General features: G+C 69.8%; 48 protein-coding genes and 1 pseudogene (1 of these 49 running past the window's edge). 17 read left to right on the top strand and 32 right to left on the bottom strand.

The window, feature by feature from the left end:
- Both ACTWQA_RS45255 and ACTWQA_RS45250 read left to right on the top strand, forming a co-directional pair.
- Positions 1-3,577, top strand: partial view of a Pls/PosA family non-ribosomal peptide synthetase gene (locus ACTWQA_RS45255; RefSeq protein ID WP_443165035.1) — the 3' portion only. It extends 263 nt beyond the left edge of the window; 3,577 of the gene's 3,840 nt are visible here — the last part of the coding sequence; its start codon lies beyond the left edge, outside the window; it ends in the stop codon at positions 3,575-3,577.
- The gene (locus ACTWQA_RS45250) at positions 3,574-4,860 is read left to right on the top strand and encodes a M1 family metallopeptidase (RefSeq protein WP_443165048.1); all 1,287 of its coding nucleotides are present in this window, start codon (positions 3,574-3,576) and stop codon (positions 4,858-4,860) included. The genes ACTWQA_RS45255 and ACTWQA_RS45250 overlap by 4 nt, the downstream gene beginning before the upstream one ends.
- A 51-nt stretch (positions 4,861-4,911) precedes the next feature.
- On the opposite strand, the gene ACTWQA_RS45245 is transcribed toward ACTWQA_RS45250, so the two are convergent.
- From ACTWQA_RS45245 to ACTWQA_RS45220, 6 genes are all read right to left on the bottom strand, one after another.
- Positions 4,912-5,490, bottom strand: coding sequence for a GTP-binding protein (locus tag ACTWQA_RS45245; RefSeq protein ID WP_305918244.1), 579 nt, complete (start codon positions 5,488-5,490; stop codon positions 4,912-4,914).
- A complete protein-coding gene (locus ACTWQA_RS45240) occupies positions 5,471-5,797 on the bottom strand; it encodes a DUF742 domain-containing protein (protein WP_049565056.1) in 327 nt (108 codons plus the stop codon). The genes ACTWQA_RS45245 and ACTWQA_RS45240 overlap by 20 nt, the downstream gene beginning before the upstream one ends.
- 102 nt (positions 5,798-5,899) lie before the next feature.
- On the bottom strand, positions 5,900-6,322 hold the full coding sequence (locus ACTWQA_RS45235) for a roadblock/LC7 domain-containing protein (protein ID WP_090935862.1): 423 nt from the start codon (positions 6,320-6,322) through the stop codon (positions 5,900-5,902).
- Positions 6,319-9,639, bottom strand: a complete 3,321-nt coding sequence (locus ACTWQA_RS45230) for a nitrate- and nitrite sensing domain-containing protein (RefSeq protein ID WP_443165034.1) — start codon at positions 9,637-9,639, stop codon at positions 6,319-6,321. The genes ACTWQA_RS45235 and ACTWQA_RS45230 overlap by 4 nt, the downstream gene beginning before the upstream one ends.
- A 252-nt stretch (positions 9,640-9,891) precedes the next feature.
- Entirely contained in the window at positions 9,892-11,289 is a 1,398-nt protein-coding gene (locus tag ACTWQA_RS45225) for an aminobutyraldehyde dehydrogenase (protein WP_443165033.1), read from the bottom strand.
- A gap of 14 nt (positions 11,290-11,303) precedes the next feature.
- Positions 11,304-12,575: a glycosyltransferase gene (locus tag ACTWQA_RS45220; protein WP_443165032.1), complete on the bottom strand. Its 1,272-nt coding sequence runs from the start codon at positions 12,573-12,575 to the stop codon at positions 11,304-11,306.
- 126 nt (positions 12,576-12,701) lie between these two features.
- Here ACTWQA_RS45220 and ACTWQA_RS45215 point away from each other — a divergent pair, with 126 nt between their 5' ends.
- Positions 12,702-13,307 (top strand): TetR/AcrR family transcriptional regulator, encoded by a 606-nt coding sequence (locus ACTWQA_RS45215; protein WP_305918248.1) that lies wholly within the window; start codon positions 12,702-12,704, stop codon positions 13,305-13,307.
- Positions 13,308-13,312: 5 nt separating this feature from the next.
- Here ACTWQA_RS45215 and ACTWQA_RS45210 read toward each other — a convergent pair whose 3' ends face one another.
- The 4 genes from ACTWQA_RS45210 to ACTWQA_RS45195 are packed head-to-tail and all read right to left on the bottom strand — an operon-like array spanning position 13,313 to position 17,114.
- Positions 13,313-14,362, bottom strand: coding sequence for an ABC transporter ATP-binding protein (locus ACTWQA_RS45210; RefSeq protein WP_443165031.1), 1,050 nt, complete (start codon positions 14,360-14,362; stop codon positions 13,313-13,315).
- Complete coding sequence (locus ACTWQA_RS45205) at positions 14,349-15,131, bottom strand: ABC transporter permease (RefSeq protein WP_443165030.1); 783 nt, start codon at positions 15,129-15,131, stop codon at positions 14,349-14,351. Before ACTWQA_RS45205 ends, ACTWQA_RS45210 begins: the two co-directional genes overlap by 14 nt.
- Positions 15,124-15,990 carry an ABC transporter permease gene (locus ACTWQA_RS45200; protein ID WP_443165029.1) on the bottom strand — a complete coding sequence of 289 codons (867 nt, stop codon included), beginning with the start codon at positions 15,988-15,990 and terminating at the stop codon, positions 15,124-15,126. Before ACTWQA_RS45200 ends, ACTWQA_RS45205 begins: the two co-directional genes overlap by 8 nt.
- Positions 15,991-15,995: 5 nt before the next feature.
- Complete coding sequence (locus ACTWQA_RS45195; protein ID WP_443165028.1) at positions 15,996-17,114, bottom strand: polyamine ABC transporter substrate-binding protein; 1,119 nt, start codon at positions 17,112-17,114, stop codon at positions 15,996-15,998.
- A gap of 231 nt (positions 17,115-17,345) precedes the next feature.
- On the opposite strand from ACTWQA_RS45195, the gene ACTWQA_RS45190 reads away from it, so the two are divergent.
- Both ACTWQA_RS45190 and ACTWQA_RS45185 read left to right on the top strand, forming a co-directional pair.
- Positions 17,346-18,440 (top strand): hypothetical protein, encoded by a 1,095-nt coding sequence (locus tag ACTWQA_RS45190; protein WP_443165027.1) that lies wholly within the window; start codon positions 17,346-17,348, stop codon positions 18,438-18,440.
- Entirely contained in the window at positions 18,437-19,396 is a 960-nt protein-coding gene (locus tag ACTWQA_RS45185; RefSeq protein WP_443165026.1) for an SIS domain-containing protein, read from the top strand. The genes ACTWQA_RS45190 and ACTWQA_RS45185 overlap by 4 nt, the downstream gene beginning before the upstream one ends.
- On the opposite strand, the gene ACTWQA_RS45180 is transcribed toward ACTWQA_RS45185, so the two are convergent.
- From ACTWQA_RS45180 to ACTWQA_RS45165, 4 genes are all read right to left on the bottom strand, one after another.
- Entirely contained in the window at positions 19,390-19,956 is a 567-nt protein-coding gene (locus ACTWQA_RS45180; protein ID WP_305918255.1) for a GTP-binding protein, read from the bottom strand. The two genes, ACTWQA_RS45185 and ACTWQA_RS45180, sit on opposite strands and share 7 nt — an antisense overlap.
- Positions 19,937-20,251, bottom strand: coding sequence for a DUF742 domain-containing protein (locus tag ACTWQA_RS45175; protein ID WP_443165047.1), 315 nt, complete (start codon positions 20,249-20,251; stop codon positions 19,937-19,939). The genes ACTWQA_RS45180 and ACTWQA_RS45175 overlap by 20 nt, the downstream gene beginning before the upstream one ends.
- 134 nt (positions 20,252-20,385) lie before the next feature.
- On the bottom strand, positions 20,386-20,805 hold the full coding sequence (locus ACTWQA_RS45170; protein WP_305918256.1) for a roadblock/LC7 domain-containing protein: 420 nt from the start codon (positions 20,803-20,805) through the stop codon (positions 20,386-20,388).
- A complete protein-coding gene (locus tag ACTWQA_RS45165) occupies positions 20,802-23,627 on the bottom strand; it encodes a nitrate- and nitrite sensing domain-containing protein (RefSeq protein WP_443165025.1) in 2,826 nt (941 codons plus the stop codon). Before ACTWQA_RS45165 ends, ACTWQA_RS45170 begins: the two co-directional genes overlap by 4 nt.
- Positions 23,628-23,969: 342 nt before the next feature.
- On the opposite strand from ACTWQA_RS45165, the gene ACTWQA_RS45160 reads away from it, so the two are divergent.
- The 4 genes from ACTWQA_RS45160 (at position 23,970) to ACTWQA_RS45145 (ending at position 28,924) form a co-directional block, all read left to right on the top strand.
- Positions 23,970-25,025, top strand: coding sequence for a quaternary amine ABC transporter ATP-binding protein (locus ACTWQA_RS45160; protein ID WP_443165024.1), 1,056 nt, complete (start codon positions 23,970-23,972; stop codon positions 25,023-25,025).
- The gene (locus ACTWQA_RS45155) at positions 25,022-26,938 is read left to right on the top strand and encodes an ABC transporter permease (RefSeq protein WP_443165023.1); all 1,917 of its coding nucleotides are present in this window, start codon (positions 25,022-25,024) and stop codon (positions 26,936-26,938) included. Before ACTWQA_RS45160 ends, ACTWQA_RS45155 begins: the two co-directional genes overlap by 4 nt.
- Positions 26,935-27,903, top strand: coding sequence for an ABC transporter substrate-binding protein (locus ACTWQA_RS45150; RefSeq protein WP_443165022.1), 969 nt, complete (start codon positions 26,935-26,937; stop codon positions 27,901-27,903). The genes ACTWQA_RS45155 and ACTWQA_RS45150 overlap by 4 nt, the downstream gene beginning before the upstream one ends.
- 85 nt (positions 27,904-27,988) lie before the next feature.
- Complete coding sequence (locus tag ACTWQA_RS45145) at positions 27,989-28,924, top strand: ABC transporter substrate-binding protein (protein ID WP_443165021.1); 936 nt, start codon at positions 27,989-27,991, stop codon at positions 28,922-28,924.
- A 39-nt stretch (positions 28,925-28,963) separates the two neighbouring features.
- Here ACTWQA_RS45145 and ACTWQA_RS45140 read toward each other — a convergent pair whose 3' ends face one another.
- The 8 genes from ACTWQA_RS45140 to ACTWQA_RS45105 all read right to left on the bottom strand — a co-directional run bounded on the left by ACTWQA_RS45140 (position 28,964) and on the right by ACTWQA_RS45105 (position 38,262).
- Positions 28,964-29,740 (bottom strand): TetR/AcrR family transcriptional regulator, encoded by a 777-nt coding sequence (locus tag ACTWQA_RS45140; protein ID WP_443165020.1) that lies wholly within the window; start codon positions 29,738-29,740, stop codon positions 28,964-28,966.
- Positions 29,741-29,910: 170 nt separating this feature from the next.
- The gene (locus tag ACTWQA_RS45135; protein WP_305918263.1) at positions 29,911-30,441 is read right to left on the bottom strand and encodes a GTP-binding protein; all 531 of its coding nucleotides are present in this window, start codon (positions 30,439-30,441) and stop codon (positions 29,911-29,913) included.
- Positions 30,442-30,469: 28 nt separating this feature from the next.
- Positions 30,470-30,832: a DUF742 domain-containing protein gene (locus tag ACTWQA_RS45130; RefSeq protein WP_138665684.1), complete on the bottom strand. Its 363-nt coding sequence runs from the start codon at positions 30,830-30,832 to the stop codon at positions 30,470-30,472.
- 26 nt (positions 30,833-30,858) lie between these two features.
- Complete coding sequence (locus tag ACTWQA_RS45125; protein WP_443165019.1) at positions 30,859-31,281, bottom strand: roadblock/LC7 domain-containing protein; 423 nt, start codon at positions 31,279-31,281, stop codon at positions 30,859-30,861.
- Positions 31,282-31,302: 21 nt separating this feature from the next.
- Positions 31,303-34,128, bottom strand: a complete 2,826-nt coding sequence (locus ACTWQA_RS45120; RefSeq protein WP_443165018.1) for a sensor histidine kinase — start codon at positions 34,126-34,128, stop codon at positions 31,303-31,305.
- Positions 34,129-34,260: 132 nt separating this feature from the next.
- The gene (locus tag ACTWQA_RS45115; RefSeq protein WP_443165017.1) at positions 34,261-36,486 is read right to left on the bottom strand and encodes a [protein-PII] uridylyltransferase; all 2,226 of its coding nucleotides are present in this window, start codon (positions 36,484-36,486) and stop codon (positions 34,261-34,263) included.
- 88 nt (positions 36,487-36,574) lie between these two features.
- Positions 36,575-36,913 carry a P-II family nitrogen regulator gene (locus tag ACTWQA_RS45110; RefSeq protein ID WP_043616024.1) on the bottom strand — a complete coding sequence of 113 codons (339 nt, stop codon included), beginning with the start codon at positions 36,911-36,913 and terminating at the stop codon, positions 36,575-36,577.
- Positions 36,910-38,262, bottom strand: a complete 1,353-nt coding sequence (locus tag ACTWQA_RS45105) for an ammonium transporter (protein ID WP_443165016.1) — start codon at positions 38,260-38,262, stop codon at positions 36,910-36,912. The genes ACTWQA_RS45110 and ACTWQA_RS45105 overlap by 4 nt, the downstream gene beginning before the upstream one ends.
- A gap of 206 nt (positions 38,263-38,468) precedes the next feature.
- Here ACTWQA_RS45105 and ACTWQA_RS45100 point away from each other — a divergent pair, with 206 nt between their 5' ends.
- Positions 38,469-39,395: an ABC transporter substrate-binding protein gene (locus tag ACTWQA_RS45100; RefSeq protein WP_443165015.1), complete on the top strand. Its 927-nt coding sequence runs from the start codon at positions 38,469-38,471 to the stop codon at positions 39,393-39,395.
- A 42-nt stretch (positions 39,396-39,437) separates the two neighbouring features.
- Here the strand turns inward: ACTWQA_RS45100 and ACTWQA_RS45095 are convergent, their stop codons facing one another.
- Entirely contained in the window at positions 39,438-40,199 is a 762-nt protein-coding gene (locus ACTWQA_RS45095; protein WP_305918269.1) for an MOSC domain-containing protein, read from the bottom strand.
- A gap of 10 nt (positions 40,200-40,209) precedes the next feature.
- The gene (locus ACTWQA_RS45090) at positions 40,210-41,019 is read right to left on the bottom strand and encodes an alpha/beta fold hydrolase (protein ID WP_443165014.1); all 810 of its coding nucleotides are present in this window, start codon (positions 41,017-41,019) and stop codon (positions 40,210-40,212) included.
- Positions 41,020-41,101: 82 nt separating this feature from the next.
- Here ACTWQA_RS45090 and ACTWQA_RS45085 point away from each other — a divergent pair, with 82 nt between their 5' ends.
- Positions 41,102-41,677, top strand: coding sequence for a TetR/AcrR family transcriptional regulator (locus ACTWQA_RS45085; RefSeq protein WP_443165013.1), 576 nt, complete (start codon positions 41,102-41,104; stop codon positions 41,675-41,677).
- A 190-nt stretch (positions 41,678-41,867) separates the two neighbouring features.
- Here the strand turns inward: ACTWQA_RS45085 and ACTWQA_RS45080 are convergent, their stop codons facing one another.
- The 5 genes from ACTWQA_RS45080 to ACTWQA_RS45060 all read right to left on the bottom strand — a co-directional run bounded on the left by ACTWQA_RS45080 (position 41,868) and on the right by ACTWQA_RS45060 (position 47,308).
- Positions 41,868-42,809 carry a sigma-70 family RNA polymerase sigma factor gene (locus ACTWQA_RS45080; RefSeq protein ID WP_443165012.1) on the bottom strand — a complete coding sequence of 314 codons (942 nt, stop codon included), beginning with the start codon at positions 42,807-42,809 and terminating at the stop codon, positions 41,868-41,870.
- Between the two features lie 67 nt (positions 42,810-42,876).
- Positions 42,877-44,061 (bottom strand): imidazolonepropionase, encoded by a 1,185-nt coding sequence (hutI, locus tag ACTWQA_RS45075; RefSeq protein ID WP_443165011.1) that lies wholly within the window; start codon positions 44,059-44,061, stop codon positions 42,877-42,879.
- Positions 44,058-45,383, bottom strand: a complete 1,326-nt coding sequence (locus tag ACTWQA_RS45070) for a formimidoylglutamate deiminase (protein ID WP_443165010.1) — start codon at positions 45,381-45,383, stop codon at positions 44,058-44,060. Before ACTWQA_RS45070 ends, hutI begins: the two co-directional genes overlap by 4 nt.
- On the bottom strand, positions 45,374-46,537 hold the full coding sequence (locus ACTWQA_RS45065; RefSeq protein WP_443165009.1) for an allantoate amidohydrolase: 1,164 nt from the start codon (positions 46,535-46,537) through the stop codon (positions 45,374-45,376). Before ACTWQA_RS45065 ends, ACTWQA_RS45070 begins: the two co-directional genes overlap by 10 nt.
- 84 nt (positions 46,538-46,621) lie before the next feature.
- Entirely contained in the window at positions 46,622-47,308 is a 687-nt protein-coding gene (locus ACTWQA_RS45060) for an SDR family oxidoreductase (protein ID WP_443165008.1), read from the bottom strand.
- Positions 47,309-47,364: 56 nt separating this feature from the next.
- Here ACTWQA_RS45060 and ACTWQA_RS45055 point away from each other — a divergent pair, with 56 nt between their 5' ends.
- The 3 genes from ACTWQA_RS45055 to ACTWQA_RS45045 are packed head-to-tail and all read left to right on the top strand — an operon-like array spanning position 47,365 to position 49,614.
- The gene (locus ACTWQA_RS45055; protein WP_327584834.1) at positions 47,365-47,895 is read left to right on the top strand and encodes a PadR family transcriptional regulator; all 531 of its coding nucleotides are present in this window, start codon (positions 47,365-47,367) and stop codon (positions 47,893-47,895) included.
- A 19-nt stretch (positions 47,896-47,914) separates the two neighbouring features.
- Complete coding sequence (locus ACTWQA_RS45050) at positions 47,915-48,868, top strand: ATP-binding cassette domain-containing protein (RefSeq protein WP_327584835.1); 954 nt, start codon at positions 47,915-47,917, stop codon at positions 48,866-48,868.
- The gene (locus ACTWQA_RS45045) at positions 48,865-49,614 is read left to right on the top strand and encodes an ABC transporter permease (protein ID WP_443165007.1); all 750 of its coding nucleotides are present in this window, start codon (positions 48,865-48,867) and stop codon (positions 49,612-49,614) included. The genes ACTWQA_RS45050 and ACTWQA_RS45045 overlap by 4 nt, the downstream gene beginning before the upstream one ends.
- On the opposite strand, the gene ACTWQA_RS45040 is transcribed toward ACTWQA_RS45045, so the two are convergent.
- The 3 genes from ACTWQA_RS45040 to ACTWQA_RS45030 all read right to left on the bottom strand — a co-directional run bounded on the left by ACTWQA_RS45040 (position 49,594) and on the right by ACTWQA_RS45030 (position 53,997).
- Complete coding sequence (locus ACTWQA_RS45040) at positions 49,594-50,427, bottom strand: MurR/RpiR family transcriptional regulator (RefSeq protein ID WP_443165006.1); 834 nt, start codon at positions 50,425-50,427, stop codon at positions 49,594-49,596. The two genes, ACTWQA_RS45045 and ACTWQA_RS45040, sit on opposite strands and share 21 nt — an antisense overlap.
- 157 nt (positions 50,428-50,584) lie before the next feature.
- Complete coding sequence (gene hutU / locus ACTWQA_RS45035; protein ID WP_443165005.1) at positions 50,585-52,234, bottom strand: urocanate hydratase; 1,650 nt, start codon at positions 52,232-52,234, stop codon at positions 50,585-50,587.
- A 53-nt stretch (positions 52,235-52,287) separates the two neighbouring features.
- The gene (locus tag ACTWQA_RS45030; protein ID WP_443165004.1) at positions 52,288-53,997 is read right to left on the bottom strand and encodes an ABC transporter ATP-binding protein; all 1,710 of its coding nucleotides are present in this window, start codon (positions 53,995-53,997) and stop codon (positions 52,288-52,290) included.
- A gap of 219 nt (positions 53,998-54,216) precedes the next feature.
- Between ACTWQA_RS45030 and ACTWQA_RS45025 the strand changes: the two genes are divergently transcribed.
- The 3 genes and pseudogenes from ACTWQA_RS45025 to ACTWQA_RS45015 all read left to right on the top strand — a co-directional run.
- Complete coding sequence (locus ACTWQA_RS45025; RefSeq protein WP_443165003.1) at positions 54,217-55,593, top strand: DUF4331 domain-containing protein; 1,377 nt, start codon at positions 54,217-54,219, stop codon at positions 55,591-55,593.
- Positions 55,594-55,791: 198 nt separating this feature from the next.
- Positions 55,792-56,949, top strand: a complete 1,158-nt coding sequence (locus ACTWQA_RS45020) for a tetratricopeptide repeat protein (RefSeq protein ID WP_443165002.1) — start codon at positions 55,792-55,794, stop codon at positions 56,947-56,949.
- Positions 56,946-57,671: pseudogene (locus ACTWQA_RS45015) on the top strand (hypothetical protein); the annotation flags it as partial. The gene ACTWQA_RS45020 and the pseudogene ACTWQA_RS45015, both read left to right, overlap by 4 nt.

Genomic DNA, 57,671 nt, shown 5'->3' with positions numbered 1-57,671 from the left:
CGACGCCGACGACCCGGACGAGCGCGCCGAACTGGTCTTCGCCGAGGCCGGGGTCGACGCCGTCCTCTCCGGCAAGCTGACGATGCACGGCGGCGCGGGAACCGCTGCGCCACTGTCCGAGGGCGCGGAGACCGCTGCGCCACTGTCCGAGGGCGCGGGGAGGGCTGCGGAGGCGCCGCTCCCGGACGACGACGCGTGGATCATCTTCACGTCCGGGTCCACCGGCAGGCCGAAGGGGGTCGCGGTGACGCACCGGTCCGCGGCCGCTTTCGCCGACGCCGAAGCGGGACTCTTCCTGCCGGAGCGGCCGCTGGGCCCCGGCGACCGGGTGCTGGCCGGGCTCTCCGTGGCCTTCGACGCCTCGTGCGAGGAGATGTGGCTGGCCTGGCGGCACGGCGCCTGCCTCGTGCCCGCGCCGCGAGCCCTCGTACGCACCGGGATGGACCTGGGCCCCTGGCTGGCCGCCCAGCGCGTGACGGCGGTCTCGACCGTGCCGACGCTGGCCGCGCTCTGGCCCGTCGAGCACCTCGCCGGGATCCGGCTGCTCATCTTCGGCGGCGAGGCATGCCCGCCCGAGCTGGCCGAGCGGCTCGCCGTACCGGGGCGGGAGGTGTGGAACACCTACGGGCCCACCGAGGCGACGGTGGTGGCGTCCGCCGCGCGGCTCACCGGCGAGGGTCCCGTGCGCATCGGACTGCCCCTCGACGGGTGGGACCTGGCGGTGATCGGCGACTCGGGTGAGCCGGTGGCCATGGGTGAGACCGGCGAACTCGTCATCGGGGGCGTGGGGCTGGCCCGTTACCTGGACCCGGTGAAAGACGCCGAGAAGTACGCGCCGCTGCCGTCGCTGGGCTGGGAACGCGCCTACCGCAGCGGTGATCTCGTCCGGGCCGAGCCCGAGGGCCTCGTCTTCGTCGGCCGGGCCGACGACCAGGTGAAGCTCGGCGGGCGCAGGATCGAGCTGGGCGAGGTGGACGCCGCGTTGCAAGCGTTGCCGGGCGTCACCGGCGCGGCCGCCGCGGTCCGCACCGCGGGCGGCGGCCACCAGGTGCTCGTGGGGTATGTCGTCACCGGACCCGGCTTCGACGCAAGTGAGGCGCGCGAGCTGCTCGCCGGCTCGCTCCCCGCCGCCCTGGTGCCGCGCCTGGCGCCGGTCGACTCGCTCCCGACGAGGACCTCCGGCAAGATCGATCGTGACGCGCTGCCCTGGCCGCTGGCTGAGCCGTCCGCGCCCGCGGCCGCGGCCGCGTGGAGCCCGGCCGAGGCGCTGCTCGCGGAGCGGTGGACCGGCATCCTCGGCGTCGCGCCGGAAGGACCGGATGCGGACTTCTTCGCCGACGGCGGCACCAGCCTGGCCGCGGCCCGGCTGGTGTCCGTGCTGCGCCCCGACTATCCGGATGTGGCGGTGGGCGACATGTACGCACAGCCGACGCTCGCCGGGCTGGCGCGGCTCCTGATCGCGAGAGGCGAGCGCGAGCCGGCGCGGCCGCCCGTGTCGCCCATGCCCCGGCGGGCCGCTCTCGTGCAGTCGTTGCTCATGGTTCCGCTGCTCACGGCCGGCGCGATGCGCTGGGTCGTGCTGCTGGCGGCGCTCAACAACCTGCTCGCGCCACCGTGGGCACCGGCTCTGTCCTGGTGGTGGGTAGCACTGGGCGCGCTGGCGTTCGTCGCCCCCATGGGGCGGATGGGCCTGTCCGCAGGGCTGGCCCGGCTGTTGCTGCGCGGCGTACGGCCGGGCAGCCACCCACGCGGTGGCGGCGTGCATCTGAGACTGTGGTTCGCCGAGCAGTTCGCGGCCAGACTCGGCGTCCCCGACCTGGCCAGCGCCCCCTGGATGACGTGGTACGCCCGGATGCTCGGCGCCAAGGTCGGCGCGGAGTCCGATCTGCACTCGCCTCCGCCCGTCACAGGACTGCTCAGGCTGGGCCGGGGCGCGTCGGTCGAGCAGGAGGTCGACCTCAGCGGCCACTGGTACGACGGCGACCTGCTGCACATCGGCGAGATCCGGATCGGCGCGGGCGCCACCGTCGGCTCCCGCTCGACGCTGCTGCCCGGTGCGAAGATCGGGAAGAACTCCAGGATCGCGCCGGGATCGGCGGTCGCCGGCACCGTGCCCGCAGGCGAGCTCTGGGCCGGCGCGCCGGCGTTCCGGCAGGGCAAGTCACGCAAACCAGGAGAGCGAGCCGTCCGGTCCCGCTTCTGGGCGACGTTGTACGGCCTGACCGCCATCGCGCTCAGCCTGCTTCCGGCGGTCGCTGCCGGAGCCGGCCTCGCGGTTCTGGCCGCGTTCGCCGGGGACGCGGGCACGCTCGGCGAGGCCCTCGCCTCCGCCCTGGCCGGCGTGCCGCTGGCGACGATCACCGGCATGGCGGCCTTCGCCCTGGTCACGCTGGTCAGCGTGCGGCTGCTCGGGCTGCGCCTGCGTCCGGGGAACCACCCGGTGCACAGCCGCCAGGCGTGGCAGGCCTGGGCGACGGGACGGCTGATGGCCGCGGCACGCGTCTGGCTCTTCCCGTTGTACGCGAGCGTCCTCACCCCCGCGTGGCTGCGGGCCCTCGGCATGAAGGTGGGCCGCGGCGTCGAGCTGTCCACGGTCCTCGCCCTGCCGACGATGACGTCGGTCGGCGACGGCGCCTTCCTGGCGGACGACACGATGCTCGCCCCGTACGAGCTGGACGGCGGCTGGATGCGCATCGCCTCCGCGCGCATCGGCAAGCGCGCCTTCCTCGGCAATTCGGGGATGACCGCACCGGGGCGCAAGGTGCCCAAGGACGGCCTGGTCGGGGTGCTGTCGGCGGCGCCGAAGAAGGCCAAATCCGGCTCGTCGTACGTGGGCATGCCGCCCATCGAGCTGCGCCGCACCGCCGAAGAGGCCGACCGGAGCCGGACCTACGACCCGCCCGCGCGGTTCAAGGCCGCCAGGGCCCTCGTCGAGGGGTTCCGCGTGGTGCCCGCGATGTGCGCGGTCGCGCTCGCCGTCCTGGTCGCCGCCGCCTTCGAAGGGCTCGCGGCCCGGTACGGCTTCGCCGTGACGGCCGCCCTGGCCGGTGTCGTCATGCTGGCCGCCGGGGTGGTCGCGGCAGCGGTCGCGACGGCCGCCAAGTGGGCGCTGGTCGGCCGGATCCGGAGTGGGAACCAGCCGCTGTGGAGTTCGTTCGTGTGGCGTAACGAGCTGGCGGACAACTTCATCGAGGTGCTGGCGGCGCCCTGGTTCGCGCAGCCGTGGCTGGGCACTGCGCCGCTGAACGTGTGGCTGCGCTCACTTGGGGCACGGATCGGACATGGAGTCACCTGTGACACGTACTGGCTTCCCGAGGCGGATCTGGTGACCCTTGGCGACGGGGCCTGCGTCAACCGGGGCTGCGTCCTGCAGACGCATCTCTTCCATGACCGGGTCATGAGCATGGACACGGTGACGCTCGAGGCCGGCGCGACGCTGGGACCGCACGGCGTGGTGCTGCCGGCCGCGCGGGTGGGCGCCGACACCACGATCGGTCCCGCCTCGCTGGTCATGCGCGGTGAGACCGTGCCGAGCCGGGCCAGGTGGTTCGGCAACCCCATCTCGGCGTGGCGATGACGTCGTATTTCCCAGGGCACGGCGACCACCGGTACGGCGTCACGCACTACGACCTGACGCTGAAGTACCGGGTCCCGGCCAACCGGCTCGACGGCACGGCCCGGCTGACGGTGTCCGCCGCCGAGCCCCTTACCACCCTCGACCTGGATCTCGGCAAGTTCCGGGTGGCGAGCGTCACGGTGGACGGCGGCTCGGCCCGATATTCGCCCGGCAAGGGCAAACTGCGCGTGACCTTGCCGCGTCCGTTGCCGGCGGAAGCGCGTGCCGAGGTCGAGGTGCGTTACTCCGGCAGCCCCGTGCCGGTGCCGAGCCCCTGGGGCGGCCTCGGCTGGGAGGAGCTGACCGACGGCGCGCTCGTGGCCGGCCAGCCGATCGGCGCGCCTTCCTGGTTCCCGTGCAACGACCGGCCCGGCGACAAGGCGTCCTACCGCATCTCTGTGACCACCGCGTCGCCGTACCAGGCGATCGCGAACGGCGTGCTGGTCGCGCGGCGCCGCACGGCCGGGAGCACGACGTGGATCTACGACCAGAGCGAGCCCATGGCGAGCTACCTGGCGAGCGTGCAGATCGGGCGCTACCAGCTCGCCGAGGTCGCCGGAACCCGGCTGGCCCACCCGGCGCGCCTCGCCACCCGCGTGCGGCGGGACTTCGGCCGGCAAGGCGAGATGATGGCGCTGTTCACCGACCTGTTCGGGCCCTATCCGTTCAGCGGCTACACCGTCGTGGTGGCCGACGACGACCTGGACATCCCGGTCGAGGCCCAGGGCATGTCGATCTTCGGCAGGAACCATGTCGACGGCATGCGCGGGTCCGAGCGCCTGATCGCGCACGAGCTGGCGCACCAGTGGTTCGGCAACAGCCTCACCGTGGCCTGCTGGCGCGACATCTGGCTGCAGGAGGGATTCGCCGCCTACGCCGAGTGGCTCTGGTCGGAGGCGTCCGGCAGCCCCTCCACCGACGAGCACGCCCAGCGCTGGCACCACAGGCTCGCGCTGCTCCCCCAGGACTTCGTCCTGGCCGACCCCGGCCCGGCCATGCTGTTCGACGACCGCGTCTACAAGCGGGGCGCGCTGACCCTGCACGCGTTGCGCCGGGCCCTGGGCGACCAGGTCTTCTTCGCGGTCCTGCGCGCCTGGACGGCGGAGCGGCGGCACGGGAGCGTCACCACCATGGGGTTCGCCGCCCACGTCCACCGGCACGCCTCACGGCCGGTGGGACCGCTGCTGTCCGCCTGGCTGTACGACAAGCCGCTCCCGCCCATGAACCCGCTGCCGCGCTGGTGAACCCGTGGGTGCCGCCGTGGAACCTACGACCGGGCGGCACCCGGGAGACGTCTATACGGGCGTGTGCATGTGGCGGGTCAGGGCGTGCTCCACCAACGTGATCAAGGTCGCCTTGACGGACTCTCGTTGCCGGGCGTCCAGGCGCACGATGGGGATGTGGCCGCCGACCGACATGGCCTCGCGGATATCCTCCTCGCCGTGCGCGAACTGGCCGTCCCAGCCGTTGACACCGATCACGAACGGCAGTTTCGCCTCTTCGAAGTAGTCGATGGCCGGGAAGCTGTCGGCCAGGCGGCGGGTGTCCACCAGCACGACCGCGCCGATCGCGCCCTTGACCAGGTCGTCCCACATGAACCAGAACCGGTGCTGTCCAGGCGTGCCGAACAGGTAAAGGATCAGTTCACGGTCCAGCGAGACGCGGCCGAAGTCCATGGCGACGGTCGTGGTCGTCTTGTTCGGCGTGAGCGAGACGTCATCGACGTGAGCGGAGGCGTCCGTCATGACCGCCTCCGTGGTGAGCGGGAGGATCTCCGACACCGCACCCACGAACGTCGTCTTGCCCACGCCGAAACCCCCGGCCACGACGATCTTCGTCGAGGTCAGGCCGGGGCTAGAGCCTGCGAAGTCCACTGAGCACCCTTTCGAGCAAGTTGAGGTCCGGCTTTCCCGCGTCCAGCGCAGGCTGGTGCACGCGGATCAGGCCCTCCGACGCCATGTCGGCGATCAGCACCCGGACCACACCAAGGGGCTGGCGTAAAAGGGCGGAGATCTCAGCAACCGACCGGACGTTCCGGGTCAGTTGGATGATCGCCTGATACTCCGGACTCAGTAGGGAAATGTCTTGGTATTCCGACGTCACGGAGGACACCAGTGCCTCCATGGCGAACTTCATCCGCGGGGCCGTGCGCCCCCCGGTCACGGCATACGGCCGTACCAGGGAGCTCGGCTTCTGCGGACGGGGAGCCGCCGGATGCGGCGGAGTGCTATCACCAGCCCAACCCTGACCTGTCACTATGATCTCCGTTCACACACCCCCGCGCTAGCGGGGGCGGGCCGCTTGCAACTCAGCGCGTACGGCCGGAGTCAGCACCTGCCCCGCACGCTCGACCAGCAGGGTCATCTGGTACGCCACCAGGCCCATGTCACAGTCGGGCGCGGCCAGGACCGCCAAGCAGGATCCATCGCTGATGGACATGATCATCAATAGCCCGCGCTGCATCTCGATGACGGTCTGCGTCACCATGCCGCCTTCGAAGACCCGCGCGGCACCCTGGGTCAGGCTGATCACGCCCGAGGCGACCGCCGCGAGCTGATCGGCCCGGTCCTTGGGAAACCCCTCGGAGAAGGCCAGTGGCAGGCCGTCAGACGAGACCACGACCGTGTGCGCGACGCCTGGCACATTGTTCACGAAATCCGTGATCAGCCAGCTAATGCCACGCGCTCCCTGGCTCATCTCTCTCATTTGTCCTCCTCATTTTCTTCACCGCGGGTGAACGCTCGGCCTTGCCGGACACCCTGCTGGAAGCTGGAGAGCCGGTTACGCAGTCGCTCTGGCGAGATCTGCGGCGCCGGCGACGTGGGCTGGGGCTCGGCGAGGCTGGCCGTACCGGGCACCAGGTTGGCCTTGGGGACGCGGCGCGGCAGGCCCGAGGCCGTGGTGCCGCCCTGCGCGGGCTGGGCGGCCGCCTGCGCGGCCTGGAAGCCGGAGTCCGCGGGCGAGGACCAGGACGCGCCTGCACCGGACTGGCCAGGCTTGCGCTGGGGCAGCGGCGTCGTCCCCGGAGACGCGGGCGCGTCGGAGGGGATGGCCGGGTGCACGGCGGTGGTCTCGGACTCTTCCTCGAACGAGGGCCCGGACTGCGAGTGCTGATCGGCCGGGAACAGCGGCTCGGAGCGCGGCTTCAGCTGCTCGGGATCCGGCCGGCGGAACCAGTCGGAGCCGACCGACGAGAAGATCGGCAGGAACTCCTCGCCGTGCTCCTCCATGGGCGAGTTGCGCACGACCGGCAGCGGGCCGGTCATGTCCTGGGAGGAGTAGCGGCCGGGCCCGAACGGATCGTAGTCGCCGTGCCCATTCTGCTGGAACCCGTCGGCGGGCTTGGGCTGCTCACCGAACGGGGCGCGGTAGTCATCGCCGTACTGCGGCCGCGGCGAGTCCTCCGACTCGAACATCGACCTGCGCGGCATCGGGTCGGCGAAGGACGACCACGGGGCCGGCTCCTGCTGGTCCTTCGGCGGCTCAGTGGCGAACGAGGGCCAGCGCGGCTCCTCCTCCGGCAGGGGCGGTGGCTGCTCGGCGAACGACGGCCACCGGTTCTCCGCGAACGAATGAGGCTGCGCGGGCGCGGGCGGCGCCTCCTCCGCGAACGACGGCCAGCGAGGCTCCTCGGACCAGCGCTGTTCCTCCTGCGGCCGGGCAACCGGCGGTTCCTCGGCGAACGACGGCCAGCGTGGCTCGTCGGCCACGCCTCCCGGCGCCCCGCCGGGCATCCCACCTGCCGGCTGGTCTCCGAACGCCGCAGGCTGCTGCTCGCCGAACGAGGACGACTCACCGAACGACGCAGGCTGCTGCCCGCCGAACCCGGGCTGCTCACCGAACGCCGCAGGCTGCTGCCCGCCGAACCCGGGCTGCTCACCGAACGCCGCAGGCTGCTGCCCGCCGAACCCGGGCTGCTCACCGAACGCCGCAGGCTGCTCGCCGAAGGACGGCCAGCCGCCGGTCCCCGGCGCGGGCACCGAGCCCGGCCACTCCGTGTCCACCACTTGGTAGGACGGGTCGGCGGAAGGCGTCGAGTGCCGCGGTCCCGATCCGTTCGTCGACGGCTGACCGAACATGCTCGGGTCGAACGACGTGAACGCCTCGTACTGCCCGCCCTGCTGCGGCACCCCGGACGCGCTGGTGATCAGCATGTCGGGCAGCATGACCAGCGCGCTCAGGCCACCGGTCTCCCGCATGCTGAGCTGGACCCTGATGCCGTGCCGCAGCGCCAGCCGGCCGACCACGAACAGGCCCATGCGCCGTGACACCGACACGTCCACCACCGGCGGGTTGGCCAGGCGCCAGTTGGCCTCGGCCAGCTCCTCCTGGCTCATGCCGATGCCCAGGTCGTTGATGGTGACCAGCACGCCGCCCTCGGCAGGGGTGCTGGTGACGGCGACCTTGCTCTCGCGCGGGGAGAACGAGATCGCGTTCTCGATCAGCTCGGCCAGCAGGTGGACGGCGTCGGTGACGGCCGGGCCGACGATCAGCGTGCCGGACGGGATCTGGATCTGGACGCGTTCGTAGTTCTCGACCTCCGACAGCGAGGCGCGGGCGATGTCGACCAGCGGCACCGGCTCGCTCCACTTGCGCGCGGCCTCCTGGCCGGCGAGGACCAGGAGGTTCTCACTGTTGCGGCGCATGCGCGTGGCCAGGTGGTCGAGGCGGAAGAGGTTCGCGAGCCGCTGCTCGTCCTCTTCACCCTGCTCCAGGCCCTCGATGAGCTGCAGCTGCCGCTCGACGAGCGTCTGGCTGCGGCGGGAGAGGTTGACGAACATGGCGTTGACGTTGGCGCGCAGCTTGGCCTCGTCGCCGGCCAGCCGGATCGCCTCGCGGTGGACCTCGTCGAACGCCCGCGCCACTTCACCGATCTCGTCGCGGGTGTTGACGCCGACCGACGGCACCTCGGGCACGTGCGCGCCCTCACCCTGCTCGCGCAGGACGCGGACGGTCTCGGGCAGCCGGGTGGTGGCCACCTGGAGCGCCTCGGCCCGCAGTCGCCGCAGCGGGCGGACCAGCGAGCCGGCCACACGGGTGGTGATGATCAGGACGAGCAGCAGCAGGACGAGGATCATCGCACCGGAGATGATCGCGTTGCGCTGCTCGGTGTTGCTCAGGTCGCTGGTGGTGGTCACGATCTTCGTGGCCAGGGCGTCCTCGACCTTGCGCATGGCGTTGGCGGTCAGGGTGGTGCTGTCGTACCAGAAGTTCAGGTCCCTGCCGGTGGTGACGTCGAGGTCCCTGATCCGGTTGTACTCGCGCACCTGGGCCAGTGCGCGCTGCCGCATGGCGTCGGCGCGGTCGATCTGCAGGCCTCTGACACCCTGCTGGTAGGCCCGCAGGTCCGCGGCATCGGCCACTTGCTCGAAGGCCGCCTGCTCGGACTGCTGCCGGTTCCAGGAGCCCAGGAAGTCGGTGAGGGCCTCGTTGTCCAGCTCGCGCTCGACGAGCGCGACGATCAGGATGATCTGCTGGCGCGAGACCTCCTCCTTCATGCCCTGCAGCGAGCCGAGCGCGGCCACGTCCCGCTGGAGGAGGTCGTCGTTGACGCCGTCTCCCAGGCCGTCCTGGACCGACGAGAAGATGCCGATCATGGTGCTGTACGTGCCGATGGCGGCGCGCGCAGGCACGTTGCCCACCATGGAGTCACGCAAGCTGTCGAGGCCGTCGAGCCAGCGCTTCAGGCTCACGACCCCTTCTTGGACACGAGTGGAGTGCGTCTCGTCGATGTTCGACGCGGCGGTCAGCACCTGCGCCTTGATCTTGTCCGTGGCCTCGCGCTGGGTCTTGAGCTGGACGAAGCGCCCTGCCCTGTCACGGTCGGCGACGTACCACGCGGTGAGCGTGCGTTCCTTGCCGAGCTCGTGGTTGAGCGCGCCGATGCGCTGGACCAGCTCGGCGACCTGAGTCAGGCGCCGGTATTCGGCGCTGGTCCCGATCGCGTTGGCCAGCTGGACACCCGCGAGCAGCACACCCACGACCGTCGGGATGAGGATGAGGGCGACCAGCCTGGAGCGCACACGCCAGTTAGCCAGCCGGAACCTTCCGCCTGTGTACTCCCCTGACCGCGTGTGCCTGGGGTCTTTCGTCCTCACTGACTCTCGCAACCTCTCACCGGTACGTGCTCGAAAGAAATCAGTCACGCGTGGGGCGCATGGGATTACGTCCGGCTGGGTAATTGGAACACAACCCGTACCAGATCGGCCAACCGAACATATCCCATCAAACGTGCCCGTAGCAGCACTTCAAGGCACATAGTGCTGCACGTGATTTCAGGCGGGCCGGAACGAGTCTCGTCCGGCCGGTGCCGCGTGCTTGACCATCAGGTGCCGCGTCACCGAATACTCCAGCACCGCCTCCTGGCTCATGTCCTTGCCGAACCCGCTGCCCTTCACCCCGCCGTGCGGCGCCTCGCTGGCGATGGGAAGATGGTCGTTCACCCAGGTCACGCCCACATCCAGCCGGTGCGAGACGCGCATCGCGCGGGACACGTCGCGCGACCACACCGATGACGCCAAACCGTACCTGGTGTCGTTGGCCAGCCGGACCGCCTCATCCTCGCCGTCGAACGGCAACACGACCAGGACCGGCCCGAACAGCTCTCCTTGAACGATCTCACTTTCCTGTGCGACATCGGTCACAAGTGTGGGCGGGTAGAAAAAACCGGGCCCGTCGAGCGGGACGCCGCCGTGCAGCACCCGCCCGCCCGAGCGGGCGACGAACCCGTGCACCCGCTCCCGATGGGCGGCCGAGATCAACGGGCCGATGTCGGTCGCCGGGTCCCAGGGGTCACCGACGGAAATTTCAGCAAGTGTTGCCCGAAGCGCCTCGACCGCGTCACCGTAGATCTCCTTGGCGACGTAGACGCGGGTCGCGGCCGTGCAGTCCTGCCCGGTGTTGTACGTCGCCCCCATCGCCACGCCGCGAGCCATCTCCGCCACGTCGGCGTCCTCGAAGACCAGTGCCGGCGCCTTGCCGCCGAGCTCCAGGTGCACCCGCTTGAGCGTGGCCGCGGCGCCGGACATCACGGCCCGGCCGGTCTCCGTGGAGCCCGTGACGCTGACCATGTCCACGCCCGGGTCGGTGACCAGCGCCTGGCCGGCCTCGGCGTCGCCGGTGACCGCCTGGACCAGACCTTCGGGCGCGCCCGCCTTGGCGAACAGCTCGGCGAGGCGCAACGTCGTCCGCGGCGTCTGCGGGGCCGGCTTGATCACCACCGCGTTGCCCGCGGCCACCGCCGGACCGACCTTCCAGACCGCCATGACGAACGGGAAATTCCACGGCGCGATCGACCCCACCACCCCGACGGGACGGCGCAGCATGACCGAGGTGTAGCCGGGGCTGAACACCCCGGCGCCCGAGCCGTCGAGCGAGCGGGCGGCGCCGGCGAAGAAGCGCAGGTTGTCCACGGCAAACGGTAGTTCGCCGTCCCTGAACACCGCCGCCGGCTTGCCGGTCTCCTCGACCTCGAGCCTGGTCAGCTCCTCGGCGTCGGCCTCCACGAGGTCGGCCAGCCGTAGCAGCAGCCGCGCGCGCTCGGCGGGCGTGGCCTGCGACCACTCCTCGTACGCGGCACGCGCGGCCCGTACGGCCGACGCCACGCTCTCCACCGGCGTGTCCGGAATTTCGGCACACGGGAGCCCAGTGGCGGGGTTGATCAATTCACGCATGGAAGGTCAAATCCTTACTGGCCGAGCTGCTCGATCAGGTCGGCGGCCTTGCGCAGGCCGTCGCGACGCCGGATCTCCTCGCCCGCGGCGGCGAGCCGCACCCGCAGCTCGGTGTCGCCGAGCAGCCGCGCGATCGCCCCGGTCAGTTCCTCGTCGGTGAAGGCGTAGGTCGAAAGCCTGACACCATAGCCCAATTCATCGACCCGCTGGGCGTTGTCGTACTGGTCCCAGAAGAGCGGCAGCAGGATCATCGGCTTGCCGAAGTGCAGCGCCTCGGTGGTCGTGTTGTTGCCGCCGTGGGTGATGACCAGGTCGCACTGCGGGATGATCTTGGTCTGCGGGAGGAACTCCGCGCCCCACATGTTGTCGGCCAGCTTGATCTCCTCGTGCAGCGGGCCCTTGGAGACGATGTACTGGTGCGAGGTGGTGGCCAGCACGTCGACCACCCGCTGCATGAGCTCCACGTCGGAGGAGCCGAGCGAGCCGAGCGAGAAGTAGATCAGCGAGCCCTCGTTACGCTCGAAGGGCAGCGTGAACTCCTCGTCCGTCTCACGGACCGAGGAGTCGAGCCGGTGCCAGGCCGGGCCGAGCGGGCGGGCGTCGGTGTAGTCGAGGATCTCCGGATAGACGTAGAGGTTCAGGTCGCCCTGGTGGATGAAGTCGAGGTCGGGCAGCGGCTCGGTGCCCTGCTCGACGCACCACTCGTTGAAGGCGCTCCACAGCTCGCGGTGCGTGCGGTCGTACTCGGCGCGGAAGGCGTCCCACTCGGCGCGGTCGTCCGCGGGCAGGCCGGAGAAGACCGGCGCGATGTCCTCCCCGCGCACCTCCAGCGGGTTGCAGGAGACGATGCGGACGAACTTCTTGCCCGCCGTGAGCAGCGCCGGGAACGTGATCACGTTGTCCTCGACGATGATGTCCGGGTTCACCCGCTCGATGATGGCCTTGAGCTGCGGCTCGCAGTATTTCACGCCGTCGATCAGCTCGGCCCAGATGGGCGCGGTGACGGTCTCGAGCTGCTCCTTCGTGCTCTTGCGGTATTCGGGCGCGGTCTCGCGGATGAAGTCCTTCCAGAACTGCCCCGGGTCCTGCTCCTCGGCGTTCTCGGGCGGCGGCGCGAGGTCGACCAGGTCTTCCTCGAAGCCGAGCGCCTCCAGCTTGCCCTTCCACGACGCCTCCGCGGCGAAGACGACGCGGTGGCCGCGGCGGCGCAGGATGTCGCCGATGCCGATGGAGTTGTTGGTCGGGCCGTACGCGCTTTCCGGCATGAACAGGATCGTGAGAGACATCGACACTCCGGGGGATCTTCAGCGAGTTGAAGGAGAATTCAAAAACGTATCTAGCGTGAAGGTCAAGTTAAGGGCACTATGGTCACGGCTAACTGAACGGTAACCGAAGACGTGAAGGTGGTGGGGGTGGCCAAGCGCAAGAGCCGGAGCGACCGCCGTCTCGACTTGATCGAGGCCGCGCGCAAGGCCATCGTCCGCCACGGCATCGATGGTGTACAGCTCTCGCACGTCGCCGAGGAGGCCGGGCTGACCTCCGGAGCCGTCCTCTACCACTACCCCAACCTCAGTGACCTGCTGGTCGAGGCGCAGCACGCGGGGATGGAACGCTTCTACGAGCAGCGGATGCGCCGGCTGGCCGACTTCACCGACCCGGCCGAGAAGCTGGTCGTCACGATCAGGTCCGGGTTGCCGACCGGACCGCTCGACCCGGACGTGCGCCTGCTCAACGAGCTGGGCGGGGCCGCGGGCCGCAACTGGGTCTACGGCGTCCTGCTCTCCTCGCTCTACGACCGCCAGGTGTCGATGTACCAGGCGATCCTGGACACGGGGGCCGCGCTCGGCGTGTTCCGGCTGAGCTCGGACTCCCTGACGATCGCGCGCAACCTGGTGGCCCTGGAGGACGCGTACGGTTACCGCATCACGGCGAGGCACCCGGTGATCGGACCGGATGAGGCGGCGGAGCTGATCCTGTCGTACGCCCGTGCGGCCACGGGCAACGACCTGGCACTCTGATCGGTTCATTGATCCACCGCCACGATCACGGCGTCCTGGGCGTTCCAGCGCACCTTGACCTTGGCGCCCGTCTGCACCGAGCTCGCCCCCTGCACGGCCACCAGCACCGGCTTGGGATGCCCCGGCACGTCCACGGAGATGTGCGACACGCCGCCGTAGAAGCTGACGTCCAGGACGCTGCCCGCCAGGCCCCTGACCGCGCTCTCGTCGGCGAGCTCGACCTTTTCCGGGCGTACCGCCAGCAGAGCCGGTGAGCCGGCTGTGAGCTCCGTGAGCGGCGCACCGGGCAACATGCCGAACGCGTCGCTCTTGAGCGCGTCCATGCCGCTCGCGGCGCCGCGGAAGAGGTTGTTGGCGCCGACGAAGTCCGCCACGAACGGCGAGCGCGGCCGCTCGTAGAGCGCGACCGGCTCGTCCACCTGGCGCACCTTGCCGCTGTCGAAGACCGCGATGCGGTCGGCCAGCGACATGGCCTCCTCCTGGTCGTGGGTGACGACCACGAACGTGATGCCGACCTCGTGCTGCAGCCGCTTGAGCTCCAGTTGCATGTCCGCGCGGACCTTCTTGTCCAGGGCCGACAGGGGCTCGTCGAGCAGCAGCAGGCGGGGCCGCTTGACGATGGAGCGGGCCAGCGCCACCCGCTGCCGCTGCCCGCCGGACAGCTGAGCGGGCTTGCGGTTCGCGTGCTGGGAAAGGCCGACCGTCTCCAGCACCTCGCCGACACGCTGCTTGATCTCCTGGCGGGGCAGCCGCTCGCGCTCCAGTCCGTACGCCACGTTCTTGGCGACGGTCATGTGCGGAAACAGCGCATACGACTGGAACATGAGGCTGATCGGCCGCCGGTTGGGCGCCTTGGACAGCAGGTCGTCCCCGTCGAGCGTCACCTTGCCCGCGTCCGGCGTCTCGAACCCGGCGACGATGCGCAGCAGGGTCGTCTTGCCGCACCCGGAGGGCCCCAGGAGGGCGAAGAACTCGCCCTGCTCGATCTGGAGCGAGACGTCGTCGAGCGCGGTGACGTTCCCGAACGCGCGGCTGACGCCGTCAATCTTGAGCACGTGACTTCTCCCCGATCTTGGTCATCCGCTGCCCGGCGATCACCGCCGTGAAGCTCACCAGGAGCAGGATCGCGGCCAGCGCGTTGATCTTCGGGGTCACCCCGAAACGAAGCATGGAGTAGATGACGATCGGCAGCGTCGGCTCGGCGTTCCCGATCGTGAAGAAGGCGATCACGAACTCGTCCAGCGACAACGTGAACGCCAGCAGCGCGCCCGCGACAATGCCGGGCGCCAGCTGCGGCAGCGTGATCCGCATGAACGTGACCACCGGCCCGGCCCCCAGGTCGCGCGAGGCCTCCTCCAGCGAGGCGTCGGCGCCCGCGAGCCTGGTCCGCACCACTGCCGCCACGAACGCCATGGAGAAGAGCGCGTGCGCGAGCGTCACCGAATACAGGCCCAGCGTGAGCTGGATCATCCCGTAGAAGACCAGCAGCCCGATCGCCAGCACGAGGTCGGGCAGCACGGCCGGCATCAGCGCGATCGCGTCGAGGGTCTTGGACCTGGTGTATCTGGCCAGCCCGACGGCCAGCAGCGTACCCAGCACCGTGGCGATCGCGGTCGAGCCGGTGGCCACGATCAACGTGTTGACCAGGCCGGTCGCGATCCGATCGTCGGCGGCCAGCTCGCCGTACCACTTGAGGCTGAACCCCTCGTAGGTGTACGCCGACCTGCCCGCGTTGAACGACATGACCACCAGCACGGCGATCGGCAGGTAGAGGAAGACGTACGTGGCCCAGAACGGGACGTACAGGAGCTTTGACCTACGCACGGCGGGCCGCCCATGCCTGCGCGATCAGCAGCACGATCAGCACCGCGATGAGCGCCAGCGCCAGCGTCGAGCCGAACGGCCAGTCGCGCGCCTTCAGGAACTGGTCGCGGATGAGGTTGCCCACCATGATCGACTTGTTGCCGCCCAGAATCTCGGGGATGACGAAGTTGCCGAAGCTGGGCACGAACACGAACAGGCACCCGGTCAGCACGCCCGGCACCGTGAGCGGCAGCGTGACCTTCCTGAAGGTGGTGAACCCGGAAGCCCCGAGGTTCGCCGACGCCTCCCGCAGTTGCGGGTCGAGCCGCTCGATCGCCGAGTACAGCGGGAGCACCATCAGCGGCAGGTAGGAGTAGAGCAGCCCGGTGACGATCGCGCCCTGGTTGTAGAGCAGCTCGTACGGCCCCAGCCCGAGTGCCTTCAGCCCGCTGTTGACCAACCCGGGGCCACTGAGCAGCATGATCCAGGCGTAGACCCGGATGATGAAGTTCGTCCAGAACGGCAGCACGATGGCGACCAGCGCGATCGTCTTCCACTTGGGCGGCAGCTGGGCGATCACGTACGCCGTCGGATAGCCGATGAGCAACGCGATCAGCGTCGTCAGGCCGGCGATCTTCAGCGAGTTGCCGACCACGCCCAGGTAGAGCGGGTCGATCAGGCGGGTGAAGTTCTCGATCGTGAACTCGTACACGACGCCGCCGAAGCGCCCGCGCTGGAACACCGTGTAGCTCAGCACCAGCGCCAGCGGCGCCAGCAGCAACACCACCAGGTAGGTCAGCCCGGGCGAAAGGAAAACGAACGCGCCCAGCCGGCGGCCCCTGGAGCGGGGCGCCGGCCGGGCCTTTGCCTCTGACTTCACCGCAATTACGACTGCGCCGTGACTTCGGTCGACAGGCGGGTGTACTTGGTCGACGCCTGCCCCAGGTCGATGATCGCCTCACCGTTGAGCAGCTCGGCGGGCTTGATGCCGAGCAGCGAGCCCTCGGGGACCTGCACCTTGTCCATGGCGGCCTTGTTGGGGACCTTGTAGTTGATGTTCGCGGCGGCCCAGCTGTGGATCTCGGGGTCGAGGATGTAGTTGATCAGGGCGTGCGCCGCCTCCTTGTTCTTGGAGGTCTTCATGATCACCATCGTGTCCACCCAGAGGTCGCTGCCCTCCTTCGGCACCACGAACTTGATGTTCTTCTCGGAGGTCGGGCACCAACCGTCCCACGCCTCGACCATGACGGCCTCGCCGGACTTCAGCTTGTCGCCGAACGTGGTGTCGTCGTAGCCGAGCAGGTGCGGCTTGGCCGAGAGCAGCAGCTCCTTGGCCTTGGCGATCTCGTCGTCCTTGTCGGTGTTGACCGAATAGCCGAGCGACTTGAGCGCGGGCAGGGCCAGCCAGCGCTCGGTGGTCATCATCGTGACCTTCTTGTCGGCCCAGGCGGGCGGCTTGAGAAGATCGTTCCAGCTCGTCACCGGGGTCTTCGCCAGGTCGGTGCGGTAGCAGATGCCCGTCGTGCCCCAGGTGTAGGGCACGGAGTACTTGTTGCCCTTGTCGTAGGAGAGCTGGGTGGCCTCCGGGTAGAGGTTGGCCAGGTTGGGGATCAGCTCGGCGTGGATGGGCTCGAGCAGGCCCTGCTCGTTGAGCGCCTGGGCGTACTGGCCGGACACGAACGCCACGTCGACGCCGCTGTCACCGGGGGCGGTGAGCTTGGTCATCGCCTCCTCGTTCGTGGCATGCAGGCCGATCTTCATGTCCTTGACCTTGAGCTTCTCCTTGACCTTCTCGGGAAGCTCCTTGGGCGTGTAGCCGTCCCAGACCGTCACCTGGAGCGTCTGCTGCGACAGATCCGCGTTGGGCTTGAGCTGGTCGGCCGTCGCCGCGGTCGTGCCTTGTGGGCTGGTCGACGACTCACCGCCGCACGCCGCGACGGCGAGCGCGAGGCCGGCCGCCGCGACGGCGGCCGGAAGACGACGGGTGAACCGGATTCGGGACACGGCCGCTACTCCTTCTGAATGTGCGATGTACGAGGGGTCGCGCGACCTTACCGGACACAGCAGACCAGAGCAGGAGTGTTGCAGCAGAAATCAACATGAGCAAGACTTTTCCCCACATTGCTACCAGGAAGTTTGCTCTTCGTGTTGAATTGGTATTCAATTCGCCAGAGATTGATCTCTCTCGGTGAGAAACCCCTTACCGCCCGAGACCGCGGGTTCACCGCGGCTGTTTTGGCGGTGTTGGAGGGTGAGGCGCCGCCGCCGTTCGCCGTGCGCCGCTTCCTTCCGTTGCCCACCCTCTCGTACGAGCGCGGAGATCTCCACACTGGGGTCCCAGCAGAGCGTGACTTCGGCGCTCACGTGGACCAGACGAACTACTCGGTCGTGGTGGAGGAGAAGGTCGTCGTCAAGTGGCTGACCCCGCCGGTGCCGCTGCCCCATCCCACCCCTGAGATCTTCGCCCACCTCGTTGAGGCGGGCTTCAACGACACCGCTCCGCCCTACGCGGCTCTGACCGGGCCGGTGGACGGGCGCGAGTGCCTCCTGGCCCTGGTCACCGGCTATCTCCCCGAGGCGAGGGACGGTTGGGAATGGTGCGTGGACGAAGCCGAGGCAGGCAGGACCGTCTTCGCCGCCGACCTCGGCCGGCTCGCCGCCGATCTCCACCTCGCCCTCGCCACCCTGCCGCACGCCCCCACCTCGCCGCACCGGCCCACCGCCGGTGCGGCTGCCGACCCCAGCGCCGGTGCGGCGACCGGCCGGACGGCGGCCAGGGCGGAGGCGGCGTTGGACGAGGCGCTGGACGTCACGGACGGCGAGGACGGGCGCTGGCTGGCCACGCGCGCCGGGCACCTCAGACGCGAGCTGGCCCGCCTGCACCGGCCCATCACCACCCCACGCATCAGGATCCACGGCGACCTCCACGTGGGCCAGATACTCAAATGGCGAGACGGCTACGCGGTCATCGACTTCGACGGCAACCCCACCGTCACGGACGCGGACCCGCATCAACCCGCCGCCAGGGACGTGGCCCAGCTGACGACGAGCCTGGAGCACGTGGCCCAGGTGGCGATCAAGAGACGCGGCCTGCCACCCGAAGAAGCAGCGTCGTGGGCGGCCAAGGCCCGCGCGATCATGCTGACCGCCTACAAGGCCCGCCTGGCCGCGCGGAACCGCCCGGACCTCCTGGACGAGACCCTGATCCGCCCGTTCGAGGTGGAGCAGGAGTGCCGCGAGCTGATCTACGCCGCCCGTCACCTCCCCCGCTGGCGCTACGCCCCCATGGGCGTCCTCCACACCTGGTACCCCGAGGAGAACATCTCGTGAATTCTGAGCTCTACCTTTCCGACCTGGAGTCCAAGCCGGAGTCCCTCACGGCCCTGGCTGACGTCCTGACCAGGGAAGACCCCTTCGAGAAGCTCCCGCGGAGCACCACAAGGGTGCTGTTCCTCGGCATGGGCAGCTCCCGCTACGCCGCCGGTGTTGCGGCCCTGCGCCTGCGCGCCGCCGGCGTCGACGCGTATGCCGACTACGCCTCGGCGGCGGCCACGTACCCGCCGTCGAAGGACACGCTGGTGATCCCGATCTCGGCGACCGGCGGCAGTAGGGAGACCCTGGAGGCGACCGAACGCTACGCGCAGGGACCGGCGTTCGTGGCGGCCCTCACGAACGCGCCCGGTTCGCCCCTGGCCGGGCGAGCCGACCTGGTGATCCCGATGCACGCGGGCGAGGAGCGCGGCGGCGTGGCCTGCCGCACGTTCCAGCACACCCTGGCGCTCCTGCTGGCCCTGGAGGCGAGACTGACGGGAGCGGCCCGCGACGTGCCCACCCTGATCAAGAAGAGCGCGGAGGCCACGGCGGACCTCTTGGATCGCCGCGACGAGTGGCTGCCCCTGGCCATGGAGCTGCTGGACGGCCCCCACGGCGTCTACACGATCGCCCCGGCCGAGCGCCTGTCGTCGGCCGAGCAGTCGGCGCTGATGTTCAGGGAGGGCCCGCGCCGTCCGGCCGACGCCAGTGAGACGGGCGACTGGGCGCACGTGGACGTGTACCTGACCAAGACCCTCGACTACCGCGCCCTGCTCTTCCCTGGCTCCCGCTACGACGCCCAGGCCATGGACTGGGTACGGGAGCGCGGGTCCACCGTGATCACCGTGGGCGCCGACGTGCCGGACGCCGCGGCGGCCGTCCGTTACGCGCACGATGACGACCCGGACGTGGCGCTGCTGACCGAGACGCTGGTGGCCGAGCTGGTGGCCGCTTACTGGTGGAACGCTCAGTGAGCCCGCACGGCGACCGCGTGCTCCACGAGCGTGATGAGCGTGCGTTTGACCGCCTGCCGGTCCCTGGCGTCCGTCCGGACGATCGGCACATGGGCTGAGAGCGTCAGCGCCTCCCGCACCTCGCTCTCGATGTGCGGGAACTCGCCGTTCCAGCCGTTGAGCCCGACCACGAACGGCATCCCCGACTCCTCGAAGTAGTCGACGGCGGGGAAGCTGTCGGCCAGCCGCATGGAGTCCACGAGCACCACGGCTCCGATGGCCCCGCGGACGAGATCGTCCCACATGAACCAGAACCGGTGCTGTCCAGGCGTGCCGAACAGGTAGAGGATCAGGTCGCTGTCGAGCGTGAGCCGGCCGAAGTCCATGGCCACGGTGGTGGTGGTCTTGCCGGGCGTGTGCTCGAGGTCGTCGATGCCCTCGGAGGCCTCGGTCATCACCGCTTCGGTGGTCAACGGCATGATCTCGGAGACCGCGCCCACGAATGTGGTCTTCCCCACACCGAACCCGCCCGCCACGACGATCTTCGTGGAGGTGAGCCGGCTAGAGCCTGCGAAGTCCACTTAAAACCCTTTCGAGCAGGCCCCTGTCCGGCAGTCCTGCATCCAACTGCGGCTGGTACACCTTGACCAGCCCGTCCGCCTCCATGTCGGCGACCAGCACCCGCGCGACGCCGAGCGGGACGCTCAGCAGCGCGGAGATCTCCGCCACGGACCTGACCTGACGGCACAGCTCGCTGATCGCACGGTATTCGCGGGCGTAGGTCGGGCCGAGCTGCGCCGAGGTGGCCGACGATACCAGTGCCTCCATGGCGAGGTCGCTGCGCGGAGCGGTCCTGCCGCCCGTGACGGCGTACATCCGGACCAGCGAGCTGCGCTCGGCCTCCGGCTCCCCGTTATGCCACGATGCCACGTCTGCTCCTCACTGCGTTCATCTGGCCTCGCCCCGCGAGACGGTCCTGTGATGGATGTCCTCGCTTCGCTGCGGATCCCTCACCGGCGACCGCTGGACAACTCCGCCCGCACGGCCGGCGTCAGCACCTGTCCCGCGCGCTCGACCAGGATCGTCATCTGGTACGCCACCAGCCCCATGTCGCAGTCGGGCGCGGCCAGCACCGCCAAGGAAGATCCGTCGCTGATCGACATCACCAGCAGCAACCCGCGGTCCATCTCGACGAGGGTCTGGGTGACGCTTCCGGCTTCGAAGACCCTCGCGGAGCCCTGGGTGAGGCTGACGAGCCCGGCGGCGATGGCGGCCAGTTGGTCGGCGCGGTCCTTGGGGAAGTCTCGGGAGAACGCCATGGGCAGCCCGTCAGCAGAGACGACCACGGCGTGCGCGACGCCGGGGACCTCGTCGACGAAGCTGCTGACCAGCCAGTTCATGTCCCTGGCGGCTTGGCTCAGCTCCTTCATGAGTCCTCCTCGAGCTCTGAGCGACCCTTGCGCACACCCTGCTGGTAGCTGGCCAGCCTGTTGCGCAGGCGATCAGGAGACAGCGGAGGAGCGGAAGCGGGGGGCGGCTTCGGGTTTGCGGTGCCCGGTACCAGATTCGCTCTCGGCGTCCGCTTCGGCAAGCCAGAGTTCGTAGTCCCGCCCTGAGCGGGCTCCTCGGCCGCACCGGCCGCCTGCCAGCCCTGGTCGGCGGGCGACGACCAGGCGGGGTCCCGGCGGTCGGCGGTGGGCGCCGACTTGGTGAACCAGCTGCTGTCCTCCACGGACGCGAAGATCGGCAGGAACTCGTCCTTGGAAGACGCCGGCGTGGCGAACGAGGGATACGTCGCGGGCGGCGTGGTCACGTCCGGCGGCGGCTCCACGGTGGCCGAGCCGGAGCTCGTGTGCGGCGAGCTGAACCACGACGACGGCTCCGGCGCGGCCGGCGCGACGTCGAACGACGGGTGTCCGGGCCCGTAGGGCGGCGTGGCCGGCTGCCCCTGCCGCGGCACCTCCACGTCCCGCTGGAACCCTGAGCCGAACGGCTCCGACCCGAACGACGGGGAGCCGAACGGCTCGGACGCGAAGGACTGGGAACCGAACGGCTCCGACGCGAAGGACTGGGAACCGAACGGCTCCGACGCGAAGGACTGGGAACCGAACGGCTCCGACGCGAACGCCTCTGAGGCGAACGGCTGCTGCTCCGACCCGAACGGCTCCGACCCGAACGACGGGGAGCCGAACGACGACTGGGACCCGAACGGCTGCCGGGCCGGCGGCTGCATGCTGTGCGGCTGGGCGGCGGGCGACTGAGCGGCGGACGGCTGCATGGCGGGCATCGTGCCGGGCACGTCGGTGAGCAGCATCGGCGGGATGAGCACCATGGCCGTCAACCCGCCGATGTCCTGGCGGCGCAGCTGGACCCGGATGTTGTGCCGCAGCGCCAACCGGCCGACCACGAACAACCCCATGCGGCGCGACACCGACACATCCACCACCGGCGGGTTGGCCAGCCGCCAGTTCGCCTCGCCCAGCTCCTCCTGGCTCATGCCGATGCCGTTGTCGGTGACCGACAACATCAGCGAGCCGCCGTCGATGCGGCTGCTGGAGATGATGACCTTGGTGTCCCGCGAGGAGAACGAGACCGCGTTCTCGATGAGCTCCGCCAGGAGGTGCACCGCGTCGGTGACGGCCTGCCCGGCGATCGCGACGTCCGACTGCACCTGGATGCTGACCCGGTCGTAGCTCTCGACCTCGCCGAGCGCGGCACGCACGATGTCCATCAGCTCGACAGGCTCGCTCCACTTTCGCGCGGCCTCCTGCCCGGCCAGGACCAGCAGGTTCTCGCTGTTGCGGCGCATGCGGGTAGCCAGGTGGTCGAGCTTGAACAGGTCGCCGAGCCGGGCGTCGTCACGCTCGCCCCGCTCCAGCTTCTCGATCAGCGTCAGCTGCCGCTCGACCAGCGTCTGGCTGCGCCGCGACAGGTTGACGAACATGGCGTTGACATTGGCGCGCAGCCGCGCCTCGTCGCCGGCCAGCCGCACGGCCTCGCGGTGCACCTCGTCGAAGGCGCGGGCGAGCTCGCCGACCTCGTCCTTGGAGAAGATCCCGATGGGCGGCACCTCGACGTCGACCGCGCCGTCGCGGGACTCGCGCACGTGCTGGACGAAGGCGGGCAGCCGCTTGCCGGCGATCTCCAGGGCCTCGCCGCGCAGCCGGCGCAGCGGCCGCACGAGCGACCTGGCCACCCCGGTGGTGATCAGCAACACGGCCACCATCAGCGCGAGCACGGCGCCCGCAGTCACGAACGCGCGCTGCCGCTCGTCCGCGCTGAGCGCCTCGCTGCGGGCCACGATGCCCTGGGCCTGGCGGTCCTCGACCTTCCGCATGGAGTCGACGACGACGTTGGACGCCTCGTACCACTCCTTGGCGTCGTCGCGCTTGCCCAGATCGAGCCCGCGGAGCGGGAGCCCGTTCGTGGCCCTGATCAGCACCAGCTCGCGCAGGAACAACATGCGCTCGGCGGTGTTGCCGTTGACGGTCTCGTCGAAGAAGCGGCGCTCCTCGGCGGTGGCCTCAGCGGCGAAGCCCTTGCGCTCGTTGGTCTCCTTGGACTGCTCGCCGAGGAAGCGCTTGAGCTGGTCCTGATCGAACGCGCCCTCCACCAGCACGACCGTGACCAGCGCCTGCTGGTAGGAGACGCTCTCCTTGGCCCGGGCCAGCGCGTCGAGCATGCGGGTCTGGCGGAACAGCTCGTCGTCGGCGCTGCCCTTGATCAGCTCGTTGTGCACGGACAGCAGGTCGTTGATCACCGTCGTGTAGAGCTCGACGGCGGGTCCGGGCAGCAGGTTGGCGTCCAGCGCCTGCTTGCGCAGGGCCGTCAGGTCGTCGAGGCGATTGAGCAGCTGCTCGAGCTGGTCCTCGGTACGGCCAGTGACCTCGCTCGTCAGCCGCCTGGCGATGCCCCGCACGTCCGTGGCCGCCGAGTCCACCTCGGTCATCTGGGCCCGCACGTCGGCCAGCCCGTCGGCGGGCCGGTTGCGCGCGATGTACCAGGCGGTCCTGGCGCGTTCGCCGGAGACGGCGTGGGTGAGGGCGCCCAGTTCCTGCGACAGCTGCGCGAACTGGTTCGTCCGTGCGAAGTCACCGGCCGCGGCTGTCGAGGCGAGCACCTGGATGCCGCCCAGTAGCACGGCTGCGGCCGTCGGAATCAGGATCAGGGCGACGAGCCGTGCGCGGACACGCCAATTTCGCAGGCGCCAGTTACCCTCGCTGGCTTGCCTCTGGCCCAGCTCTGTACTCACCGAACGCACCTCGCCCGGGATCGGCATATTTGTTGGGGTGCTGTGTCCCATGAGGAAATCAGCAAGTGCCGGTAATTGGAACACATCACACGCAGGGGAGGCTACCCGAACATAACTTGGCAAAATTGAAGTTCTGTGACTGAAGGGACAAACCTGGAACTCCATCTACAGGCCCGAGAAGTGAGAAATAAACCAATAACTCACCTCATGTCAACATATGGGTGATTTGAACGTTTCAACCCGCATAACACGCCGGAGGCACCCCGGTCTCCGGACGGTCACAACATTGAGATTGACGTTATTCACCACATATGTTGAGCCCCGGCAAACGAGGAGGCGAGTGTGGGGGATTCTCCCGACAGCGCGGCAATCACTGTTGAGGGCCTTTGGAAGATCTTCGGGGCCAGGGCGCAAAAGGTGCTGGACAGCGAGGACCGGCGTCTCGAGCCTGCCGCGCTACGCGAGAAGACCGGCTGCACCGCCGCCGTCAGGGACGTGAGCTTCGAGGTGCGTCCCGGCGAGGTCTTCGTGGTCATGGGCCTGTCAGGCAGTGGCAAGTCCACCCTCGTACGCTGCCTCACCCGGCTCATCGAGCCCAGCGCGGGCGAGATCAGGATCGGCGGCGAGGACATCGGCCGCGCCTCCCCCGCCCGGCTCCGCGAGATCCGCCGCCACCAGGTCAGCATGGTCTTCCAGCACTTCGGCCTGCTGCCGCACCGCAAGGTGATCGACAACGTGGCGTACGGCCTGGAGATCCAGGGCACGCCCAAGGCGGCCAGGCACGCGCGGGCCGGCGAGATCCTGACGCTCGTCGGCCTCGACGGGTACGCCGACGCCTACCCGGACCAGCTCTCCGGCGGCATGCAGCAGCGCGTCGGCCTGGCCAGGGCCCTGGCGGTCGACCCGCAGGTGATGTTGTTCGACGAGCCGTTCAGCGCGCTCGACCCGCTGATCAGGCGGGACATGCAGGCCGAGGTGATCCGCCTGCACCGCGAGGTCGGCAAGACGATGGTGTTCATCACCCACGACCTGTCCGAGGCGCTCAAGCTGGGCGAGCGGATCGCGATCATGCGGGCCGGCTCGATCGTGCAGCTCGGCACCGCGGAGGAGCTGGTGGGCGCGCCCGCCGACGACTACGTATCCGACTTCGTCCGCGACGTGCCCAGGAGCCACGTGCTGACGTTGCGCTGGATCTGCCGCGACCCCGAGCCCGGCGAGCCGTTGGACGGGCCGGAGCTGCCGGTCACCACGGTCATCAAGGACGCGATCGGCCTGGCCTCCGCCTCGGGCCGCCCGATCAAGGTGGTGGACGGCGACGGCCTGGTGGGGGTCGTGGACCGCGTGGACTTGCTGACCTTCCTCTCGGGGCAGGACGTCCCGGTCACGGCGGGCGCATGAGCACGACCACCGCTGTCAGCGCGCCGTCCAGGGTGAAGCTGCCCCGATGGGCCGCGCCGGCCGGGGCCGCCGTCCTGTTCGCGGCGGCGTACCTGGTCTTCCGCGGCACGGGGACGCTGCCGCACGACCAGGAGGCGCCGCAGTTCCTGGCCATCACCGAGCTGCGCGAGTGGATCGACGACCACCGCAACGACAATCCGCTCTTCCTGTACTTCCTCAACTACATCAGGCTCTTCGTCGGCGGGCTCTACGACCTGTTCCAGACCACTCTGTACGCCCTCGGCTGGCCCGGCATCACCGGCGTCATGGGCGCGCTGGCCTGGCTGGCCGGCGGCTGGCGCATTGCCTTGCTCGCGGTCGCGGGGGTGAGCGCGTTCGGCTTCCTCGGCCTTTGGGAGTCGAGCGTGGACACGCTGGCCCTGGTGGCGGCCGCGGTCCTGATGTCGCTGGCGATCGGGATCCCGATCGGTGTCTGGGCCGGGCTGTCGGACCGGGGGCGGCGGGCGATCACGCCGGTGCTGGACGTCATGCAGATCATGCCGACGTTCGCGTACCTGGCGCCGCTGGCGTTGTTCTTCCACATCGGCGCGCCGGCCGGCGCCATCGCGACGATGATCTACGCGATCCCGCCGGCGATCCGCATCACCGCGCTGGCCGTCTCGGAGGTCTCCCCCACCGCCGTCGAGGCGTCCGCGTCGCTGGGCGCCACCCGCCGGCAGACGCTCTTCAAGGTCTACCTGCCGCTGGCCAGGTCCACGATGGCGCTGGCGATCAACCAGACGATCATGATGGCCCTGTCCATGGTCGTCATCGCGAACCTGATCTCCGCCCCCGGCCTGGGCGGCGACATCATCCGCGGCCTGTCACGGGCGCAGGTCGGCATCATGCTCCCGGCCGGCGTAGCCATCGTGATCATGGCGGTGGTGCTCGACCGGATGATGACGGCGGTCTCCCGGCGCGGTCCGCATGCCACCCTCGGCAGGGTCGATCTCATCGCGGCCGGCGTGCTGGGCGTCGGGGGGCTCGCGCTCATCCCCGTGCTCCCGCGAATGTGGCCGGAGAGCTGGACGCTCAACGTGGTCGCCGAGGTCAACGACGCCGTCCTCTGGGCCGAGACCACGTGGTATCCCGTCACGACGTTCATCAAGGACCTCACCACCGAGGGCCTGCTCAACCCGCTGGAAAGGCTGCTCACCTCGGCCCCGTGGTGGCTGGTCGCGCTCGCCGTGCTGGCCGTCGCCTGGCGGGTCAGCGGCGTGCGGCGGGCGCTGACCGCGCTCGGCTGCCTGCTGGCGATCGCGTTGCTCGGCACGTGGGAGCACGCCATGCAGACGATGACCACGGTCGCCGTGGCGGTGCTGCTCACCCTCCTCATCGGCCTGCTGCTCGGGGTGGCCGCGGCCCGCTCGCCACGCTACTCGGCCGTGCAGCGGCCCCTGCTCGACGCCGCGCAGACCATGCCGGCCTTCGTCTACCTGCTGCCGGCCTTGGCGTTGTTCGAGACCACCAGGTTCACCGCGATCTTCGCCTCGATCATCTACGCGGTGCCGCCGGTGGTGCGCCTGGTCGAGGACGGCATCAAGGCCGTGCCGGCCACGGTCGTCGAGGCGGCGACCTCGGCCGGCTCGACGCCCGGCCAACTGCTGTGGAAGGTGCAGCTGCCGATGGCCAGGCAGGCCATCCTGCTCGCCGCCAACCAGGGCATCGTGATGACGCTGGCCATGGTCGTCGTCGGCGGCCTGGTGGGCGCCGGGGCGCTCGGCTACGACGTGGTCCTCGGCTTCTCTCAGCGGACCGACTTCGGACTCGGATTCGTGGCCGGCATCGCGACGGTGCTGCTCGGAGTCATGCTCGACCGCATCACGCAGGGCGCCGACAGGCGCCCTTCCCCCCGAAAGAGGAAGCTCACATGAAGATACGGCTGCTCGCAGGCCTCCTCGTCCTTGGACTCGCCGCCACCGCCTGTGGTGGGGCCACGGTCGAGAGCTCTCCCAGCTCCACCGCCGCGCCGCAGGGCGGCGCCAGCAGTGCCGCGGGGACCGTCAAGATCGCGATCAACCCGTGGATCGGGTACGAGGCCAGCGCGAACGTGGTCGCGTACCTGCTGAAGAACGAGCTCGGCTACAACGTCGAGCTGCCCGAGATCAAGGAGCAGCTGGCCTGGGAAGGCTTCGGGACCGGCGACGTCGACGTCATCATCGAGAACTGGGGCCACCCGGACCTGAAGAAACAGTTCATCGAGGAGAAGAAGGTCGCGGTCGAGGCGGGCTCCACCGGCAACAAGGGCGTCATCGGCTGGTACATCCCGAAATGGATGGCCGAAAAGTACCCCGACATCACCGACTACAAGAACCTCAACAAGTACGCCGAGCTGTTCAAGACCTCCGAGTCCGGTGACAAGGGCCAGCTGCTGTTCGGCGACCCGTCCTACGTCAGCAACGAGGAAGCCCTGATCAAGAACCTCAAGCTGAACTACAAGGTCGTGGTCGGCGGCAGCGAGGCGGCCCTGATCAAGGGCGCCCAGCAGGCGCAGACGCAGCAGAAGCCGCTGCTGTTCTACTTCTGGGACCCGCACTGGCTGTTCAGCAAGACCGACCTGGTCCGGGTCAACCTGCCCGCCTACACCGAGGGTTGCGACGCCGACCCCAAGAAGGTCGCCTGCGACTACCCGGAGATGGACCTCGACAAGATCGTGAGCAAGAAGTTCGCCGACACCGGCGGCAAGGCCTACGACCTCGTCAAGAACTTCAGCTGGACCAACGAGGACCAGAACGCCGTCGCCGACGACATGACCAACAACGGCATGACCGGCGAGCAGGCCGCCAAGAAGTGGGTGGAAGCCAACACCGCCAAGTGGCAGGCCTGGATCCCCAAGTGACCCCCTCGTGCGATCTCAGAGGTCGGCATGAGATCGCCCTGTCACGCCGCGGCCCCCACGGGGGCCGCGGCCGTGGAGACTTCCCATGCGCTTGAAGACGTTCGTCGGGCCGCTGGTCGCGGCCCTGCTCCTGACCGCCTGCACCGGCGAGGAGCCTGAAACCTCCGCCGGGTCCAAGGGGACCGTCAACCTCGACATTCACGCCTGGGTCGGGTACGAGGCCCAGGCCGCCGTGCTCGCCTACCTGCTGGAGCGCGAGCTGGGCTACAAGGTGAACAAGCGGAAGGAGAAGGAAGACCAGTCCTGGCGGGATTTCGAATCCGGCAAGGTCGATGTGATCATCGAAAACTGGGGCCATCCGGACCTGAAGAAGGAGTACATCGACGAGAAGAAGGTGGCCCTGTCGGCCGGCCTCACCGGGAACAAGGGGGTGATCGGCTGGTACGTCCCCGAGTGGATGGTCAAGAAATATCCCGACATTACGGACTACCGAAACCTCGATAAGTACGCACACCTCTTCCGGACCGAGAAGACCGGAAATGCCGGGCAAATCCTGGATGGCGATCCGACGTTCGTCACCAATGACGAGGCTCTCGTGAAGAACCTCGGGCTGAATTACAAGGTCGTCTACTCCGGCAGCGAGGATGCGTTGATCAAGGCGGCGCAGAATGCCACCCGGAACCGGACGCCCCTTTTGATGTATTTCTACGAGCCGCAATGGCTGTTCACCAAGGTCAAACTCGTGAAGATCGCGCTTCCCCCGTATGCCGTGGGTTGTGACGCGGATGCGCGGAAGGTGGCCTGCGACTACCCGCCGTACCTGCTCGACAAGATCGTCAGTAAGCGGTTCGCGGAGAACGGCGGCAAGGCCTACGAACTGGTCCGCAACTTTACCTGGACCAACGACGACCAGAACGCGGTCGCCGGCGCCATGATCAACGAGAAGCTGACCGCCGAAGAGGCCGCGGCCCGGTGGGTGGCGGAGAACAAGATCGTGTGGAAGGACTGGATCCCCCGCTGAGGTCCGGCTTGCCTGCCGCACGCGGTCGGCGACGACCTCTCAGGGCGAAGTAAGCCTTGCCCGCTGGCTGACCAGGGCCTCGATGCCGTCGAGCACGCGCTGCAGGCCGAACTCGAAGGCGTGCTCCGGGCTGTAGGCCGCGTTGAGCGCCTCGCCGGCCGCCTGGCCCACCCTGGCGGCCGTGGGGAAGCGCCCGGGGTCGGCGATGAGGCTGAGGAAGGGCGCGTGCGCGGCCCACCATTGCTCGTCGGTCATCCCCGTCTGGCTCTCGGCCTGCGCGGCCTCCACCGCCCCTCTGGCCGCCCCGTGCACGAAGCCGGTGATCAGCGTGATCACCGAGTCCATCTCCAGGTCCGTCAGGCCGATGCCGTCCACGGCACGCAACTCGTAGTCGTATTTCGCGGTGGCGTTCGGCCCGAGCACCGGCCGGGTTGCCGCGATCTGCAGCAGCCACGGATGCCGCAGGTAGAGCGCCCAGTTCTCCCTGGCGATCTGCTCCAGCCTGCCCCGCCAGCCGCCCGGCGCGTCCTCCGGCCTGGCGGTCTCGCCATAAACCGTGTCGAGCATGACGTCGAACAGCTCCGGCTTGCCGGGCACGTACGTGTAGAGCGACATCGTCCCCACACCCAGCCGCTCGGCCACCCGCCGCATGGACAGCGCCTGCAGCCCCTCAGCGTCGGCCACGTCGATGGCCGCGCGCACGATCCGCTCCACGCTCAGCTCAGGCCTGCCCTTGCGGCTGGTCCGCTCACTGGTCCGCCAGAGCAGCGCCAGGCTGCGGGCGGGATCGCCCTTCCCCGAATACTCCACGGTCACCCTCGTACGGTACAACGTACGGTTACCGGCCGAACGACGTATCCAACGAGAGAATGCGCGGGCAACGGCGAGTCCAGCGGGCCGCAGGCACGCAGTGCGGCGGCCAGCCCGAGGGGGTTCCCAAAATGCCGTTAAAAATCAGCTCAAGCACGCCCCTGACGAACGCGCGCTTAGTGCACCGGCGCCGCGCGAAGGCGGACGACGTGCTCGACCAGCGCGATCAGCGTCGCCTTCACCGACTCGCGGTCACGGGCGTCCGTACGCACCACCGGCACGTGCGACGGGAGCGCGAGCGCCTCCCTGACCTCGTTGTCGGAGTGCAGGAACTGGCCGTCCCAGCCGTTGATGCCGATCACGAAGGGCAGCTTGGCCTCTTCGAAGTAGTCGATCGCGGGGAAACTGTCGGCCAGACGCCGGGTGTCGGTCAGCACGACCGCCCCGATCGCGCCCTTCACCAGGTCGTCCCACATGAACCAGAACCGGTGCTGCCCGGGCGTGCCGAACAGGTAGAGGATCAGGTCGCGGTCGAGCGAGACCCGGCCGAAGTCCATGGCCACGGTCGTGGTCTGCTTGTTCGGGGTCATCCCGAGGTCGTCGATGCCCGCGGACGCGTCGGTCATGACCGCTTCCGTGGTGAGCGGGAGGATCTCCGACACCGCCCCCACGAACGTCGTCTTGCCCACGCCGAACCCCCCGGCCACGACGATCTTCGTCGACGTAAGCCCGGGGCTAGAGCCTGCGTAGTCCACTGAGCACCCTTTCGAGCATGTTGAGGTCTGGCTGTCCCTGGCTGAGGCGTGGCTGGTGCAGGCGGACAAGTCCTTCGTCGGACATGTCCGCCACAAGCACCCGGGCCACGCCCAGCGGGACGCGGAGCAGGGCCGAGATCTCGGCGACCGACCGGAACGTTCTGCACAGCTGCATGATGGCCTCCTGCTCGGGGGTGAGCAGGACCATCTCTTCGTCCGGGATCGACATGGACGAGATCAACGTCTCCATGGCGAGGTGATAGCGCGGCTCGGAACGGCCGCCTGTCACCGCGTAGGGACGGAACAGGGGCTCTTCTTCCCCGATTCCGTCAGTGCCGTACACGGCCCTCTCCCATCAGTTCCATCACATCACCGCGCCCTGGCGGCCTGAAGTTCGGCGCGCAGGGACGGCGTGAGCGCTTGTCCCGCTCTGTCTACCAGCAGCGTCATCTGGTACGCCACCAACCCCATGTCACAATCAGGACCCGCCAGCACCGTCAGCACCGAGCCGTCGCTGATCGCCATGACCAGCAGCAGCCCGCGCTGCATCTCGACGACGGTCTGCGTCACCGCACCGCCCTCGAACACCCTGGACGCGCCCACGGTCAGGCTCAGCAGGCCGGCCGAAACGGCGGCCAGCTGATCGGCCCGATCCGGCGGGAAGCCCTCCGAGGTGGCCAGGGACAGGCCGTCCGCGGAGACCACGACGGCATGCGCGACTCCGGGCGTGTTGCGAACGAAGTCGGTGATCAGCCAGTCGAACCTGTGCGCCTCATGGCTAAGGGTTGTCACGCATCCTCCCCGACGGGACGCTTACTCACTCTGTTCCTCCTGTCCACGAAGTTCCTGGCGACCGCGGCGCACACCCTGTTGGTAGCTGGCCAGCCGGCTGCGTATCCGGTCCGCTGAGACCGGCTGCGCAGGCGCCTGCCGCTGCTGCGGCTGTTGGGCCGGCGCGGGTGGCTGGCTCGCCGTACCCGGCACCAGGTTGGCCTTGGGGGTGCGCTTCGGCAGCCCGGCGGCAGTCGTGCCGCCGAGGCTGGGCTCGCTGGCTGCGGCCGCCGCCCGCCATCCGGCGTCTGCGGCCGTTCGCCACGCTTCCTCCCCAGAGGGTACGGGTTGCGCGGGAGTGGCCCCGACCTCGCCCGCGGGCTTCGGCTGCTCGCCGGGCGGCCTGCGGAACCAGGCGGACTCCACCGATGCGAAGATCGGCAGGTATTCCTCCTGCTCCGGCTCCATCGGCGACACCTCGACCGACGGCGTCGGGTCCGGCTTGCGCACGTCGTTCGTCGCGTACGACTGCGGCGTCTGGAACGCGCCATTACCAGATGGGTAGGCCCCCGGGCTGGGGTACGACGAGAAGGACCCGGAGTCGAACGAGGGCGGCTGTCTGCGGTAGGAGCCCCCGTCGGTGTCGGCGGTGAACCCGGATATCCCGCTACGGCCGGGGTCCGCGCCGAAGGAGTCGAACGCGGGCTTCTGCGCACCGGGCACGCTGTCGTACGGACCGGGTCTGGCTGGTCCGCGGTCGGCGGAGTCGAAGCTGCCGAACGACCGGAACATGCCGTTCTGCGGCGCCTGCGGGCTTGGCGTGCCGAACGCCGGGGTGGGCGCGGTCCCGCCACCGAACGCGGGACGCTGCGGCAGCGGCTGCTGCTGCATGCCGTCGGCGATCAGCGTGGGCGGCAGCAGCACCATGGCGATCAGGCCGGCGCCCTCGCCCTTCCTGAGCTGCACCCTGATGCCGTGGCGCAGCGCCAGGCGGCCGACCACGAACAGGCCCATCCGCCGCGACACCGACACGTCCACCACGGGCGGCTCGGCCAGGCGGCGGTTGGCCTCGGCGAGCTCCTCCTCGGTCATGCTGATGCCGGTGTCGCTCACCGACAGCAGCGCGCCGCCACCCTCGATGAGGCTGCTGGTGACCATGACCTGGGAGGTGTTCGGGGAGAACTGGATGGCGTTCTCGACCAGCTCGGCGACCAGGTGGACCAGGTCGTTCGCGCAGCTGCCGAGCACCGACGTGGTGCGGTGGACCCGGACCTGGACCCGCTCGTAGCCCTCGACCTCCGACAGCGCGGCGCGGACGACGTCGACCAGCTTGGCCGGCTGGCTGCGCCGGCGGGTGGCCTCGTGGCCGGCGAGGACCAGGAGGTTCTCGGAGTTGCGGCGCATGCGGGTGGCCAGGTGGTCCAGCTTGAACAGGTCGGCCAGCCTGGCGCCCTCCTGCTCGCCCTTCTCCAGGCCGTCGATCAGTGAGATCTGCCGCTCGACCAGCGTCTGGGTGCGGCGCGAGAGGTTGACGAACATCGAGCTGATGTTGCCGCGGAGCTCGGCCTCCTCGCCCGCCAGGCGCACGGCCTGCCGATGCACCTGGTCGAAGGCGCGCGCCACTTCACCGATCTCGTCGTTGCCCTCGACCTCGATCGGCCGTACGTCGGTGACCGCCGCGTCGCCGTTGACCCGCAGCTGGCGCACCACGTCGGGCAGGCGGAAGCCGGCGATCTCCAGGGCCTCGGTACGCAGCCGGCGCAGCGGGGTGACCATGGATCGGGCGATGGCCACGGTGAGCAGCAGGACCAGCACCAGCAGCGCGACGATCAGCACACCCGCGATGATCGCGTTGCGGATCTCGGACTCGCGCAGCTCCTGGCTCCGCAGGTTCACCTGGCCGGCCAGATCCCGCTCGATGTTGTGCAGGACGTCGATGACGACGCCGTTGTTCTCGAACCACTCCTGGCGGCTGGCCCTGGCGGAGATCAGGTTGTCCGTGATCCGGACGCCGGGCGCCCGGCCGCTGGCCAGCGTGATCGCGCGGGACTTGGTGAGCTGGACGCCGACGTACTCGGGCCTGGAGGTCAGCGTCTTGGACAGCTGCAGGCCGGTCTCGACGCCGGCCTCGGTGCCGACGGTCGAGATGTCGTCCAGCTGGCGGGCGTTGGAGGCGATGAACTGCTCGACGGTCTTGGAGTCCACCGAGTTGGGGGCGTAGGAGGCCTGGAGCAGCAGGACCCGCTGCCGGGAGACCTCTTCTTTCGCCCGCGCGAGCGCGCTCAAGGCGCGGAACTGGCCCACGATCTGGGAGTCCTCGGACATGAGGCTCAGCTCGTCGTGCAGGTTGAGCAGGCTGTCGGTGAGGAAGTCGTACTGGATGGTGCGGGTCTGGCCCTCGGCCCTGATCCGCGTCAGCCGGGTCAGGTCGCCTCGCGCCTGCTCGGCCGCCTTGACCACGCGCGGGCCGTAGGAGTCGTCGATCGAGTCGATGTCGGTGCGGACGGTCGCGACGAGCTTGTCGACGGCCGCCTTGCGCTCGGCGAGCGGCTGGGCGAGCGTCTTGCGCATCGCACGGCTGGCGCCGATCCAGCCGCCGGTGTCACGCTCCATGCCGATCGCCTGGACCAGGTCGCGGATGCGCCCCGACTGCTCGGCGGCGGTGGCGGTGCGGTCGTAGTCGGCGATGCTCTGGACTGAGGCCGCCACGTCCGCGCCGCCCAGCACGACGGCGGCGATGGTGGGAACCAGGATGAGCGCGGTCAGACGCCACCGCACGCGCCAGTTGCGCAGGCGAAAGCGTGGCAGCGACCGCTTCCCGCGGTCCCGCTTCGCGGCGACGCCGCTGTCGGAGTTCCCCGTAGTCACTGCTTCCGCTACCCCTCACATCGTCCCGTTGGCAACGGGCCTCAAGCCGTCCACAAGGTATCCGAGCAACCGACTTAACCGTCAATTCCGACACAATCGTTACATTTGTGACCGGCAGTCGTGTGCTCTTGGTTATCGCAGCGCGGCAAGCACTTGATCGCGGACTTGCGCCCTCTGCGCATCGTCGCTGAGGGGGCGACCGGCGCGATCGACAACGTAGAAGACGTCAACCGCCTCCGCGCCGAGAGTCTCTACGCGAGCGGCTCTCACGTCAAGACCGCACTCCCCGAACGCCCGTCCAATACGCCACAGCAGCCCCGGCCTGTCATGGGCCCTGACTTCCACGACGGTGGCCGTCGCGGAGGCGTCGTCGACCAGTGTCACCCGAGGTGGGGCCACAGGTACGCGGGGCGGCCGCACCGCACGCGAACGGCGGGCCAGCCGCTGCTCGATGTCAAGACGGCCGGCAAGGACGAGACGGAGATCGGACTCCAGCGTGGCGGGGTCGGGCGGGGTGCCGTACTCCGGGATGACGGAGAACTCGATCACCGCTGTGGAGCCCGCGGAGGCGGACGAGGCGGAGCGCACGATGAGCCGGTGCGCGGACAGCACGCCGGCGGCGCTCCAGAGCAGCCCCACCCGGTCAGGGGCCACGACCGTGACCGACCCGCCGTTGACGCGTACGGCGCCGCCGCCGTGCCTGGCCAGCGCGGTCTGGTCCGCCGACAGGGTGGGCGGCTTGGGCGGCGGCGAGCCGGCCAGCACGGACCTCACCCGGCGCACGAGGTCGGCGACCAGCCCGGCCTTCCAGCTGTTCCAGGCGGCGGGCCCGGTCGCGTGGCCGTCGGCGACGGCCAGCGCGGCCAGCAGGTCCAGCACTTCCCGTGAGCCGACGGTGCCGGCGACCTTCTCGATCGTGACGGGGTCGTCGAGGTCCCTGCGGGTGGCGGTCTCGGGCAGCAGCAGGTGGTGGCGTACGACCGTGGCCAGGGTGTCCACGTCGGGCGTGGGCAGGCCGATGCGGGTGGCGATGTCGCGGACGACGACCTCCCCGGTCGCCGAGTGGTCGCCTGGCCAGCCCTTGCCGATGTCGTGCAGCAGCGCCGCGATCAGCAGCAGGTCGGGACGCGAGACCTCGCGGGTGTGGCTGGCGGCGTTCGCGGCGGCCTCGATGAGGTGCCGGTCGACGGTGAAGCGGTGGATCGGATGGCGCTGCGGGCGATGGCGGACCCGCTCCCAGTCAGGAAGCAACTTGACAAGGATGCCCGCCTGATCGAGCTCCTCCCACACGGGCACGGCAGCGCGGCCGGCGCCGAGGATCGACACCAGCGCGTCACGGGCCTCCTCGGGCCACGGCACCGGCATGGGAGGCGACTGAGCTGCGAGAACGGACACCGTAGCGGGGGCGAGCGGCAATCCGGAGTCCGCCGCGGCGGCCGCCGCGCGCAGCACCAGGACGGGGTCCTTGCGGGGGTTGATCCCCCGGGCGAGCACCACTTCGCCGCCGTGCTCGACCACGCCGTCCGCCAGCGGGCGGCGGCCTCGGGGAGCGGGGCCTGACAGGAGTCTGTCAACGGTGCGCCAGGTGCCGTCGAAAGCATGAGAGATCGTGCGGCCCGACTCGGCGAGCCTGCGCATGAGCGCCTCGGCGTCCAGCAGGCCGAGCAGCCCGGCCACGGCGTCCTGCTCCTGCAGGACGAGCCGATCGGTGCCGCGGGCGGTGACGATGTGCAGCGCGTGCCGCACGTCGAGGATGAACTCGTAGGCCTCCCGCGCCCGGGGACCCGGCGCGGAGGCGACCCAGGCCGCCGCCACGGCCTGCATGGCCTGGACGTCACGGAGACCGCCGCGGCCGTCCTTGAGGTCGGGCTCGAGGAGGAAAGCGAGCTCGCCGCTGGCCTGGGCCCGCTGGTCGGCCGCGTCACGCAGCTCGCCCAGCCTGCGCCGGGAGTCGGCCCGCCACTCGGCGAGCACCGCCTCCCTGGCCTTCTTGGTCAGCTCGGGGTCGCCGGCCACGTGCCTGGCCTGGATGAGGCCGAGCACGGCCTTCAGGTCCTGCCTGGCGACGGCCACGGCCTCTTCGACCGTGCGCACGGAGTGATCCAGATTGACCGCGGAGTCCCAGACCGGATACCAGATCCGGTCGGCGATCCTGGCCACGTCGGGCCGCCCGTTGTGCAGCAGGACCAGGTCGAGGTCGCTGCCGGGGGCCAGCTCGCCCCTTCCCAGGCTCCCGACGGCGACCAACGAGACGTGGTCGCCGTCGCTCGCCGTGCGGAAGAGATCCTTGAGCCATCGGTCGGTGTCCACGGTCCGCTCCTTGCGGGCCGCGGCGTACGAACGGGCCTCTCCCCTCACTCCTGCGCCCCCTTGCCGAGCTCCGCCCGGACGCCGTTGTCCGGGCTTCGCCGCACATCAATGATGGAAACCCTGCCGTGCTCCCAGGTCACAGGGCCTCCGGGCCCCTCTCTCCCGTGCGTACGCGGATGACGGTGTCCACGGGCACGGACCAGACCTTGCCGTCACCGATCTTGCCGGTGTGCGCGGCCTTGACGATGACGTCGATCACGTCCTCGGCGTCATCCTCTTCGGCGAGGACTTCCAGCCGGACCTTCGGCACCAGGTCGACCTGGTATTCGGCACCGCGGTAGACCTCGGTGTGGCCGCGCTGCCGGCCGTAGCCGCTCGCCTCGCTGACCGTCATTCCCTTGATGCCGAACTGTTCCAGTGCGGCTTTCACGTCATCCAGCTTGAAGGGCTTGATGATCGCCGTGATGAGCCTCATGCGTCCACCTTCTTAGGAGCGGGGGCGGGGCCGTTGGAGGACGTCACGCCCGAGGCGTGGAAGGTGCCGATGTCGTAGCCGGTCTCGGCGTGGGTGGTGATGTCGACACCGGTGACTTCGGCGTCTTCCGCGATGCGGAAGCCCATCGTCTTGTCGATGATCTTGCCGAGGATCCAGGAGATCACGAAGGAGTAGAGGCCGACCACGACCGGGCCGAGCACCTGGAGGCCGAGCTGGCTGATCTGCCCGCCCTCGATCAGGATGCCCTTGTTCTGGCCGGGCAGGAACGGGTAGGCCGCGAAGAAGCCCAGCGAGATGGCGCCGATCAGACCGCCGACCAGGTGCACGCCGACCACGTCGAGGGAGTCGTCGTAGCCGAGCTTGTACTTCAGGCCCACGGCGTAGGCGCAGATCACACCGGCGAGCAGGCCGATGACCACGGCCGCCCACGGGTCGACGAAACCACAGGCCGGGGTGATGGCGACCAGACCGGCCACCGCACCGGAGGCGACACCGAGCGTGGTCGCGTGACCGTCGCGCAGCTTCTCCACCAGCATCCAGGCGCCGGCCGCGACGGCGGTGGCGACCTGGGTGTTCATGAACGCCAGACCGGCGGTCTGGTCGGGAGCGAGCTCGGAGCCGGCGTTGAAGCCGAACCAGCCGAACCACAGCAGACCGGTGCCGAGCAGCACCAGCGTCAGGTTGTGGGGCCGCATGGGCTCCTTCTGCCAGCCCTTGCGCTTGCCCAGGACGAGCGCGAGCGCGAGCGCCGCGGCACCGGCGTTGATGTGGACGACCGTACCGCCGGCGAAGTCCTCGATGCCGAGCTGCCCCAGCCAGCCGCCGCCCCAGACCCAGTGAGCGACGGGGAAGTAGACCAGGGTGGCCCACAGCAGGGAGAACACCACCCACGCGCCGAACTTGGCCCGGTCGGCGATCGCGCCGCTGATCAGCGCCACGGTGATGATGGCGAAGGTCAACTGGAAGGCGGAGAAGACCATGAGGGGGAAGTTGTCGGCCGCCGCGGCTTCGGCGGTGACGTTGCCGCCCTCGAGGATGAGACCCTCGTAGACGGCGTTGAAGACCCCGCTCAAGCCGAGGAAGTCCAACCCTCCGATGATCTTGTTGGCGACGCCGGAGCCATCGCCAGCGGGGTCGAACGCGAGGGAGTAACCGTAGAGGACCCAAGCGACCGTGACGACGATGATGCTGACGAACGACATCATCATCATGTTCAGGACGCTCTTGGCCCTGGTCATGCCCCCGTAGAAGAACGCGAGGCCCGGAGTCATCAGCAGCACCAGGGCGGTGCATACCAGCATCCAGGCGGTAGTGCCGCTGTCGATCATCGAAGCGACCCTCCTTACGTGTGACGTGTTGCCACAGCGTGTTCTCCCGGAGTTTCGTGGCGCGACCAGGCTTGTTTCACATTCGTGAATCTCGCCGGACGGGTGTTTCAGGTACGTTTCGGACGTCTCACAGATCCCATTCCTGCGCGGCAATTTCCGGCATGAGATACTTAGGGTTGCCTAACCTAAATGATCAAGGAATGCTCATGCGTCTCCGCCTGGCCGTCGCCGCCACGCTCCCCCTGCTCGCCCTCGCCGCGTGCGGAACCTCCACCTCCTCCCAGGAGACGGGCCCCACCAGGACCGTCAAGCACGCCATGGGCGAGACGAAGGTGCCGATGACCCCGCAGCGCGTCGTGGTCCTCGACACGGACAAGCTCGACACCATGGTCACGCTCGGCCTGGCGCCCGTGGGCGCGGCGCAGGCCCAGGAGAACCAGAAGTGGCCTGCCTACCTGGGCTCGGCCCTGTCCGCCACCAAGGCGGTGGGTACCCTCCAGGCCCCGAACATCGAGGCCATCATCGCGCTCAAGCCGGACCTCATCCTCGGCTCCAAGTTCCGGCAGGCCGCCTTCTACGACAAGCTCAGCAAGATCGCGCCCACCGTGTTCACCGAGAAGGTCGGCGTCACCTGGAAGGAGAACTTCCTGCTCGACGCCGAGGCGCTGGGCAAGAAGGACCAGGCCACGCAGTCGCTGTCCGCCTATGAGACGCGGGCCAAGGAGGTCGGCGCGAAGTTCTCGAAGCTGGAGGTCGGCATCGTGCGGTTCATGCCGACCGAAATCCGGGTCTACGGCCCCGAGTCGTTCAGCGGCATCGTCGTGGGTGACGCCGGGATCCCCAGGCCCGCGGCGCAGCAGCTCGCCGACCAGCAGGACAAGCGCTTCGGCAAGCTGAGCCAGGAGAACATCGCCAAGGCCGAAGCCGACGCGATCTTCTACAGCGCGTACGGCGAGGCCGCCGCCAAGTCGCAGGCCACGGTGACCGGCGGGCCGCTGTGGAAGAACCTGGAGGCGGTCAAGTCGGGCAACGCCCACAACGTGGACGACGAGATCTGGATGCTCGGCATCGGCGTCACGGCCGCCGGCAAGATCCTCGACGACCTGGACAAGTACCTCGCGCCCCTGGCCTGAGCCAGACGAGCCTGGGCCGGGCGCGACGCACCGCGGCCCGGCTCAGCCGAGACGCACCGGATCGCCCTTCCTGATCCGGCCGGGCCGCAGCACGCGCGCGTAGACCCCCGCGCACGGCTGCGGTCCCATATCGAACACCGGCACCCTGTTGTGCCTGGCCACCGTCCGCAGCGCCTCGACATCCCGCCCCAGCGCCCCGTGCGCCAGCGTCGGCACGGCACAACGCGGGCTGGCCACGATGACCTCCAGCACCACGTCGCCACCCACGTGCAGCTCCCGGCCCACCCAGTCGTTCTCGGGGAAGCCCGCCGGGCCTGTCGCGATGATCAGGTTGGGGCGGTAGCGGAGGACCTCGACGTGCCCGCGCGGGCTGAGCGCGCCGATCCGCTCCACGGCCGAGGTCGAGATCAGGTGCACCGGCGCGAAGTCGAAGAACGTGCCGCCGGGCGAAGCGGCCCCGAGCGTGCCGACGGTGTGCGGCACCTCCGCCTCGATGCCCTCGGCCAGCACCCGCTCGGGAACGGAGCGCTCGAACTCGGCACCCTCCGGCGGCACGTCGATCAGCCGCACCGCGCGCCCCAGCAGCCGGGACAACTCCGCGTCGTCTGGGACGCGTGCCCCTTCGATAGTCAGCAGATCCCGCCAGAGCCGCGGGTTCTTCGCGCTGGCGATCTTCCCGGTGGCGACATCGAGCACCGCCCGCGCGCGATCACCGGCCAGCCCGCGCTCGGTCACCTCACTCTCCGCGATCTCCTCACCAAGCATCGATTTGACCGGATAACGACGCAGCGTCTCAACATGCACGCAAGGCAGCCTATGACTCCTGAGCCGCCCAGAAGCGCCGCACATGCGGCACCAGCTCGGCGGCCCGCTCGTCGGGGAAGAACAACCGGCCGCCTTCGATCTCGACGATCTCTCTGACGCCGGGGATCGTGTCGCGCAACCAGCGGGCCCAGCTCACGTCGAAGAAGACGTCGCCCGTGCCCCACACCACGAGCGTCGGCACGGTCAGCACGGTGAGCTGCGGTTCGATGGCGATCATGTCCTTGGCGTCGAGGGAGGCCAGCATGCGCTCGAAGGCCCGGCCGCCGTCCGGCTTGGCGAAGATCGGCCGGAGATACGCCTCCACCAGCGCGTCGGGGTCGTCGATCCGCTCGTAACCTTCACCGAAGGCGGTCTGGGCCACCAGCTCCGGCTGGTCGAGCACGGCTGCGGTGAGCTCGGCCAACTCGCCCCTTCGCGCCAGCTCGACGGTGGGTTCGAACGCCTTCGGCGGGGTGTTGGTGTGCACGTCGCAGTTGGTGAGGGTGAGCGTGCGGAGTCGCTCGCGGTGCCGTACCGCGAAGATCTGGGCGACGGCGCCGCCGGTGTCGTTGGCGACGAGATCCACGTCGGTGAGGCCGAGCTCTTCGCACAGCTCCTCCACCGCCTCGGCGAGCGCGGGGATCGACAGGTCCTCGCGCGGCGCGCTGCCGCCGTGCAGCGGCAGGTCGATGGCGACGCAGCGGCGCTCGTCGCGCAGCTCGGCGATGACGTTGCGCCACAGGTACGAGCTGGTCCCGACGCCGTGCACGAACAGCGCCACCGGCCCCTGCCCGACGTCCACGTAGTTGATGCCGTCCACAGTTGACCTCCACATCGGATTACAAACCGACTGTCGGTCTATGAAATTACCGACTGACAGTCGGTTTGTCTACAGTGAGTCCATGAACCTCAAGGCGGAGCGCGGCGCGGCAACCCGCGACAAGGTCCTGGCCATCGCCACGCGGCTGTTCGCCGAGCGGGGCTACGACGACACCTCGATCGAGACGGTCCTGCAGGAGACGGGGCTGAGCAGAGGGGCGCTCTACCACCACTACGCGGGCAAGGACGTCTTGTTCGAGGCGGTGCTCGAGGCCACGGAGTCGGCCGTGCAGGTAAAGATCATGGAGGCGGTGAACGGCATCACCGACCCTGCCGCCGCACTGAGGGCCGGGGTCCTGGCCTGGATCAGGCTCGCCGGGGACCCGGTCATCAAGCAGATCGTCCTCATCGACGCGCCTGCGGTGCTGGGGTGGGAGCGGTGGCGGGCCATGGAGGAGCGCTACTCGTTCGGCATGCTGAAAGCGGCCTTGAAGGGCACGAAGGCGGTGCCCGCGGAGTTTCTGGACCTGCACGCGCACATGCTGCTGGCCGCCATCAACGAGAGCGTCCTGCTGGTGGCGCGGGGCGGCGACCACGCCGCCGCCGAGGCGGCCGTCGAAGAATTCCTCCGCCGGCTCCTCCACCCCACTGGTGGCTGAGCACCGCTACAGCCGCCGGCCCCCACCGCGCCACGCCCCGCCGGCGCGGCGCACGCCGGCCTCCGCCGTCGCATGGGGTGGCAGCACATGACGCGGCTGCTCCGAAGCGGCTGTGTAGGCCCCAGCCGGCGGGCAAAAGGTGAGCCGCCGGGTCCGGAGGAGCGGAGCCGGCGGCTGCGGAAGAAGGGGGTCAGGCGGCGGCCGTGGCCATCTTGCGGAGGCGAGCCAAGGCGTCGCGTTCGATGCGCCGGGCCCGGTCGCGGCCGATGCCGTAGCGCTCCCCGACCTCGGTCAACGTGTGCTCACGCCCGTCCAATAGCCCATAGCGCCACCGCAACATCTCGCTGGTCGGCCCCTCGAGCCCGGTCAGCCACAGCTCCAGCCGCTCCCGCTCCAGGATGTCGATCGCCTGCTGCTCGGGATCGGCCCACGTGTCGTCCGCAATCATGTCGCCGAGTTCGGTCTCGTCCTCGTCGCCCACCCCCAGCTGGAGTGAGACGGGATCGGAGGCCCAGCGCCGCAGCTCACGCACCCGTTCGATGGGCAGGTCGAGGATCTCGGCAAGATCGTCATCGGTCGGCTCGGCGTCGAACTCGGCCAGCATGTCCCTGCGGACGCGCATCAGCCGGGTCATCTGCTCCCCGGCGTGCGTCGGCAGCCGCACCGGCCGCGCCTGCTCGTGGATGGCCCGCCCCACCGACTGCCTGATCCACCACGTCGCGTAGGTGGAGAACTTGTATCCGCGCTGGTAGTCGAACTTCTCCACCGCCCGCACCAGGCCAAGGTTCCCCTCCTGGACGAGGTCGATGAGCGGCATCCCCCGGCCCGAGTATTTCCTGGCCACCGCCACCACCAGCCGGAGGTTGGCCTGGATGAACTCGTCCTTCGCCCGCTGACCCGAGATGGCCAGGCGCTCCAGCTCCTCGTCGGCCGCATCCCCGATGCGCGGCTCCGAGCCCCCGCTGTCGAGCAACTGCTCGGCGAAGAGTCCCGCTTCGATCCGCTTGGCGAGCTCCACCTCTTCCTCCGCTGTAAGCAACGGGACCCGGCCGATCTCCGCCAGGTATGTCCCCAGCAGATCTCGATCCGCGACGTGCTGCTCCTGCGTGCGACTCCCCGTAGGCCTTGCCATCCCCAGGCACCTCGTTCCGCAGCTGCGTTCTATATCCGGCCAACGTCCGGCCAGATGCAAAGATTCCCTAAAGCACTACGTCCGAGGGAGGGTTCTGGATGTCCTCCTCAAGGAGGAGACCGCCCTGAAGCACCTGGTGAACGAGGGGAACGCCGGGCCGATAGGCCAGATGCACGTATGAGGGGGCGTCGAGCACGACGAGGTCCGCGCGGGCTCCGGGCCGCAGCCACCCTACGTCCGTGCGCCGCAACGCGCGCGCCCCGCCGTACGTGGCCGCCCTGATCGCCTCCAGCGGCGTCATGCGCATCTCGCGCACGGCCAGCGCCACGCAGAACGCCATCGACGAGGTGTAGGAGGACCCCGGATTGCAGTCGGTGGCCAGCGCCACGGTGACCCCGGCGTCGATCAGCCGTCTGGCGTCCGGATACGGCGACCTGGTCGAGAACTCGGCCCCCGGCAACAACGTCGCCACCGTCTCCGAGGACGCCAGCGCGTCCACGTCCGCGGGCGTCAGGTGCGTGCAGTGGTCGGCCGAGGCGGCCCCCAGCTCGCAGGCGATCCGCACACCCGGCCCTTCACCGAGCTGGTTGGCGTGCACCCGCACCCCGAGCCCCGCCTTCATCCCGGCGCTGAGGATCTCCCGCGTCTGGTCACCGTCGAACGCCCCGCGCTCGCAGAACACGTCCACCCACTTGGCGTACGGCGCGCACGCCTCCAGCATCTCCCCGGCCACGAGCCGCACGTAGGAGTCGGCATCCATGTCCGCCGGCACCACGTGCGCCCCCAGGAAGGTGGTCTCGCCGGTCAGCCCCGTGGCGATCTCCAGGGAGCGCCGCTCGTCCTCGACCGTCAGCCCGTAGCCGCTCTTGATCTCCACGGTGGTGGTGCCCTGGGCGCGCATCTCGGTCACCAGGGCACGGGCGCGGGCGGCCAGTGCGGCGTCGCCGGCCTGCCGGGTGGCGGCGACCGTGGTCCTGATGCCGCCCCCGGTGTAGGGCTCGCCGGACATCCGGGCCCGGAACTCCGCCGTCCGGTCGCCGGCGAAGATCAGGTGCGCGTGGCTGTCGACGAAGCCGGGGATGACGGCGCGCCCTCGCACGTCCACTCGCTCGTCGGCGTCAGGGGCCCGCGCGGCGGGACCCACCCAGGTCACCAGGCCGTCGGCCAGGACCAGCGCCGCGTCGGGGATCTCCTCTCGCTCCGGGTCGCCGGTGTACAACAGCCCGATGCCGTCGATGAGGGTCGTGGTCATCGCAGTGCTCCGATCGCCTCGGCCAGCAGAGATCCGACGTCGCCCAACACGTGCCTGCCGTCCTCGACGACGCGCCGCCCGCCGGACACCACCGAGTGCACGTCGGCCGCCGTGGCGGCGAACACCACGGCCTCCGCTCCTCTCGCGCCCGCCGTGCGCACGGAGTCGAGGCGCACCGAGACCAGGTCGGCTCGGGCGCCGGGCACGAGCATGCCCGCGTCGGGGAAGCCGAGCGAGGTGTGGCCGGCGGTCGTGGCCGCGGCGAGCAGGTCGGCGGCGGACCAGTGGCCGCGTTTCCCGCTGGCCAGCCGCTCGTCCAGCTCGACCGCCCTGGCTTCTTCGAACAGGTCGATCACGGCATGGCTGTCGGAGCCGAGCGTGATCGGCGCGCCCCGGTCGGCGAGGGTCCTGGCGGGGCCGATGCCGTCGGCGAGGTCGCGTTCGGTGGTGGGGCACATGCAGACGTGCGTGCCCGAGTGGGCGAGCAGCTCGACGTCCACGTCGGTCAGGTGGGTGGCGTGCACGGCGGTCGAGCGCGGTCCCAGCGCCTCGTGCTCGTGCAGGAGCTGGACGGGCGTGGCGGCGTACATCTCGACGCAGGCCGCGTTCTCCGCGCGCTGCTCGGAGACGTGCACGTGCAGGGGCGCCGCGTACCGGTGGGAGAACTCGGCGACGACCGGCATCTGCTCGGGCCGCACCGCACGCACCGAGTGGATGGCCGCGCCGATCTCCACGTCACCCTGACCTTCGTAGAAGGCGGCCAGCTCATCGGCCCTGACGGCCCAGCGCTCGGCGTCACCGTCGCCGAAGCGGACCTGCGCGCCGGTCAGCGGCGCGCCCATGCCGCCGGACAGGTAGCAGGTGTCGAGCAGCGTGATGCGCAGCCCGGCGTCGCGGGCGGCCTGGACGAGCGCGTGGCCCATGGCGTTGGGGTCGTCGTACGGCTTGCCGCCCGGCGCGTGGTGCAGGTAGTGGAACTCGCCCACACAGGTCACCCCGGCCAGCGCCATCTCGGCGTACACGGCCGTGGCCAGGCGCAGGTAGGTGTCGGGGTCGAGCCGGGCGGCCACCTCATACATCCGATCGCGCCAGGTCCAGAAGTCGCCCTTGCCCTCCTGCGCGGCGCCTCTGAGCGCACGGTGGAACGCGTGCGAGTGGGCGTTGGCCAGGCCGGGAACGGTGATCCCGGCCAGCCGTTCTGCGTCGGCGGGCGGCGGGCCCTGGCCGATCCGCGCGATCCTGTCTCCCTCGACCACCACGATCACGTCGCCCGCGACGCCGTCGGGCAGCCAGGCCTGCTCGCACCAGTACGTCAGCGACACAGATCCTCCAGCACGTTCGCCAGTGCCACGACTCCCGCCTCGCAGTCTGCCTGCTCGGCGTGCTCATCGGGGGAATGGGACACGCCGGTGGGGTTTCTGACGAACAACATCCCGGTCGGCACGCCCGCCGCGGCCATGATCCCGGCGTCGTGCCCGGCGCCGGTCGGCAGGATCGGCGCGGGCGTTTCGCCGCCCGACAGCCGGGCCAGCCGGTCCCTGAGCTCCGCGTCGAAGCCGACCACCGGCGTCCATGATTCTTCCCGCACGTCCAGCCCTTCCGCCAGCTCGGCCACCAGCTCACGCACGTGCCGCTCGTCCGCCCCGCGGGCGTCCAGCCAGGCGGAGACCAGGCCGGGGACGGCGTTGGCGTTGCCGGGCGAGACGCGCACCTTGCCGACCGTGGCCACCACGCCGTGCCGCTCGGCGCCCGCGCGGGCGGCCAGCACCATGCGGGCGAACGGCAGCATCGGGTCGTCGCGGTCGGCCAGCCTGGTGGTGCCCGCGTGGTCGGCCCGGCCGCGGAAGTCGAACCGCCAGCGCCCGTGCGGCCAGATCGCGCTCGCCACGCCCACCGGCCGTCCCTGGTCGACGAGCCCGCGGCCCTGCTCGACGTGGAGCTCCACGAACGTGCCGACGGTGGCCAGCGTCTCGTCGTCCCGCCCGATCCCGTGCGGCTTCCGCCCGGCCCTGGCCATGACGTCGGCCAGGGTGTCGCCGTCGTCGTCGGTCAGCGCGAGCGCCCTGTCCGGCTGGATCGCGCCCGTCAGCAGCCGCGACCCCATGCACGGCACGCCGAATCTGGCGCCTTCCTCGTCGGTGAAGCAGACCACGCCCACGGGCCGCCCCGGCGTCACACCGCGGCTCTTCAGCAGGTCGAGGGCGGCGAAGGCGGAGACGACGCCGAGTGGACCGTCGTACGCGCCGCCCTGCCGCACGGAGTCGAGGTGGCTGCCGGTCACCACGCCGGGCCGGCCGGCCGGGTCGCCCCACCAGGCCCAGAGGTTACCGTTGCGGTCCTCCCGCAGGTCGAGGCCCCGTCGCGCGGCCTCCCCCGCGAACCACTCCCGTAGCTCCATGTCGGCCTCCGACCAGGCGTCCCTGACGTAGCCGCCGGTCGCCGGGTCCCGTCCTATGCGCGCGAGTGGTTCAAGCATGGACCCACTGTAGTGAATGGATCCATTCAGCGTTCTCTTGCCGAGCCGATGGCTCGGAGAGCTGAATAGATATCCGCACGTCGTTCAGCTGACGGGCCCGGCCGCCGGTCGCAGGGTCAGCTCGGTGAGGTGGGCGTCGGGGCCCGCCATGACGGCGGCCAGCACGGCCCGCGCCACGCTCTCCGCCCGCAGGTATTTGCCGGGCTCGAACGGGCCGCCCTCGTATCTGCGCACCTCGTGCTGCATGTCGGTGGCGACCCGGCCCGGGTAGACGGTGGTCACCCTGAGGTCGGGCTCCTCCAGCCGCAGCGCGTCGGCGAAGGCCTTCAGGGCGAACTTGCTGGCCGCGTAGGCGGCCCAGTTGGGGTTCGCCCGCTGGCCGGAGCCCGAGTTGACGCACACGACGTGGCCGCGGGCCGCGCTGAGCGCGGGCAGCAGCAGCCTGGTGAGCTCGGCCACCGCGACGACGTTCACCTCCATGGTGCGGCGCCAGACCTCGGCGGGCAGGTCCGCGATCCTGCCGAGCTCGGCGATGCCCGCGGAGTGCACCAGCACGTCGAGCCGCTCGATGCCCGCGACGTCCGCCTCCGTGATCTCGGTCAGCTCCACCGGCCATGGCCGCGCCTCGGGCAGCTCCGCCGCCACCTCGGCGAGCGCGCTCTCGTCCCGCCCGCCCAGGATGACGTGATGCGTGGGCCCCAGCGCCCTCGCAACGGCCGCGCCGATGCCCCGGGAAGCGCCGGTGACCAGCGCCGTAGGTCGTTCAGTCATGAGGGTCAGCATATTGATGTTGACGGTTACTCAAATTTGAGTACAAACTTGAACCCATGTCATCGATGCGCGTCCTGATCCTGGGCGTCCTCCTCAACGGCCCCATGAACGGCTACGGGGTCCGCAGGCGACTGGAGGGGATGAGCGCCGACGTCTGGGCCAGCGTCGCCTACGGCTCGATCTACCACGGACTCGGCAAGATGGCCGACGAGGGCCTGCTGGAGCTCGTCGAGGCGGGCAAAGGCGGCAAGGGCGTCTACGCGATCACGCAGGCGGGCCACGAGGAGTTCCAGCGACTGCTGCTGAAGGCCTGGCACGAGGTCAGACCCATCATCGACCCGTTCCAGGTGGCGCTGACGTTCATGGACAAGCTGGAAAAGCAAGAGCTTTTGAGCGCTCTGCATGGCAGGATGGCGCAGCTCAAGATGGGCGTCGACACGATGGGCCACATCATGGACCTCAAGCACCACCACGGCGCCCCTGGCCACATCCGCGAAAACCTGCTGCTGACGCGGGCCATGCTCCAGGCCCAGCTCGACTGGATCGAAAAGGCGATTCCGCGCGTCGAGGCAGACGAACTGCCGTGAATTTCATCCAAGGAGTCTCATGATCGTTGAGGCGCACGACTTAAAGAAGACGTTCACCACCAGGAGCCGCAAGGGCCCGCAGACCGTCGAGGCGGTGCGCGGCGTCGACCTGCGGATCGAGAAAGGCGAGATCTTCGGCGTGCTCGGGCCCAACGGCGCCGGCAAGACCACCACGATCAGGATGCTGGCCACGCTGATCACCCCCGACGCGGGCACGGCCGTGATCGCCGGGCACGACCTGCTCAAGGAGCCCGCCGCCGTCAGGAGCCGGCTGGGCTACGTGAGCCAGGCCGGCGGGGTCGAGGACACGACCAGCGCCAGGGCCCAGGTCATGATGGCCGCCAAGATCCACGCCGTGGCCGATCCGAAGCAGGCGACGGCCGAGGTGCTGGAGCGCTTCGATCTCACCGAGATCGCCGACCGCCCCGGCCGTACGCTCTCCGGCGGCCAGAAGCGGCGGGTCGCCATCGCGATCGGCCTGGTGCACAACCCGCCGCTGCTCTTCCTCGACGAGCCCACCACCGGCCTGGACCCGCAGAACCGGGCCAACCTGTGGGACCGCATCGAGCAGCTCCGCGAGTCGGGCACCAGCGTGCTGCTCAGCACCCACTACCTGGACGAGGCCGACGCGCTGTGCGACCGGCTGGTGATCGTCGACCACGGCCTGGTCGTGGCCGAGGGCACCCCGGCCGCGCTCAAGCGCGAGGTCTCCGGCGACGTGATCACGCTCAGGGTCGACGATCCCGCGCGGGCGGCCGAGACGCTCGGGCCGCTCGCCCGGGAGACCCGACTCGACGAGGACCTGCTGCGCGTCTACGTGGACGACGGCGAGCACACGCTGCCCGCGCTGCTGCGGGCGCTGGAAGAGCAGGGCGTGAAGCTGAGCTCGATCGCGCTCGACCGCTCCACGCTCGACGACGTGTTCCTGGCCAAGACCGGCCGATCCCTGCGCGACACCGGAGCCGCCGCATGATCCGCCACACCGCCCTCTTCACCGGCTACGAGCTGAAGAAGTCGTTCAGCAATCCGATCTGGCCGCTGTTCGGCATCCTGCAGCCGGTGCTCTATCTGGTGATGTTCGCTCCCCTGCTGAAGACCATGACGCCCGGCGGCACGACGGTCGACGCCCTGCGCATGTTCACCCCGGCGGCGATGATGATGATCGCCGTCTTCGGGTCGATGTTCTCCGGGTTCGGGCTGATCGCGGAGCTGCGCGGCGGCTCGATCGAACGCTACGCCGTCAGCCCCGCGTGGCGACCGGCCATCGTGCTCGGGCGGGTGGCCAAGGACATGGTCCAGCTGGTCCTCCAGGCGATCCTGGTGCTGATCGTGGCGATCGCGATGGGCGTGCGCATCGGGGCCGTCGAGCTGGTGCTCGTGCTGGTGCTCATGGCCGCGACCGGCCTGTTCGCCTCCAGCCTGTCGCAAGGGCTGGCGCTGACCATCCGGGACGAGAACGGCATGTCGCAGACGCTCAACCTGTTCATGCTGCCGATCATGCTGCTGGCCGGGCTGTTCGTGCCCATCTCGTTCGCGCCCGAATGGATGAAGGCGATCGCGCCGGTCAATCCGCTCTACCACGCGGTGGAGGCGGGGCGGGCGCTGTTCGCCGGGCAGCTGTCCGACTCCTCGATCCCGATCGCGTTCGCGCTGTTCATCGTGCTGGCGGTGGTGACCACGATCTGGTCGATGCGGTCGCTAGGCAAGATCGCCGGGTAGGAACGCGCCGGTCTCGTCGGTCATCCGCTCGTACTCGTCGAGCCGGGCCTGCGTACGCAGCGGCGCCGCGTCCGCCATGGCCTCCACCAGGGCCATGGCGAGAGCCAGCGGCGCCGCATGCGAGTCGAACACGAGCCGGTCGCCGACCGGCGCGTCCAGCACCACCTCGGCCGGGAAATCCGGCTTGTCGGTGATCGCCGCCACCCTCAGCCCGAGCTTTTCCGCGTAGTCCAGGGCCTGCACCGCTTCCGCGGGATAACGCGGCAACACCACGGCCACCAGCCACTCCGCCCCGGCTCGCCGCGCCGCGTGCAACCCGTCGGTCAGCTCCGAACCGCCGTGGGTGAGCAGCCGCACGTCGGGGTGGATGCGGCGGGCGTAGTAGGCGAACGTCGTGGCCAGCCCGCAGGAGACCCGCAGGCCCAGCACGGGCAGGGGCTCGGTGGCGGCCAGCTGCTCGCCCAGCTCCTTGAGCGGGAACGCCGTCAGGCGCTCCCGCACCACGGCCAGGTTGCGGATCTCAGAGTCGATGGCGCCGCGCAGCAGGCTCTCCTGCGGCTCGGGCACCCCGCCGCCCAGCACGAGGGGCCGCAGCGCCTGGCGTAGCTCCGGATATCCGGCGAAACCGAGCACCATGGCGAATCTGGTCACCGACGGCTGGCTGACCCCGGCCCGCTCGGCGAGCTCGACACTGGACAGGAAGATCGCCTCGTCCAGGTGCTCGCCGAGGTAGTGCGCGATTCTGCGCTGCACGGGCGACAACCTCCGGCCATCCAGCAGCACACCCAACCCACCGTGATATCCGTCGCCCACGCCACCTCCAACGTCGTCTGCCCGGCATTCTCATCCCACACCCATGCACCGGCTGGGCCTTACTTCGGCCGAGGCCCCCGCCTGCGCGCCACGCCCTCCCAGGGCCGCGGCGGCGAGACGACGTGCAGTGCGGTTCGGCGCAACCGGGACGGGGACGTCAGGACTCCCGCATCGGGATGCGGACACCACGCGCGTCGGCGACCTCGGCGGCCTCCTCGTAGCCGGCGTCCACATGCCGCATGACGCCCGTCCCAGGGTCATTGGTGAGCACCCGGTTCAGCTTCTCCCCGGCCAGCGCCGTGCCGTCGGCCACCGTCACCTGACCGGCGTGGATGGACCGCCCGATCCCGACCCCGCCCCCATGGTGAATCGACACCCATGCCGCCCCCGAGGCCGTGTTGAGCAGGGCGTTCAGGAGCGGCCAGTCCGCGATCGCGTCCGACCCGTCCGCCATGGCCTCGGTCTCCCGGTACGGCGACGCGACGGACCCGCTGTCCAGATGGTCGCGCCCGATCACGACGGGCGCCTGAAGCTCTCCCGAGGCCACCATGTCGTTGAAGCGCTCCCCGGCCACGTTGCGCTCGCCGTATCCCAGCCAGCAGATGCGCGCGGGCAACCCCTGGAAGTGCACCTTCTCCCCGGCTTTCCTGATCCACCGGGCGAGCGGCTCGTTCTCGGGGAAGAGCTCCAGGATGGCCCGGTCGGTGGCGGCGATGTCGGCGGGGTCGCCGCTGAGCGCCGCCCACCGGAACGGCCCCTTGCCCTCGCAGAACAGCGGCCTGATGTACGCGGGCACGAACCCGGGGAAGTCGAAGGCCCGCCCGTAGCCGGCCAACCGCGCCTCGCCCCTGATCGAGTTGCCGTAGTCGAAGACCTCGGCCCCCGCGTCCTTGAACCCGACCATGGCCTCCACGTGCCGCGCCATCGAGGTCCGAGCCCGCTCGGTGAACCCCGCGGGATCTTTCTCCCGCGCCGCGGCCATGTCCTCGAAGGCGATGCCGAGCGGCAGGTACATCAGGGGATCATGGGCGGAGGTCTGGTCGGTCACGATGTCGATCTCTGCTCCGCGGGCCAGCAACGCGGGCACCAGCTCCGCGGCGTTCCCCACGACCCCGATCGACAGCGGCCGCCGCGCGTCGCGGGCCTCGTACGCCAGCCGCAGCGCCTCATCCAGCGAGGCGGCCTCCACGTCGAGGTAGCGGTGCTCGATGCGGCGGGTGACCGAGCGCGGATCGCAGTCGACGCAGATGGCCACGCCGCCGTTCATGGTGACGGCCAGCGGCTGGGCGCCGCCCATCCCGCCCAGCCCCGCCGTCAGCGTGATGGTGCCGGCCAGCGTCCCGCCGAACCGCTTGGCGGCGACGGCCGCGAACGTCTCGTACGTGCCCTGCAGGATGCCCTGCGTGCCGATGTAGATCCACGACCCGGCGGTCATCTGCCCGTACATGGTGAGCCCGGCCGCCTCCAGCCGCCGGAACTCCTCCCAGTTGGCCCAGTCGGGCACCAGGTTGGAGTTGGCGATCAGGACGCGCGGCGCCCATTCGTGCGTGCGGAACACGCCGACCGGCCGCCCCGACTGCACGAGGAGCGTCTCGTCGCCCTCGAGCGTGGTGAGCGTCCTGACCAGCGCGTCGTAGGACGCCCAGTCACGCGCCGCCTTCCCCGAGCCGCCGTAGACGACCAGCTGCTCGGGGTGCTCGGCGACCTCCGGGTCCAGATTGTTCTGGAGCATCCGGAGCGCCGCCTCCTGCGGCCACCCCTTGGCGGTGATCGTGGTGCCTCGCGGCGCGCGCACGGTGCGGCTCATGGTGACCCTCCTGAATGAAGGCATTCATCTATGTCACCCGCAGACTACAACGACTATCCGACGAGGAACTGGGTGGCGGCCAGCTCGCGGTAGAGCTCGTCCGCGCCCACCAGCTCGGCGTGCGTCCCGATGGCCCGTACGCCGCCGCTCTCCATGACCACGATCCGGTCGGCGTTCGTCACCGTGGACAGCCGGTGGGCGATGACCAGCACGGTCGTCTCCGTGGCCACCTCGGCGATGACCTCGCGCAGCCGCATCTCGTTGACCGCGTCGAGCTGCGAGGTGGCCTCGTCGAGCAGCAGCAGCCTGGGCTTGCGCAGCAGCGCCCGGGCGATGGCGACCCGCTGCCGCTCGCCGCCGGACAGCAGCACGCCGCGGTGCCCGACCGCGGTCTCCAGCCCTTCGGGCAGCCTCGCCACGAGGTCGTCGAGCCGGGTGCGGGCGAGGGCGCGGCGCAATTCCTCCTCGGTGGCGTCCTGGGCGGCGAAGAGCAGGTTCTCCCGCAGGGTGCCGGCCAGCACGGGGGCGTCCTGCTCGACGTACCCGAGCGCGGCGCGCAGCTCGCCCAGCGGCCAGTCGCGGATATCGCGCCCGCCGATCTCGATCTTCCCATCCTGGTGGTCGTAGAACCGTTCGAGCAGGCCGAACACCGTGGACTTGCCTGCTCCCGACGGCCCCACGAGCGCGGTGAGCCCGCCGGGCGGCACTTCGAAGCTGACCCCGTCGTGCACGACCGGCCGGTCCTCGCCGTACCGGAACACGACGTTCTGGAACGTCACCCCCACCGGCTCAGCACCACTCGCGACCACCACAGGCTCGGCGGGCTCGGCCGGCAGCTCCTCGATCTCCTTGATGCGCTTCAGCGCGGCCAGCCCCTGCTGGAGCTGGACCCCGCCCTGCACGAGCTGCCCGATCGGCGGCACCAGGTAGAACAGGTACAGCAGGAACGCGATCAGCGACGACACCTCCAGCGCGCCGGAGGCGACCCTGGCCCCGCCGACGGCCAGCACGGCGAGGAACGCGATCTGCACCGCCATCCACGTCGCCACCCCGGCCAGCGACGTCCACCCGGCGACCTGCAGCCCCCGGTCGCGGGCCCGCACCGCCGCGTCGCCGACCACGGCGATCTCCCGCTCCTCCGCGCCGCTCGCCTTGACGGTCCGGTACGCCTGCAGCGCCCGGTCCAGCACCGCTCCCATCTCGCCCACGGCCTCCTGGGCCTGCGACTGCGCCCGCTGGATCTTCGGCATGATGAGCGCGACGAGCCCGCCGATCACCACGATCACGAGCAGCGTGATCAGCAGCAGCACGCCGTCCATCGCCACCATCAAGGCGATGGCTCCGACCAGCATGAACGCCGCACTGACCGACTCGACGATGCCGTTGGTCAGCACCGCGCGCAGCAGCGTCGTGTCACCGGTCACCCGCGACAGGAGATCGCCGGGCTTGAGCCGGTCCACGTCGGCGACCTTGAGCCGGAGCATCCGGTCGACGAGCCTGCGCCGGGCGCCGAGCACGATGCCCTCGCCAGTGCGCTCCATCAGATAGCTGCCGGCGGCCGACACGACGGCGCCGATCAGCACCGCCGCGGTTAACCCCAGCAGCGGCCCGGCCATGGACCCGCCTTGGCCGAAGGCGTCCACGACGTACTTGGCCAGCAGCGGCATCGCGAGCCCCGCCGCCGATCCGATCAAGCCCAGCAAGCCGCCCACGAGCAGGACCTTCCGGTGCGGGCGCACGTAGGCGAGCAGTTCCTTGATCACCACATCTCCTCTCACGACACATCTCGATGTGCTCCAACGAACGGGATGACGATATCCACACCGGTCAACCTAAATTGACGACCTAAGTATGTCAACTTTGGTTGACCCTCCTCCTTGAGGAGGAGACCGACATCCGGATGCGGCCCACGGACGAATAGGGCGTCGAGGAACCCGGCCGGAACCTCGCACCAACCGATCAGCCCTTCGAAAGGACCGAAAATGGAGCTCCGGATCAACCGGCGCGCTCTTGTCGGACTTGGCCTCGCCGCAGCGGTTGCCGCGTCGTCGTTGGCCGTGCTCCGTACCGACTCCGGCATGGCTTCCTCGCACCGCGAGGCCCCCATGACCGCGGGTCTGCCGCAGATCGACAACACCGACGTGTACGCGTTCGTCAGCCCGGACAAGGCCGACACGGTGACCCTGCTGGCCAACTGGAACGGATTCCAGGAGCCCAACGGCGGCCCCAACTTCTACCCGTGGGACACCCGCGCGCGGTACAACATCAAGATCGACAACAATGGTGACGCCAAGACCGACATCACCTACCAGTGGACGTTCCGCGACGAGGACAAGCGCGGCAACAGCACGTTCCTGTACAACAACGGCCCCGTCACCTCGCTGAACGACCCCAACCTGCTCTTCCGCCAGCGCTACACGCTCAAGCGCATCACGCCGGGCGGCACCCAGACGCTGGTCTCCGACGGCATCGCCGCGCCGAGCAACGTCGGCCCGGCCTCCATGCCCGACTACGGCACCCTGCGCACCCAGTCCATCAAGGACCTGCCGAACGGCGGCAAGACGTTCGCCGGCCAGTCGGACGAGGCGTTCTTCCTGGACCTGCGCGTGTTCGACCTGCTCTACGGCGGCAACCTGTCCGAGGTCGGTCAGGACACCACCAGGGGCTACAACGTCAACACGATCGGCCTCCAGGTGCCGCAGAAGGACCTCGCGCTCAAGGGCGACCCCAAGCGCAACCCGGTGATCGGCATCTGCTCGACGACCGACAAGTTCAACGGCAGCAGGTACGTCCAGGTCTCGCGCCTGTGCAACCCGCTGGTGAACGAGGTCGTCGCGCCCGCCGGACTCAAGGACGCCTACAACGCCCTGGACCCGTCGAAGGACGCCGACGTGGCGGCCCTGGTCAAGCGGGTCACCGACCCCGAGGTGGCCAGGCTGCTCGAGGCCATCTACGGCATCAAGGCGCCCGCGACCCCGCGCAACGACCTGGTCGAGATCTTCCTGACCGGCATCGCCAAGCAGAACGGCCCCATCAAGGCCGACCTGAACTCGCAGGTGCTCAACAAGGACGCGGGCAAGCTGCGTCCCTCCGAGCAGTTGCGGCTCAACATGTCGATCCCGCCCTCGAAGGACCCGAACAGGCTCGGCGTCCTGGCCGGTGACCTGCAGGGCTTCCCCAACGGCCGCCGCCTCGGCGACGACGTCGTGGACATCGAGCTGCAGGCCGTGGCCGGCGCCGCGCAGTCCGGCAAGCTCGTGCCCGGCCTGACGGACAAGGTGGACAAGAACGACAAGCCGTTCGGGCAGTCGTTCCCGTACATCCCGCTGCCCAGCAACGTCGCTGTGAACCAGCGCTAGACCCCGACCGGCCGGCTTCCCTCTCTCCAAACCGGCCGGTCCACCCCGGCGGCAGACCCCCGTCTCCCATCGTCTGCCGCCACAGAGAGGGCCGGCCGGCCGTGTTCCCCGTCACGGCCGGCCGTCCCGACACCCAGCTCTGGAGCCTTCGACATGCGCACCCTCGGGATATTCGCCGGATTCGCCCTCATCGGGGCAATGATCTTTACGATCGTCTCCTTCTCCACCACGCCCGCGACCGAGCCCGCGGCGGCGGCCAAGCCCCACACCGAGACCCTCCAGGAACGGCTCAGGCGCCTGCCCGGCGACTACCGCGGCTGGGCAGAGCTCGGCGCCCAGTACGTGGACCAGGCCAGGATCATCGGCGACCCGTCGTACTACACCAAGGCCGAGGGCGCGCTCGACACCGCCGCCAAGCTGAAGCCCGGCGACGACGCGGTGCTGGCGGGCCAGGCCGCCCTGGCGGCCGGCCGCCACGAGTTCGCCGAGGCGGCACGGCTGGCCGAGCGGGCCCTCGACGCCAACCCGTGCTCCGCCATGGCCTACGGTGCGCTGGCCGACGCCAAGACCCAGCTCGGGGACCTGCGCGGCGCCGAACGGGCCGTGGCCAAGATGCTGGACCTGCGCCCGGGGGTGGCGGCGTTCGCCCGCGCCTCCTACGCCGCGGAGCTGCGCGGCGACGTGGACGGGGCCCGCAGGTACCTGGACTACGCGCACCAGGACGCCTGGCTCCCGGCCGACCTCGCCTACGCCCGCTACTACCTGGGCGAGCTGGCGCTGCACGAAGGCGACCTGGTCACTGCCAACGACTGGTACACCAAGGCACTCCAGGCCTACCCCGCCTACACGCCGGCCCTGGCCGGCCAGGCCAAGGCCGCGGCGCTCGGCGGTCGCCTGACCGAGGCACTCGACATCTACGGGCGGGTCGTCGAACGACTCCCGCTCCCCCAATACCTCATCGAGCAGGGCGAGACCCAGCTCAAAGCCGGTGGGCGGCCCGACTGGACGCTGCTCAAGGCGCAATGGCAACTGCTCGATTCCGCCGGGGTGCGGGACAACCTGACGCGGGCCGAGTTCGCGTCCGACCACGAGGACCCGGAGCTGGCCGTGAAGTACGCCAGGGCCGAGTACGACCGCAACCGCAACCCCGTCTCCGCCGACGTCCTCGCCTGGTCCCTGTACAAGGCGGGCAAGCCGGAGGAGGCGCTGCCGTACGCGAAGAAGGCCACCTCGACCGGCTGGCGCAACCCGCTGATCCGCTACCACCGCGCCAAGATCGAGCAGGCTCTGGGCCTGCCGGCGCGGGTGGACCCCGGCTTCGATCCGTCACTCTCCGCCCTCGCGAGGTTCTCATGAGACCGGTCCGGCTCGGCCTGCTGTCCGGGGCGGCGGCCCTGCTGCTGTCCCTGTGCGCGGGCGTCCTGCTGCCCGCCTCGGCCCAGGCTGTGTCGTCGCTGCACCCGCTGGGCAAGTTCACCGCCAACCACTACAACGGCCTGCGGATCACCCCGGCCGAGGTACGCAACCTCGCCGTCGTGGACCTGGCCGAACTGCCGACCCTGCAGGCCAAGCCGCAGGTCAACGCCGGGTACGCGGCCCGCCGCTGCGCCGCGCTCGCGGCCGCCCAACGTCTCGTGGTCGCCGGGAAGGCGGTGCCGTGGCAAGTGGCGAGCTCGGAGTTCGCCTACGCCCCCGGCGAGGGAGGTCTCCAGACCAGCCGCCTGACCTGCCGGCTCGTCGCCGCGGTCCGCGCCTCGGGAGACGTGGAGTTCACCGACGGGTTCGAGCAGGACAGGATCGGCTGGCGGGAGATCACCGCCGTCGGCGACGGGGTGCGACTCTCGCGATCGTCGGTGCCCGCCGTGAGCGTGAGCCGGGAGCTGCGGGCGTACCCGGACGACCTGCTGTCCGACCCGCTCGATCAGCGCACCGCCACGCTGACCGCGTCCGCCGTGCCCGGGTCCGGCACCATGTCCGACGTGCCCGGGTCCGGCACCATGTCCGACGTGCCCGGGTCCGGCACCATGTCCGACGTGCCCGGGTCCGGCACCATGTCCGACGTGCCCGGGTCCGGCACC

This window comes from Nonomuraea sp. 10N515B (assembly GCF_052245915.1).
Lineage (GTDB): Bacteria > Actinomycetota > Actinomycetes > Streptosporangiales > Streptosporangiaceae > Nonomuraea.
Note: the sequence above shows the minus strand (reverse complement) of the source record. Positions and strands in the feature narration are given on the sequence as shown.

Coding starts and splice junctions, on each gene's coding strand:
- ACTWQA_RS45250 (WP_443165048.1), top strand. CDS start 3,574: ATGACGTCGTATTTCCCAGGGCACGGCGACCACCGGTACGGCGTCACG.
- ACTWQA_RS45235 (WP_090935862.1), bottom strand. CDS start 6,322: ATGAGAGAGATGAGCCAGGGAGCGCGTGGCATTAGCTGGCTGATCACG.
- ACTWQA_RS45225 (WP_443165033.1), bottom strand. CDS start 11,289: ATGCGTGAATTGATCAACCCCGCCACTGGGCTCCCGTGTGCCGAAATT.
- ACTWQA_RS45220 (WP_443165032.1), bottom strand. CDS start 12,575: ATGTCTCTCACGATCCTGTTCATGCCGGAAAGCGCGTACGGCCCGACC.
- ACTWQA_RS45175 (WP_443165047.1), bottom strand. CDS start 20,251: ATGTACGCCGTCACGGGCGGCAGGACCGCTCCGCGCAGCGACCTCGCC.
- ACTWQA_RS45170 (WP_305918256.1), bottom strand. CDS start 20,805: ATGAAGGAGCTGAGCCAAGCCGCCAGGGACATGAACTGGCTGGTCAGC.
- ACTWQA_RS45155 (WP_443165023.1), top strand. CDS start 25,022: ATGAGCACGACCACCGCTGTCAGCGCGCCGTCCAGGGTGAAGCTGCCC.
- ACTWQA_RS45150 (WP_443165022.1), top strand. CDS start 26,935: ATGAAGATACGGCTGCTCGCAGGCCTCCTCGTCCTTGGACTCGCCGCC.
- ACTWQA_RS45145 (WP_443165021.1), top strand. CDS start 27,989: ATGCGCTTGAAGACGTTCGTCGGGCCGCTGGTCGCGGCCCTGCTCCTG.
- ACTWQA_RS45110 (WP_043616024.1), bottom strand. CDS start 36,913: ATGAGGCTCATCACGGCGATCATCAAGCCCTTCAAGCTGGATGACGTG.
- ACTWQA_RS45105 (WP_443165016.1), bottom strand. CDS start 38,262: ATGATCGACAGCGGCACTACCGCCTGGATGCTGGTATGCACCGCCCTG.
- ACTWQA_RS45100 (WP_443165015.1), top strand. CDS start 38,469: ATGCGTCTCCGCCTGGCCGTCGCCGCCACGCTCCCCCTGCTCGCCCTC.
- ACTWQA_RS45085 (WP_443165013.1), top strand. CDS start 41,102: ATGAACCTCAAGGCGGAGCGCGGCGCGGCAACCCGCGACAAGGTCCTG.
- ACTWQA_RS45080 (WP_443165012.1), bottom strand. CDS start 42,809: ATGGCAAGGCCTACGGGGAGTCGCACGCAGGAGCAGCACGTCGCGGAT.
- hutI (WP_443165011.1), bottom strand. CDS start 44,061: ATGACCACGACCCTCATCGACGGCATCGGGCTGTTGTACACCGGCGAC.
- ACTWQA_RS45065 (WP_443165009.1), bottom strand. CDS start 46,537: ATGCTTGAACCACTCGCGCGCATAGGACGGGACCCGGCGACCGGCGGC.
- ACTWQA_RS45060 (WP_443165008.1), bottom strand. CDS start 47,308: ATGACTGAACGACCTACGGCGCTGGTCACCGGCGCTTCCCGGGGCATC.
- ACTWQA_RS45055 (WP_327584834.1), top strand. CDS start 47,365: ATGTCATCGATGCGCGTCCTGATCCTGGGCGTCCTCCTCAACGGCCCC.
- ACTWQA_RS45050 (WP_327584835.1), top strand. CDS start 47,915: ATGATCGTTGAGGCGCACGACTTAAAGAAGACGTTCACCACCAGGAGC.
- ACTWQA_RS45045 (WP_443165007.1), top strand. CDS start 48,865: ATGATCCGCCACACCGCCCTCTTCACCGGCTACGAGCTGAAGAAGTCG.
- hutU (WP_443165005.1), bottom strand. CDS start 52,234: ATGAGCCGCACCGTGCGCGCGCCGCGAGGCACCACGATCACCGCCAAG.
- ACTWQA_RS45025 (WP_443165003.1), top strand. CDS start 54,217: ATGGAGCTCCGGATCAACCGGCGCGCTCTTGTCGGACTTGGCCTCGCC.
- ACTWQA_RS45020 (WP_443165002.1), top strand. CDS start 55,792: ATGATCTTTACGATCGTCTCCTTCTCCACCACGCCCGCGACCGAGCCC.